Origin of the sequence: Ornithinibacter aureus (genome assembly GCF_009858245.1) — a bacterium.
GTDB lineage: Bacteria > Actinomycetota > Actinomycetes > Actinomycetales > Dermatophilaceae > Fodinibacter > Fodinibacter aureus.
Genome location: NZ_VMSB01000001.1, coordinates 3,643,292 through 3,695,644, shown reverse-complemented (window position 1 = coordinate 3,695,644; position 52,353 = coordinate 3,643,292). Strand labels below are relative to the sequence as shown.

At 71.1% G+C, this 52,353-nt stretch carries 48 protein-coding genes, 2 tRNA genes, 2 pseudogenes and 2 riboswitches; of the genes and pseudogenes, 25 read left to right on the top strand and 27 right to left on the bottom strand.

The annotated features are described in order from the left end of the window. Window positions 1–662: 662 nt before the first annotated feature. The 6 genes and pseudogenes from C8E84_RS18285 to C8E84_RS17600 all read left to right on the top strand — a co-directional run. Window positions 663–1,157: pseudogene (locus C8E84_RS18285) on the top strand (cobyrinate a,c-diamide synthase); the annotation flags it as partial. Window positions 1,158–1,204: 47 nt separating this feature from the next. Next, the gene (cobC, locus tag C8E84_RS17940; protein WP_246197021.1) at window positions 1,205–2,470 is read left to right on the top strand and encodes an Rv2231c family histidinol phosphate aminotransferase CobC; all 1,266 of its coding nucleotides are present in this window, start codon (window positions 1,205–1,207) and stop codon (window positions 2,468–2,470) included. Next, window positions 2,467–3,492 carry a uroporphyrinogen-III C-methyltransferase gene (cobA, locus tag C8E84_RS17615; RefSeq protein ID WP_159904241.1) on the top strand — a complete coding sequence of 342 codons (1,026 nt, stop codon included), beginning with the start codon at window positions 2,467–2,469 and terminating at the stop codon, window positions 3,490–3,492. The genes cobC and cobA (C8E84_RS17615) overlap by 4 nt, the downstream gene beginning before the upstream one ends. 14 nt (window positions 3,493–3,506) lie before the next feature. Next, entirely contained in the window at window positions 3,507–4,286 is a 780-nt protein-coding gene (locus C8E84_RS17610; protein WP_159904240.1) for an adenosylcobinamide-GDP ribazoletransferase, read from the top strand. Beyond that, entirely contained in the window at window positions 4,283–4,813 is a 531-nt protein-coding gene (locus C8E84_RS17605; RefSeq protein WP_159904238.1) for a bifunctional adenosylcobinamide kinase/adenosylcobinamide-phosphate guanylyltransferase, read from the top strand. Before C8E84_RS17610 ends, C8E84_RS17605 begins: the two co-directional genes overlap by 4 nt. Then, entirely contained in the window at window positions 4,810–5,793 is a 984-nt protein-coding gene (locus tag C8E84_RS17600; RefSeq protein ID WP_159904236.1) for a cobalamin biosynthesis protein, read from the top strand. The genes C8E84_RS17605 and C8E84_RS17600 overlap by 4 nt, the downstream gene beginning before the upstream one ends. On the opposite strand, the gene C8E84_RS17595 is transcribed toward C8E84_RS17600, so the two are convergent. Next, window positions 5,762–6,505 carry a cobalt-precorrin-6A reductase gene (locus C8E84_RS17595; RefSeq protein ID WP_159904234.1) on the bottom strand — a complete coding sequence of 248 codons (744 nt, stop codon included), beginning with the start codon at window positions 6,503–6,505 and terminating at the stop codon, window positions 5,762–5,764. The genes C8E84_RS17600 and C8E84_RS17595 overlap by 32 nt on opposite strands. Before the next feature lie 60 nt (window positions 6,506–6,565). Here C8E84_RS17595 and C8E84_RS17590 point away from each other — a divergent pair, with 60 nt between their 5' ends. Further along, entirely contained in the window at window positions 6,566–7,102 is a 537-nt protein-coding gene (locus tag C8E84_RS17590; RefSeq protein WP_159904232.1) for an NUDIX hydrolase family protein, read from the top strand. Window positions 7,103–7,129: 27 nt separating this feature from the next. On the opposite strand, the gene C8E84_RS17585 is transcribed toward C8E84_RS17590, so the two are convergent. Both C8E84_RS17585 and C8E84_RS17580 read right to left on the bottom strand, forming a co-directional pair. After that, window positions 7,130–7,330, bottom strand: coding sequence for a hypothetical protein (locus C8E84_RS17585; RefSeq protein WP_211675657.1), 201 nt, complete (start codon window positions 7,328–7,330; stop codon window positions 7,130–7,132). Window positions 7,331–7,402: 72 nt separating this feature from the next. After that, window positions 7,403–8,161, bottom strand: a complete 759-nt coding sequence (locus C8E84_RS17580; RefSeq protein ID WP_159904230.1) for a lysophospholipid acyltransferase family protein — start codon at window positions 8,159–8,161, stop codon at window positions 7,403–7,405. 142 nt (window positions 8,162–8,303) lie between these two features. Here C8E84_RS17580 and valS (C8E84_RS17575) point away from each other — a divergent pair. Next, window positions 8,304–10,724 (top strand): annotated as a pseudogene (gene valS / locus C8E84_RS17575) (valine--tRNA ligase); the annotation flags it as partial. Between the two features lie 30 nt (window positions 10,725–10,754). Here valS (C8E84_RS17575) and C8E84_RS17570 read toward each other — a convergent pair. From C8E84_RS17570 to cbiE, 4 genes are all read right to left on the bottom strand, one after another. Then, window positions 10,755–11,072: an energy-coupling factor ABC transporter substrate-binding protein gene (locus tag C8E84_RS17570; protein ID WP_246197096.1), complete on the bottom strand. Its 318-nt coding sequence runs from the start codon at window positions 11,070–11,072 to the stop codon at window positions 10,755–10,757. Window positions 11,073–11,127: 55 nt separating this feature from the next. Next, the gene (locus C8E84_RS17565; protein ID WP_159898446.1) at window positions 11,128–11,826 is read right to left on the bottom strand and encodes an energy-coupling factor ABC transporter permease; all 699 of its coding nucleotides are present in this window, start codon (window positions 11,824–11,826) and stop codon (window positions 11,128–11,130) included. A gap of 77 nt (window positions 11,827–11,903) precedes the next feature. Further along, window positions 11,904–11,971, bottom strand: a riboswitch (cobalamin riboswitch). Window positions 11,972–11,992: 21 nt separating this feature from the next. Then, complete coding sequence (gene cobM / locus C8E84_RS17560) at window positions 11,993–12,769, bottom strand: precorrin-4 C(11)-methyltransferase (RefSeq protein ID WP_159898445.1); 777 nt, start codon at window positions 12,767–12,769, stop codon at window positions 11,993–11,995. Next, entirely contained in the window at window positions 12,766–14,019 is a 1,254-nt protein-coding gene (gene cbiE / locus C8E84_RS17555; RefSeq protein ID WP_159898444.1) for a precorrin-6y C5,15-methyltransferase (decarboxylating) subunit CbiE, read from the bottom strand. Before cbiE ends, cobM begins: the two co-directional genes overlap by 4 nt. Before the next feature lie 61 nt (window positions 14,020–14,080). Then, window positions 14,081–14,205: riboswitch (cobalamin riboswitch) on the top strand. A 57-nt stretch (window positions 14,206–14,262) separates the two neighbouring features. Here cbiE and C8E84_RS17550 point away from each other — a divergent pair. Genes C8E84_RS17550 through C8E84_RS17525 form a run of 7 tightly spaced genes read left to right on the top strand, consistent with a single transcriptional unit; the run spans window position 14,263 to window position 22,929 of the window. Further along, on the top strand, window positions 14,263–16,389 hold the full coding sequence (locus C8E84_RS17550; protein ID WP_211675662.1) for a VWA domain-containing protein: 2,127 nt from the start codon (window positions 14,263–14,265) through the stop codon (window positions 16,387–16,389). Then, window positions 16,389–17,003, top strand: coding sequence for a cob(I)yrinic acid a,c-diamide adenosyltransferase (gene cobO, locus C8E84_RS17935; RefSeq protein ID WP_211675660.1), 615 nt, complete (start codon window positions 16,389–16,391; stop codon window positions 17,001–17,003). The genes C8E84_RS17550 and cobO overlap by 1 nt, the downstream gene beginning before the upstream one ends. Beyond that, window positions 17,000–19,606: a bifunctional hydrogenobyrinic acid a,c-diamide synthase/histidinol phosphate aminotransferase CobBC gene (cobBC, locus tag C8E84_RS17545; RefSeq protein WP_246197020.1), complete on the top strand. Its 2,607-nt coding sequence runs from the start codon at window positions 17,000–17,002 to the stop codon at window positions 19,604–19,606. The genes cobO and cobBC overlap by 4 nt, the downstream gene beginning before the upstream one ends. Then, the gene (cobA, locus tag C8E84_RS17540) at window positions 19,603–20,628 is read left to right on the top strand and encodes a uroporphyrinogen-III C-methyltransferase (protein WP_159904241.1); all 1,026 of its coding nucleotides are present in this window, start codon (window positions 19,603–19,605) and stop codon (window positions 20,626–20,628) included. Before cobBC ends, cobA (C8E84_RS17540) begins: the two co-directional genes overlap by 4 nt. 14 nt (window positions 20,629–20,642) lie before the next feature. After that, window positions 20,643–21,422, top strand: a complete 780-nt coding sequence (locus C8E84_RS17535; RefSeq protein ID WP_159904240.1) for an adenosylcobinamide-GDP ribazoletransferase — start codon at window positions 20,643–20,645, stop codon at window positions 21,420–21,422. After that, window positions 21,419–21,949, top strand: coding sequence for a bifunctional adenosylcobinamide kinase/adenosylcobinamide-phosphate guanylyltransferase (locus C8E84_RS17530; RefSeq protein ID WP_159904238.1), 531 nt, complete (start codon window positions 21,419–21,421; stop codon window positions 21,947–21,949). The genes C8E84_RS17535 and C8E84_RS17530 overlap by 4 nt, the downstream gene beginning before the upstream one ends. Beyond that, the gene (locus tag C8E84_RS17525; protein ID WP_159904236.1) at window positions 21,946–22,929 is read left to right on the top strand and encodes a cobalamin biosynthesis protein; all 984 of its coding nucleotides are present in this window, start codon (window positions 21,946–21,948) and stop codon (window positions 22,927–22,929) included. The genes C8E84_RS17530 and C8E84_RS17525 overlap by 4 nt, the downstream gene beginning before the upstream one ends. Here C8E84_RS17525 and C8E84_RS17520 read toward each other — a convergent pair. Then, window positions 22,898–23,641 (bottom strand): cobalt-precorrin-6A reductase, encoded by a 744-nt coding sequence (locus C8E84_RS17520; RefSeq protein ID WP_159904234.1) that lies wholly within the window; start codon window positions 23,639–23,641, stop codon window positions 22,898–22,900. The two genes, C8E84_RS17525 and C8E84_RS17520, sit on opposite strands and share 32 nt — an antisense overlap. A gap of 60 nt (window positions 23,642–23,701) precedes the next feature. On the opposite strand from C8E84_RS17520, the gene C8E84_RS17515 reads away from it, so the two are divergent. Further along, window positions 23,702–24,238 carry an NUDIX hydrolase family protein gene (locus C8E84_RS17515; RefSeq protein ID WP_159904232.1) on the top strand — a complete coding sequence of 179 codons (537 nt, stop codon included), beginning with the start codon at window positions 23,702–23,704 and terminating at the stop codon, window positions 24,236–24,238. Window positions 24,239–24,265: 27 nt separating this feature from the next. On the opposite strand, the gene C8E84_RS17510 is transcribed toward C8E84_RS17515, so the two are convergent. Beyond that, window positions 24,266–24,466, bottom strand: a complete 201-nt coding sequence (locus C8E84_RS17510; protein WP_211675657.1) for a hypothetical protein — start codon at window positions 24,464–24,466, stop codon at window positions 24,266–24,268. A 72-nt stretch (window positions 24,467–24,538) separates the two neighbouring features. Then, window positions 24,539–25,297 carry a lysophospholipid acyltransferase family protein gene (locus tag C8E84_RS17505; RefSeq protein WP_159904230.1) on the bottom strand — a complete coding sequence of 253 codons (759 nt, stop codon included), beginning with the start codon at window positions 25,295–25,297 and terminating at the stop codon, window positions 24,539–24,541. Window positions 25,298–25,439: 142 nt separating this feature from the next. Between C8E84_RS17505 and valS (C8E84_RS17500) the strand changes: the two genes are divergently transcribed. After that, complete coding sequence (gene valS / locus C8E84_RS17500) at window positions 25,440–28,070, top strand: valine--tRNA ligase (protein ID WP_159905098.1); 2,631 nt, start codon at window positions 25,440–25,442, stop codon at window positions 28,068–28,070. Window positions 28,071–28,076: 6 nt separating this feature from the next. Here valS (C8E84_RS17500) and C8E84_RS17495 read toward each other — a convergent pair whose 3' ends face one another. The 7 genes from C8E84_RS17495 to C8E84_RS17465 all read right to left on the bottom strand — a co-directional run bounded on the left by C8E84_RS17495 (window position 28,077) and on the right by C8E84_RS17465 (window position 34,791). Continuing rightward, the gene (locus C8E84_RS17495) at window positions 28,077–28,748 is read right to left on the bottom strand and encodes a hypothetical protein (protein WP_159905097.1); all 672 of its coding nucleotides are present in this window, start codon (window positions 28,746–28,748) and stop codon (window positions 28,077–28,079) included. Between the two features lie 130 nt (window positions 28,749–28,878). Then, complete coding sequence (locus C8E84_RS17490) at window positions 28,879–29,931, bottom strand: LacI family DNA-binding transcriptional regulator (RefSeq protein ID WP_159904228.1); 1,053 nt, start codon at window positions 29,929–29,931, stop codon at window positions 28,879–28,881. A gap of 1 nt (window position 29,932) precedes the next feature. Next, window positions 29,933–31,219, bottom strand: a complete 1,287-nt coding sequence (gene clpX, locus C8E84_RS17485; protein ID WP_159904226.1) for an ATP-dependent Clp protease ATP-binding subunit ClpX — start codon at window positions 31,217–31,219, stop codon at window positions 29,933–29,935. A gap of 246 nt (window positions 31,220–31,465) precedes the next feature. Continuing rightward, window positions 31,466–32,110, bottom strand: coding sequence for an ATP-dependent Clp protease proteolytic subunit (locus C8E84_RS17480; RefSeq protein WP_159904224.1), 645 nt, complete (start codon window positions 32,108–32,110; stop codon window positions 31,466–31,468). 28 nt (window positions 32,111–32,138) lie between these two features. After that, window positions 32,139–32,762 (bottom strand): ATP-dependent Clp protease proteolytic subunit, encoded by a 624-nt coding sequence (locus tag C8E84_RS17475; RefSeq protein WP_159904215.1) that lies wholly within the window; start codon window positions 32,760–32,762, stop codon window positions 32,139–32,141. A gap of 237 nt (window positions 32,763–32,999) precedes the next feature. Further along, window positions 33,000–33,392, bottom strand: coding sequence for an SHOCT domain-containing protein (locus C8E84_RS17470; protein ID WP_159904205.1), 393 nt, complete (start codon window positions 33,390–33,392; stop codon window positions 33,000–33,002). A 166-nt stretch (window positions 33,393–33,558) separates the two neighbouring features. After that, window positions 33,559–34,791 (bottom strand): MFS transporter, encoded by a 1,233-nt coding sequence (locus C8E84_RS17465; protein ID WP_159905096.1) that lies wholly within the window; start codon window positions 34,789–34,791, stop codon window positions 33,559–33,561. A 155-nt stretch (window positions 34,792–34,946) separates the two neighbouring features. Here C8E84_RS17465 and C8E84_RS17460 point away from each other — a divergent pair, with 155 nt between their 5' ends. After that, the gene (locus C8E84_RS17460; protein ID WP_159904203.1) at window positions 34,947–36,032 is read left to right on the top strand and encodes a LacI family DNA-binding transcriptional regulator; all 1,086 of its coding nucleotides are present in this window, start codon (window positions 34,947–34,949) and stop codon (window positions 36,030–36,032) included. Between the two features lie 84 nt (window positions 36,033–36,116). Here C8E84_RS17460 and tig read toward each other — a convergent pair whose 3' ends face one another. Further along, window positions 36,117–37,508: a trigger factor gene (tig, locus tag C8E84_RS17455; RefSeq protein ID WP_159904201.1), complete on the bottom strand. Its 1,392-nt coding sequence runs from the start codon at window positions 37,506–37,508 to the stop codon at window positions 36,117–36,119. A gap of 360 nt (window positions 37,509–37,868) precedes the next feature. Here tig and C8E84_RS18280 point away from each other — a divergent pair, with 360 nt between their 5' ends. Continuing rightward, on the top strand, window positions 37,869–38,474 hold the full coding sequence (locus tag C8E84_RS18280) for a zinc metalloprotease (protein WP_246197017.1): 606 nt from the start codon (window positions 37,869–37,871) through the stop codon (window positions 38,472–38,474). 69 nt (window positions 38,475–38,543) lie between these two features. Here C8E84_RS18280 and C8E84_RS17445 read toward each other — a convergent pair whose 3' ends face one another. The 3 genes from C8E84_RS17445 to C8E84_RS17435 form a co-directional block, all read right to left on the bottom strand. Further along, complete coding sequence (locus C8E84_RS17445; RefSeq protein WP_159904197.1) at window positions 38,544–39,212, bottom strand: potassium channel family protein; 669 nt, start codon at window positions 39,210–39,212, stop codon at window positions 38,544–38,546. Then, window positions 39,205–40,575, bottom strand: coding sequence for a TrkH family potassium uptake protein (locus C8E84_RS17440; RefSeq protein ID WP_211675652.1), 1,371 nt, complete (start codon window positions 40,573–40,575; stop codon window positions 39,205–39,207). The genes C8E84_RS17445 and C8E84_RS17440 overlap by 8 nt, the downstream gene beginning before the upstream one ends. A 32-nt stretch (window positions 40,576–40,607) precedes the next feature. Further along, a tRNA-Gly gene (locus tag C8E84_RS17435) sits at window positions 40,608–40,681 on the bottom strand. Between the two features lie 126 nt (window positions 40,682–40,807). On the opposite strand from C8E84_RS17435, the gene C8E84_RS17430 reads away from it, so the two are divergent. Beyond that, window positions 40,808–40,881 (top strand) — tRNA-Pro (locus C8E84_RS17430). 214 nt (window positions 40,882–41,095) lie between these two features. Here the strand turns inward: C8E84_RS17430 and trmB are convergent. The 4 genes from trmB to C8E84_RS17410 form a co-directional block, all read right to left on the bottom strand. Further along, on the bottom strand, window positions 41,096–41,866 hold the full coding sequence (gene trmB / locus C8E84_RS17425; protein ID WP_246197016.1) for a tRNA (guanine(46)-N(7))-methyltransferase TrmB: 771 nt from the start codon (window positions 41,864–41,866) through the stop codon (window positions 41,096–41,098). 23 nt (window positions 41,867–41,889) lie between these two features. Further along, on the bottom strand, window positions 41,890–42,996 hold the full coding sequence (locus tag C8E84_RS17420; protein WP_159904195.1) for a PP2C family protein-serine/threonine phosphatase: 1,107 nt from the start codon (window positions 42,994–42,996) through the stop codon (window positions 41,890–41,892). Window positions 42,997–43,136: 140 nt separating this feature from the next. Next, window positions 43,137–43,610, bottom strand: coding sequence for a ribose-5-phosphate isomerase (locus C8E84_RS17415; RefSeq protein ID WP_159904193.1), 474 nt, complete (start codon window positions 43,608–43,610; stop codon window positions 43,137–43,139). Between the two features lies 1 nt (window position 43,611). Further along, window positions 43,612–44,262: a mycothiol-dependent nitroreductase Rv2466c family protein gene (locus C8E84_RS17410; protein WP_281348958.1), complete on the bottom strand. Its 651-nt coding sequence runs from the start codon at window positions 44,260–44,262 to the stop codon at window positions 43,612–43,614. Window positions 44,263–44,478: 216 nt separating this feature from the next. On the opposite strand from C8E84_RS17410, the gene pepN reads away from it, so the two are divergent. The 5 genes from pepN to C8E84_RS17385 all read left to right on the top strand — a co-directional run bounded on the left by pepN (window position 44,479) and on the right by C8E84_RS17385 (window position 51,069). Next, window positions 44,479–47,031 carry an aminopeptidase N gene (gene pepN / locus C8E84_RS17405; protein WP_159904189.1) on the top strand — a complete coding sequence of 851 codons (2,553 nt, stop codon included), beginning with the start codon at window positions 44,479–44,481 and terminating at the stop codon, window positions 47,029–47,031. Window positions 47,032–47,036: 5 nt separating this feature from the next. Beyond that, entirely contained in the window at window positions 47,037–47,957 is a 921-nt protein-coding gene (locus C8E84_RS17400) for a mechanosensitive ion channel family protein (RefSeq protein WP_159904187.1), read from the top strand. Further along, window positions 47,954–48,361 (top strand): globin, encoded by a 408-nt coding sequence (locus C8E84_RS17395; protein WP_159904185.1) that lies wholly within the window; start codon window positions 47,954–47,956, stop codon window positions 48,359–48,361. The genes C8E84_RS17400 and C8E84_RS17395 overlap by 4 nt, the downstream gene beginning before the upstream one ends. Window positions 48,362–48,440: 79 nt before the next feature. Beyond that, complete coding sequence (locus C8E84_RS17390; RefSeq protein WP_159904183.1) at window positions 48,441–50,255, top strand: glycoside hydrolase family 13 protein; 1,815 nt, start codon at window positions 48,441–48,443, stop codon at window positions 50,253–50,255. 1 nt (window position 50,256) lies between these two features. After that, window positions 50,257–51,069, top strand: coding sequence for a glycerophosphodiester phosphodiesterase family protein (locus tag C8E84_RS17385; RefSeq protein WP_159904181.1), 813 nt, complete (start codon window positions 50,257–50,259; stop codon window positions 51,067–51,069). Between the two features lie 9 nt (window positions 51,070–51,078). Here the strand turns inward: C8E84_RS17385 and C8E84_RS17380 are convergent, their stop codons facing one another. Together C8E84_RS17380 and C8E84_RS17375 are read right to left on the bottom strand one after the other, a co-directional pair. Then, window positions 51,079–51,756: a DUF8185 domain-containing protein gene (locus C8E84_RS17380; RefSeq protein ID WP_159904179.1), complete on the bottom strand. Its 678-nt coding sequence runs from the start codon at window positions 51,754–51,756 to the stop codon at window positions 51,079–51,081. Continuing rightward, window positions 51,753–52,262, bottom strand: coding sequence for an acyl-CoA thioesterase (locus tag C8E84_RS17375; RefSeq protein WP_159904177.1), 510 nt, complete (start codon window positions 52,260–52,262; stop codon window positions 51,753–51,755). Before C8E84_RS17375 ends, C8E84_RS17380 begins: the two co-directional genes overlap by 4 nt. Between the last annotated feature and the right edge of the window lie 91 nt (window positions 52,263–52,353).

Here is a 52,353-nt window from a genome sequence, read left to right as displayed (position 1 = left end):
TACATCGACCCCGGCTATCACGCGCTCGCCACCGGCCGCCCGGTCGCAACCTCGATCCCTGGCTGACCTCCGAGGAACTCATCGTTCCCCTGCTCCTCCACGGCGCCCGGACGCCCGACCCGCCGACGTGGCGGTCATCGAAGGCGTCATGGGGCTCTTCGACGGCCGGATCGGCACCGGCGGCTTCGCGTCGACGGCCCACTTGGCCACCCTCACCCGCAGCCCGGTGATCCTCGTCGCGGACATCTCCTCCGCCGCGCGCACGATCGCGGCGACGCTCCACGGTCTGCGCACCTTCGACCACTGTGTCCGACGTCGTCGGTGTCATCCTCAACAAGGCGGGATCGGTGCGCCACGCGCACGAAGTCCGCAGCAGCGTCGAGGCCATCGGCCTGCCGGTGCTGGGGGTCCTTCCGCGCGACGCGGGCGTGAGCGCCCCCTCGCCGTCACCTCGGCTTGATCCCGGCCGCGGAGCGCACCGACGCCGTCAGCGCGCTCGACCGCCTGGCCGAGCCAGACCGCCGAGTTGATCGACCTCGACCTGCTCCTTCACCTCGCCGGATGCGCGCCCGACCTGAGCGCCACCCCCGTGGTCACCGCCGTCGCGCCGTGCGGAGGGGGTCGCCACCCACGACAGTGCCACCACCCGCCCGGTCGTCGCCGTGGCCGGCGGTCGCTCCTTCACCTTCCGCTATGCCGAGACCGACGAACTCCTGCGGGCCAACGGCTGCGAGCCGGTTCTCTTCGACCCGGCGCTCGACACCTCGCTCCCGCCCGGGACCAGCGGGCTCTACCTCGGCGGCGGCTTCCCTGAGGCCCACGCTCCGGCCCTCTCCCGCAACACGGCCCTCACTGGTGCGGTCCGGGACGCGATCGCCTCCGGCATGCCGACCGTCGCCGAGTGCGCCGGCCTGATCTATCTCTGCGAGACCCTCGACGGGCACGACTTCGTCGGGGCAGTTCCCGCGCAGGCAGCGATGCACCCTCGCCTGACCCTGCAGTACCGCTCGGCTCGCACGACCGTCGACAGCATCCTCGGGCCGGCCGGAACGACGTCGCGCGGTCACGAATTCCACCGGACCCGCACGTCGCCGGGGGCCGGCACCACCGCTGCCTGGGAGCACGAGGAGGGCGTCGAGGGCTTCACCCTCGATCCAGCCAGCACCGGGCGCGCGACGTTGCACGCCTCCTATCTGCACACCCATTGGGCCGGGAACCCGTCCGTCCCAGCCGCTTTCGCCGCCGCAGTGCAGTCGTATGCCGCACAGCCGCCGGTTCTCGGCGCCACGTCCACGGTCCTCCCCCGGGTCGAGCGAGCGCCCGCGCTCCCCACGACGACCGACCCGACACCCTCGGCTGGACTGGACCACCACGGCGACGCCGAGGTCGGCCCTGGACTGGTCGACTTCGCGGTGAACGTCCGTGTCCCCACACCCCGGCCTGGCTCGCCACGACGCTGCGGGACGGCATCGGCGACCTCGCGGCATACCCCGTCGTCGACCCAGCCCGGACGGCCCTGGCCCGACGCCACGCCGTGCCTGAGGACATGGTCCTCCCCACCAGCGGCGGCGCCGAGGCCTTCACGCTGATCGCCCGTGCCATCCCCGGTCGGCGACCCCTCGTCGTGCACCCCCAGTTCACCGAGCCCGAGTCCGCGCTGCGCCGTGCCGGACGGGTGCCGGACCAGCACGTCCTGAGCGAGCGCGAGGGCTTCGTCCTGCACCCCGATCGAATCCCGGCCGACGCCGACCTGGTGATCATCGGGAATCCGACCAATCCGACGGGCGTGCTCCACCCCCGGTCGACCCTGGAAGCGTTGCGCGCGCCCGGACGGGTCCTCGTGATCGACGAGGCATTCATGGATGCCATTGTGGGAGGGGCCGATTCACTGATCTCTGCGGACCTGGACGGTGTCATCGTCGTTCGCTCGCTGACGAAGACGTGGGGGCTGGCCGGCCTGCGCGCGGGCTATGTGGTCGGCGACCCCTCACTCCTCCGACTCCTCGCCGAGCAGCAACCCCACTGGTCCGTGTCCTCGCTGGCGGCCCGCGCGAGCGTCGCCGTCTGCGCCCCCGCCGCCCGCGCAGAGGAAGCCGAGCTGGCCCGTGAAGCGGCGACCTGGCGGCATCACCTCGTCCGCGGGTTGCAGTCGCTGGGGCTCGCCCCCGTGCCCGGCGCCGCGCCCTTCGTGCTCGTCCGGGTCGGTCCCGGCGTCCATGGGTCCCTGCGTGAGCGTGGGTATGCCGTGCGGCGCGGCGACAGCTTCCCCGGGCTCGACCACGACTGGGTGCGTCTGGCCGTCCGCGACCCGCACACGACCGACGGACTCCTGCGTGAGTTGCAGTCCCTCCTCGGCGACACTGCTCCCGGTGGCTCGGAGCGTTCTCTGGAGCAGGCGGCGCCAGCGTCGACGGCGCCCCAGCGCGGCCCCGTCCCAGCCGCTCAGGCAGACAGAGAGCTCTCCGCATGACCCTGCGCCTCCCCCTGCCCGACGGCACGACGCCGCGCGTCCTGGTGCTGGAGCCGGGCCCGCGTGCGTCCGAGACGGTGCAGGCCCTGCTCGATCAAGGGGCACGTGTCGATGTGCGTTGTGCCGCACCGGATGCACGTCTCCGGGACCTGGCTGGTCGGCACCTCATCGCACTGCGCACGGACGCGGACCTCGACCTCTCCGCCTACGACGTCGTCCTGCGCGACCCGCTGCGCGAGCAGGGGGTCGAGCTCTCCCCCTCGTCCCCGTCCCCTGCCACCACCTCCGGCCACGTCGTCCTCGTCGGGGGCGGACCGGGCCCTCTCGGCCTGCTCACGCTCGCCGGGCTCGACGCGATCCGGAGCGCCGACGTGTTGGTGTGCGACCGGTTGGCCCCCTTGGCCGCGCTGGAGCAGGCACGCCCCGACGCCGAGGTCGTCCACGTCGGCAAGATCCCGCGAGGTGAATTCACGCCCCAGGAGCAGATCAACCAGATCCTCGTCGACCGGGCACTCGCCGGAAAGACCGTCGTGCGCCTCAAGGGTGGCGACAACTTCGTCTTCGGCCGCGGCGGCGAGGAGTGGAATGCCTGCGTCGAAGCCGGCCTGCCCGTCACGGTCATCCCGGGCGTCTCCTCCTCCATCGCCGTCCCCGGCCTGGCGGGCGTCCCCCTCACCCACCGCCACCTCACGCAGGGCTTCGTCGTCGTCTCCGGTCACGTCGCTCCGGACGACGCACGCAGTGACGTCGACTGGGATGCCCTCGCCCGTCTGGGACTGACCATCGTGGTCCTCATGGGCGTGGCTGCACTGCCGGTGATCGCCAAGCGCCTGATCAGTGCCGGCATGGATCCGTCGACCCCTGCTGCCTCCATCGCCGATGGCGGCATGACCTCGCAACGCCAGGTCCGCTCCACGCTGGCCGCGCTCCCGGGTGCAGCGGCGGAGCAGGACATCGGCGCCCCTGCGGTCACCGTCATCGGCCCCGCGGTGGCGGCCCTGCTGCCGCAGACGTCGGTCTGAGTCGGGCACGCGTGATGGGCACTGCGTGGGCGGGGCTGAGACTGGCCGTCGGGACACTGACGATGATTCCTGTCGGCTCACTCCCTCCCACCACGCGTCGCATCGGCGCGTGGGCAATGGCGCTGGCACCGATCGCGGCCCTGCCCCTCGGCCTGCTCGTCGCTGCAGTGGGTCGGCTCGGTCAGGCCGCGGCGATGCCCACCTCGATCACGGCGACCCTGTCGGTCGGGGCGCTGGCCCTGGCCACGCGCGCCATGCACGTCGACGGGCTGGCGGACACCGCTGACGGCATCGGCGCGGGCTGGGACCGTGAGCGCGCCCTGCGCGTCCTGCGCACCGGCGATGTCGGCCCGATGGGTGTGATGGCCCTGGTCGTGGTGGTCCTGCTCCAGATCGCTTCTGCCACAGCGCTGTTGTCGCTCACTCATGGCTGGTTGCTCGTCGGTGTCGCCGTCGTGGCCTCCAGAGTGGCTGCAACCCTCGGGTGCCTGCGTGTGCTCCCGACCGCGTCGGGCTCCTCCTTGGGTGCCGTCGTGGCTGGCACGGTGCCGGGCGTGGTCGGTGGCCCAGCCGTCGTGGTGACGGGCGCTGCGCTGACCGGAGCCACCGTGGTGGCCGGATTGCAGTGGTGGCAGGGGGTCGCCGCGATGGCGGCCCTCCTCGTCGCCGTGGCGTGGCTGCTCCGGAGTGCCGTGCGGGTCTTCGGGGGGATCAACGGAGACGTGCTCGGGGCATCGATCGAGGTCGGGACAGCTGCCCTGCTCGTGGCGCTGACGATCGGAGCCACGGCATGAGAACACTGATCACCGGGGGCATCCGCTCGGGGAAGTCCGCGATCGCCGAGAACCTCATGGGTGAGGGCACCACCTATGTCGCGACCTCTCCCTCACGCCCCGAGGACACCGATTGGGCTGCGCGGATCCAGGAGCACCGTCGCCGTCGACCCGCCTCCTGGCCGACGGTCGAGACGACGGATCTGCCGTCCGCCCTGACCGCCCTCAACGGGCCGGCCCTGGTCGACAGTCTGGGCGCCTGGTTGGTCGCGCTGCTCGACAGGTTGGATGCCTGGGATCAGCCGGTGGCCCAGTGGCGCGGGCGCCTCGACGACGAGGTGTCCGCACTGGTGTCGACCTGGTCGACCTGCTCGCACGACCTGGTCGCGGTGACCGACGAGGTCGGCTTCGGCGGGATCGCCGAGCACCGTTCGGCCCGGATCCATGCCGACGAACTGGGTCGGCTCAACCAGGCCATCGCCGGCGTCAGCGATCGCGTGTGGCTGGTCGTGGCCGGGCAGGTGCTCGTGGTCAAGGACTCCTCGTGAGGGTCGCCACCGGACTCCTCCTCGGGTATGCCGCGGATCGCCTGCTCGGCGACCCGCGCCACTTCCACCCGGTCGCCGGATTCGGGCGGATCGCGATGGCGCTCGAGGCGCACACCCATGCCCCGAGCCGCGTCCGAGGTGTGGTGCACGTCGGCGCGCTCGTCGGTGCGGCTACCGCTGCCGGGATGCTGGCCGATCATCTGGCCGGGCGAGTCGGCGATCCCGGCATGGGTCGCGACGTCGGTCGCGTCGCGATCACTGCTGTCGCCACCTGGGCCGTGCTGGGCGGCCGCTCACTCGAACGTGAGGCACTCACGATCCAGCGACAGCTCGCCGCCGGAGACCTCGACGCTGCGCGACGACAGGTGCGCAACCTCGTGGGTCGCGACCCCTCGCGCCTCTCGGCTGACGAGGTCGCCCGGGCCACCGTCGAGTCGGTCGCGGAGAACGGCGCCGATGCGCTGGTGGCGCCGCTGTGGTGGGGCGCGGTGGCGGGAGTGCCCGGCCTCGTGGCTTATCGCGCCATCAACACGCTCGATGCGATGATCGGTCACCGCTCCCCGCGCTATCGCGAGTTCGGTTGGGCCGCAGCCAGACTCGACGACGTGGCCAACTGGATCCCGGCCCGACTCACCGTGCTGAGCACCGCCGCAGCCACCGGCTCCGTGGCCGGTGTCCGCCGGGTGCTGATGACCGTCGCCCGGGACGCGCCCGCCCACCCGAGTCCGAATGCCGGACCGGTCGAGGCTGCCTTTGCGGCGGCGCTGGGTGTCTCGCTCGGGGGCTCCAACAGCTACGCCGGTATCGTCGAGGACCGCGGCCGCCTCGGCGACGGTCCCGCTGTCACCGTCGACGACCTGGGATCGGCAGTGCGACTCGAGCGGCGCATCGGGCTGATCGCACTCGGCGTCATCGTCGCCGCTCGTAGTGCGGCCGCTCGCCGTGTCGTCAGCCGCCGGCGCGCACGCCGAGCCAGGTGACGCAGCCCGCCACGTCAGCAGTCGTCACCAGACCAGTAGGTGGTGCCGGTCGGGACACCACGACGACCGGGACGTCGAGCTCGGCGGCAGCGTCGAGCTTGGCGCTGGTGTAGCCACCGCCGGAGTCCTTGGTGACCAGGACGTCGACCCGATGACGGCGCATCAGGTCCCGTTCCCCACCCACCGAGTAGGGCCCGCGGTCCAGGACCACCGTCCACCGTGGGGGTGCAGGCTCAGCCAGCGGTTCGACCACCCGGACGAGCACATCTCGCTCGGACCAGCGGGCGAAATGGGGCAGCGTCTGACGCCCGCTGGAGAGGAAGGGCCTGCTGCCCAGCGCTTGTGCGGCCACACGCGCTGCATCGAGGTCGGGGACCCAGGTCCACGTGTCGGAGTCCGGTCGCTCTGCCCAGCCGGGCCGGGCCAGGCGCGTCATTGGCAGACCGGTGCGGGCGCACGCCTGCATGGCATGAGCCGTCATCGTCGACGCGAACGGGTGGGTCGCATCGATCAGATGGGTGAAGCCATCCGAGCGCAGGGTCCGGACCAGGCCATCGACGCCGCCGAAGCCACCGACGCGGACCGAGCCCACCGGCATCCGCGGATGGGCGACGCGGCCGGCGAGCGAGGACACGAAGTCGACCCCGGCGCTCTGCAACGCCACGGCCAGGGCACGTGCCTCAGCCGTGCCGCCCAGCACCAGAACCCGCATTCGGCGATGCTAACGCGCCCAGACCGACCGCCCGGGCGCCGCCCTTGGCAGAATCGGCCCATGCCCCTCGAACTGGACCGTGACAGCGCGTGGCTGAGCCGCGAGGACCTCGACCAGGCCCGCGACAAGCTGCCGATCCTCTATGTCGACCTCGTCCCCGTGCGGGTCGACGACCGCGGACAGGTGACGGCGATCGGCCTGCTGCTGCGGGTCAGTGACGACGGGCGGATCATGCGCGAGCTCGTCTCGGGCCGCGTCCTGCACCACGAGCGCTTGCGCGACGCGATCCTGCGGCACGTGGAGAAGGACCTGGGGCCGATGGCCCTGCCGCGCGTGCCCGTGAGTCCGCAGCCCTTCACGATCGCCGAGTACTTCCCCACTCCGGGCGTCACGCCCTTCCACGACCCGCGCCAGCACGCGGTGTCCTTGGCCTATGTCGTTCCGGTGACCGGTGACTGTGCCCCGCAGCAGGACGCCCTCGACCTCGCCTGGATCACGCCGGACGAGGCGCGCGACCCGCTGCTGTTGGCCGAGCTCGACCGCGGGCATGACGTGCTGCTCCGCCAGGCCCTCGCCCACCTCGGCTTCGCCGTCTGACGCCCGCTCCGGACGCCCGAGCGGGGATCAGGCCTGCTTGCCGCGGTTGAACGTGTCGACCGTGCGCGTCATGTCGTGGTGGTCGCGGGAGGCGGCCTCCTCCGGCGTCGGGGCGGTGCCGCCCAGGCGCGCGGGGAGATAGCGCAGGTCGGTGCCGGTCAGCTGCGGATAGGCCTCCTGCTGGGCCAGGAGTTGCTCGGACATCCGCTCCCGCAGGACCTCGGTCACCTCGGCCGGGCAAGGGAAGGCATCTCTCGCGAACCTCGCGATTCCCTCATGGAGAGAAAAGGTCGAGGGGGGTCAGCCGGTGAACTCGTCCCGGGTGCGGTTCATGTCGTGGTGGTCGGCGGCGTGGGCCTGCTCCGGGGTCGGCGCGAGCCCACCGAGCCGCGCCGGGACGTAGCGCAGGTCCTCGCCGTGCAGCGTCGGATAGGCCGCCTGCTGCGCGTCGAGCTGCACCTGCATGGCCGCGCGCAACCGCTCGTTGGCGGCGTTGACGTCCTCGCGGCGGGCGATCTCGAGCGGCGCGCCCACGGTGATGCTGACCGGGATGCGCGAGCCCGGCCGCATGTGCTTGGGCAGGTTCTTGGTCCACACCCGCTGCCCGCCCCAGATGGTCACGGGCAGCACCGGCACACCGGCCACCTGCGCCATCTTCACCGCGCCGGGCTTGAACTCCTTGAGCTCGAACGAGCGTGACATCGTCGCCTCGGGGAACACCCCGACGATCTCCCCCGCCCGCAGCGCCCGGATCGCGGCCGCGAACGCCTCGCCACCCTTGTGCCGGTCGACGGGGATGTGCCCCATCCCGCGCATCAGCGGGCCGGTGACGTTGTGCGAGAACACCGACTTCTTCGCCATGAACCGCACGTAGCGGCGGTTCGGCCACGCCGGCAGCCCCGCGTACATGAAGTCGAGGTAGGACGTGTGGTTGATGGCCATGATGGCCCCACCCTGCGCGGGCACGTGCTCCTGACCCGTGATGGTGAAACGCGTTCCCTGGACGAAGAACAGCGCCCTGACGGCCGAGATGACGGGCCGGTACACCGGTTCTTTCATGGGGCCAAGACTAGGCCAGAGGACACGCATCGTGGATGCCGTGCCTCGCCCCGGCGGGACACGGCACCTCGTCGCGTCGGATGCCGTCGCGCCACGTGGCCGGATGCCGGGTCACCGCCCCCGGTCTGGGATGATGGCGCCCATGACCGAGTCCTTCCTGCCATCTCGCGCTGCCTCCGTTCCGGACAAGCCGTCCCTCGACGGCCTCGAGGACAAGTGGGCGGCCGTATGGCAGGAGCAGGACACCTACGCCTTCGACCGCGAGGCGGCCCTCGCCGGCCCCCGCGAGGCGGTCTTCGCCATCGACACTCCGCCGCCCACGGCATCCGGATCACTGCACATGGGGCACGTGTTCAGCTACACGCACACCGACTGCGTGGCCCGGTACAAGCGGATGGCCGGGTTCAACGTCTTCTACCCGATCGGCTGGGACGACAACGGGCTGCCCACCGAGAAGCGGGTGCAGAACTACTACGGCGTGCGTGGTGACGCCGCCCTGCACTACGACCCCGAGTTCGTGCCGCCCTTCCGCGGCGATGCACGCAGCACCAAGGCCGCCGACGAGATGCCGGTGTCGCGGCAGAACTTCATCGAGCTCTGCGACGAGCTGACCGTGCGGGACGAGGAGGCCTTCGAGTCCCTCTTCCGTCGCATCGGTCACAGCTACGACTGGTCGATCACCTACCGCACGATCGACGACCACTCCCGGGCCACCGCCCAGCAGGCGTTCCTGCGCAACCTCGCCCGCGGCGAGGCCTACCAGGCCGAGGCGCCGGGCCTGTGGGACGTCACGTTCCAGACGGCCGTCGCCCAGGCCGAGCTCGAGGCCCGCGACTACCCCGGGCACTACCACCGGGTGGCCTTCCACGGCCCCAACGGCCCGGTGCACATCGAGACCACCCGCCCCGAGCTCATCCCGAGCTGTGTGGCCCTGATCGCCCACCCCGACGACGAGCGCTTTCAAGGCCTGTTCGGCACGACGGTGACGACCCCCGTGTTCGGTGTCGAGGTCCCCGTGCTCGCCCACCCGGGCGCCGAGATGGACAAGGGCGCCGGCATCGCGATGTGCTGCACCTTCGGTGACCTCACCGACGTCATCTGGTGGCGTGAGCTGCAGCTGCCGACCCGCTCGGTCATCACCCGCAGCGGCCGCCTCCAGGGCGAGACCCCTGCCTGGCTCGAGGGCACGCCCGGCGAGGCCTTCTACGCCGAGCAGCTCGCGGGCAAGACCCCCTTCGGGGCCCGGGCCGCGCTCGTCGACGCACTGCGCGAGTCCGGTGACCTCGACGGCGAGCCGAAGCCGACCCAGCGGATGGCGAACTTCTACGAGCGCGGTGAGAAGCCGCTCGAGATCGTCACCTCGCGCCAGTGGTACATCCGCAACGGCGGCCGCGACGCCGAGCTGAACGCGGCCCTGATCGCCCGCGGCGAGGAGATCGACTTCCACCCCGCGTTCATGCGCAGCCGCTACGCCAACTGGGTCAGCGGGCTCAACGGTGACTGGCTGGTCTCCCGCCAGCGCTTCTTCGGTGTGCCGATCCCCGTCTGGTACCCCCTCGACGCCGACGGCGAGCCGGTCTACGACACTCCGATCGTCCCGGACGAGAGCTCCCTGCCGGTCGACCCCGCGGCCAACCCCCCGGCCGGCTACACCGAGGACCAGCGCGGCGTGCCCGGCGGCTTCGTCGGCGACCCCGACGTGCTCGACACCTGGGCCACGTCCTCGCTCAGCCCGCAGATCGCCGGTGGCTGGCGCAACGCCGACGGCACCGGCACGGACCCGCTGTTCGACAAGGTCTTCCCGATGGACGTGCGCCCCCAGGGTCACGACATCATCCGCACGTGGCTGTTCTCCACGGTCGTGCGCGCCCACTTCGAGCACGGCAGCGTGCCGTGGACCGACGCGGCGATCAGCGGCTGGATCCTCGACCCCGACCGCAAGAAGATGAGCAAGTCCCGCGGCAACGTCGTCACCCCCGAGGACCTGCTCAAGGAGCACAGCGCGGATGCCGTGCGCTACTGGGCGGCCAGCGGTCGCCTGGGCACGGACGCCGCCTACGACACCGGCCAGATCAAGGTCGGCCGCCGCCTCGCGATCAAGGTGCTCAACGCGAGCAAGTTCGCGCTGTCGTTCGGGTCGGTCGAGGGCGACCTCGCGGCGCAGGTGACCGAGCCGATCGACCTGTCGCTTCTCGCGGGCCTGCGTGACGTCGTGGCCAAGGCCACCGCGGGTTTCGAGGCCTGGGACTTCACCCGTGCCCTCGAGGTCACCGAGCAGTGGTTCTGGTCGTTCTGCGACGACTACCTCGAGCTCGTCAAGGACCGCGCCTACGGCGCTCAGGGTGAGGCCACCGCGTCATCCGCCCGCGCGACGCTGCGGATCAGCCTCGACGTCGTCCTGCGGTTGTTCGCGCCGGTCCTGCCCTACGTCACCGAGGAGGTCTGGTCCTGGACCCACGACGGGTCGGTGCACCGCGCCTCGTGGCCGACGGTCGACGAGGTGCCCGGCAGCGGCGACCCGGCCGTGGTCGGGTCGGTGGGTGCCGCCACGGCCCGGACCAGGCCGCCTCGTCGAGGGCGAATCGCGCCAAGGTCAGCCCCTCGACTGCAGCTCGGCCGCATCACAGGCCGGCTCCGGGTCGCTCACCGGGCGGCTCGAATCGTCGGCAGCCGACCGGCGCTGGCGACGCCGCTCGCGCATCGTGCCGAGAACGAACCCGAGGGCTCCTGCGCCGAGTGCTGCCTGCAGCGCGAACAGTCCGGACTCGACCTCGCCGCTCGAGGGCTCGAAGATCGGCTGGAACCACGGGGTGTAGCCGGGGTGGTTCTCCTCGATGTGGGTGGTGGCCGCCGAGTCGGTGCCGATGAAGGTCTCGCCATCGCCGGTGCTCTGGCGGGTGCCGAGGACCATCGCGACCGCGAAGAGGGCGACGATCGCCAGGAGGATGGCCAGGGTGCTCGCGTGCTTACGCATGTATGGCCTCATCGACCTTGGTGCCGGCGTGGTCCCGGCGGCGCGAGAACACCCCGAGAGCGGAGAGTTCTGGGCCGGCCCAACTGCGCAGGGCCTTGAAGATGAGGACGCCGACGAGGCCTTCAATGACGGCCAACGGCACTTGGGTGATCGCGAAGATGCCGAGGAAGGCCGACCACGCGCCGACGAAGCCGTTCTGGCCCGGGAAGGCCAGCGCGAGTTGGGTGGCGGTCATGACGTAGGTCGCGAGGTTGGCCAACGCCATGGCCGCGAAGATGCGGACCGAGAAGGGAGCGCGACCGAGCAGGCGGAACGCGGCATACCCGACCCACGGGCCGACGACCGCCATCGAGAAGACATTGGCCCCGAGGGTGGTCAGACCGCCATGGGCGAGCAGGAGGGCTTGGAAGAGCAGGACGATCGTCCCCAGGGCCGCCATCACCGGGGGCCGGAAGATCACCGCCCCCAGTCCGGTGCCCGTCGGGTGGGACGATGAGCCCGTCACCGAGGGCAACTTGATCGCGGAGAGGACGAAGGTGAAGGCCCCCGCGGCACCGAGCAACAATTTGGCCTCGGGGTGCTCCTTGATGGTGCGGCTGATCGCCCGGGTGCCATGGATGACGAAGGGGGCCGCGACGGCTGTCCACGCTGCCGCATGAAGTGGGGGCAGGAAGCCCTCGGCAATGTGCATTGCTGCACCTTCCTCGGGATGACGCGCCCGATCAGACGTGACGCGCGGCGCCGATCGGCGGCACGCGACATCCACAGGAGTTCCTGACTCGCCGATGGCTCAGCTCACAGTGGCGCGACCGTCCCGGATTTGCACCGGGTTCCTCACGCAGATGGTGCTCGGCAGGCTACACCAGCGAGGCGTCCGGTCGCCCCTCCCCGGCGGGCCGAGGCGGTCGGCTCGAATACAGGTGGGACTCCACGAAGTCCTCCGCCGACAGGGCCCAGCCGACGATGATGACCGCGGCCTGGGTCAGGCCCGCGGCCTCGACCTGGTCGGCGATGTCGGCGAGGGTGCCGCGCAGGATCAGTTCCTCGGGCTGGGTGACCTGCGAGCCGACGACGACCGGGCAGTTGGCCCCGTAGTGGGCACTGAGCTCATCGGCCAGCCGCCGGGTGTGTCGGATCGCCAGGTGCAGGACGAGGGTGGCATTGGTCGCGGCGAAGGCCGCCAGGGTCTCCCCCGGCGGCATCGTGGTCGAGTCCTTCTGCGCGCGCGTCAGGACGACCGACTGGGCCACCTCGGGCACCGTCAGTTCACGCCCGATGAGCGCGGCCGTCGCGGCATAGGCCGGCACGCCCGGGGTGAGGTCCCAGGGCACCCCTGCGGCGTCGAGACGGCGCGTCTGCTCGGCGATCGCCGAGTAGATCGACGGGTCTCCCGAGCACAGCCGGGCGACGTCATGACCGGCGTCGTGGGCGGCGACGAGGGTGGCCGTGATGGCGTCGAGATTGAGGTATGCCGTGTCGATGAGTTCGGTCTCCGGCCCGCAGTGCGAGAGGACCTCGTCGTCGATGTAGGTGCCGGCATAGAGGCAGATCGGACTCTCCTGCAGCAGGCGGACGGCGCGCAGGGTGAGCAGGTCGGCGGCACCGGGACCGGCCCCGATGAAATGAACGGTCATGACATTCCTTGCTCGTGGGGCGGGGCGGGTTTCTGGGCGCTCCACTGGACGATCGCGCGGGCCGGGGTCCACGACAGGTGCGGACCCAGCGGCGTCGCGTGCTCGACACTCAGCCTGGTCAGGTGGCCTCCGTGGCGCTGGTGGGCAGCGACGAGGACGGATTCGGCCGAGAGCGTGACGGCGTGCGCGACAAGACGTCCGCCCGGACGGAGGCGACCCCACGCCAGGTCGGCGAGTTCGCTCGTGAGACCGCCGCCAACGAAGACCGCGTCCGGGTCGGGCAGCGCGTCGAGGACGGACGCCCCTTCCGGGGAGAGGGCCCCGTGGTCGGCCTCGACCACCTCGACCTCTCGCGGCACCCCGAGACGTGCAGCGTTGGCGCGGATCCGGGCGGCACGACCGGGGTCGCGCTCGAGGGCCACCGCTCGCGCGCAGCGGGCCGCCAGTGCCCATTCGATCGCGACCGCACCCGAGCCGGCGCCGAGGTCCCAGAGAGTGGCCCCAGGTGTCGGACGCAAATGGGCCAGCGCGCTCGCGCGCACGTCACGCTTGGTGATCTGTCCGTCGTGATCGAAGGCCTCTTCTGGGCGTCCGGGGGCGGGGCCCGAGGACGAGCGGGCGGCCGCGAGGTCGTCCACCTCGACGGCGAGCACGACCAGATCAGGAGTGGGCTCGACCTCCCAGTCCCGTGCAGCGCCGGATCGGCTGCCCTCCTTGGGCCCTCCGAGGTGCCACCACGCCGTGAGCCGCGAACTGCCACAGCCCTCTTGGACGAGAAGGGCGGCGACCTCGGCGGGGGTCGAGCCATCGGAGCACAGGACGACGAGACGTGCACGCGGGTCGAGGTGACGGCGGAGTCGATCGACAGAGCGCCCGACGAGGGTCACGACCGTCGTCTCCTCGGCGGGCCAACCCATCCGCGCCCGCGCCAGGGTCTCCGAGGACAGCGAAGGGTGGACCCGGACCGTCTCCCGGCCGAACAGGTCGATGAGGGTGCTCGCGACCCCCGAGCGCAGCGGGTCACCACTGGCGAGCACGACGACGCCCTCGGTGCCGATCTGCTCGAACAGTGCTGGCAGTTGGGCGCGCATCGGTGTGGGCCATGGTGTGCGGATCTGACCCTCGATCTCGGGGACCAGGGCCAGGTGTCGGGCGCCACCGACAAGGTGCCGCGAACGGCATACGAGATCCTGCTCGCGGGCGGGCACGGACGCCCAGCCCGCATCCTCGATGCCCACGACCTCGATCACGCGCGACAGCCTACGTGCGATGAGACATCGACCTCGCCGGACCCGGGGTGGGCGATGTGGGAGGATGCGGGGCGACGCAGGGCGAGGAATACCGGTGCAACTCCGGAGCGGTCCCGCCACTGTGACCGCTCGCCGCGTGACGTGGAGACCGGAAGCCAGGACGTCCTCCTGCGTCACGCCGCCCCGGGACCCCGAGGCGGCCGAATCGGCCGGTGAGCGTGGTCACTCACCAGGAGGAGCGCCGTGTCCAACTACCCCTTCGCCGCCATCGTCGGTGCCGACGAGATGGCCCTCGCCCTCGTCCTCACCACGGTCTCCCCCGAGGTCGGCGGCGTGCTCGTGCGCGGCGAGAAGGGCACCGCGAAGTCCACGATGGTGCGCGCTCTGGCCGAGATCCTGCCCCGCCAGGCGGTCGTCCACGGATGTCGCTTCGGCTGCGACCCACGGTCGCCCGCCGCCGACTGCCCCGACGGGCCACACACCGACGCCGCATCGACGACCCGCCCAGCTCGTCTGGTCGAACTCCCGGTGGGTGCCACCGAGGATCGCGTCATCGGCTCCCTCGACCTCAGCAAGGCCCTCGGTCACGGTGAAACGGCTTTCGAGCCGGGGCTGCTCGCCCAGGCGCACCGTGGTCTGCTCTATGTCGACGAGGTCAACCTCCTGCACGACCATCTCGTCGACCTGCTCCTCGACGCCGCTGCCATGGGCCGCAACACCGTCGAGCGCGACGGGGTGTCGGTGTCCCACCCTGCCCGCATCGTCCTGATCGGCACCATGAACCCGGAGGAGGGCGAGCTTCGCCCGCAGTTGCTCGACCGCTTCGGCCTGACCGTCGAGGTGAAGGCCAGCCGCGACCCAGCGCAGCGTGCGGACGTGGTCCGTCGGCGGCTCGCCTTCGATGAGGATCCGGTCGCCTTCCAGACCTCGTATGCCGTGGCGCAGGCCGATGTGGCCGCCCGGATCGCGTCCGCCCAGGAGGCCCTGCGTCGCGTGCGTCTGAGTGACTGGGCGCTGGACAAGATCGCCACGGTCTGCGCCGGCTTCGAGGTCGACGGGATGCGTGCCGACATCGTGACCGCGAGGGCTGCGGTGGCCCACGCGGCGTGGGAGGGGCGCACCGACGTCACCCGGGAGGACATCCGCACCGCCGCCAAACTCGCTCTCCCCCACCGACGTCGGCGTGCACCCTTCGACGCGCCGGGACTGGACGAGGACCTGCTCGATCGCCTGCTCGGCGACGACGAGCCGCCGCCTCCGGAGGACCCCCAGGACCCTCAGGATGAAGACCCTCACCTGCCCGACGAGCCGGACCGGCCCGAGCGCCCGAAGGAGCCTTCCGACGAGACGGACACCGCGGACGACGACTCGGGCGACCCCATGACGACGCCGTCGGCGCAGGACTGCGACGAGGGAGCGCAGGACGCCCGCGATCAGCGCTCCGACTGCACACCGCCGGACCCCACCGACACGGAGAGCGGCGGAGAGGTCTCCGAGACCGACCCGCCGGCGCCCGTCCAGGGCGTGGCGGCAGCACACGAGCCGTACCGCATTCGTCGCCTCAGTGTGCGGGGCACGGGGTCGGGAGCGGCCGGCAAACGCAGCCGGGCGATCACGACCTGGGGCAGGACGGTCGGATCGAGCCGCGAGCGCACGGGCCGGGTCCATCTGACCGCCACCATCACGGCCGCTGCCCGAGAGCGAGGCGCCCGCGCCACCGGGACGACCGGGACGACCGGGACGACCGGGACGACCGGGACGAGCCGACTGGAGATCCGGGCGAGCGACCTCCGCTCGGCGATCACCCAGGGCAAGGAGTCCAACCTCGTGCTGCTGCTCGTCGACGCCTCCGGGTCGATGGCTGCCCGGTCTCGGATGGCCGAGGTCAAGACGGCCGTCCTGTCGCTGCTCATGGACGCCTACCAGCGACGCGATCGCGTGGGCCTGGTGACCTTCCGAGGCACCGGTGCCGACCTCGCGTTGCCGCCGACCTCCTCGGTCGAGGCGGCCGCCGCCTGCCTGGCCGAACTCCCCCACGGCGGGCGCACGCCCCTGGCCGAGGGTCTCGCCACGGCCGCGAAGACCCTTGGGCTGGAGCGCATCAGGGACCCACGTCGACGGGCGCTGCTCGTGCTCGTCACCGACGGACGCGCCACGGCGGGCGTCGATGCGTTGGGCAGAGCACAGCGCATCGCCGACCAGTGGGGGCACGTCGCCGTCGACAGCGTCGTGATCGACTGCGAGTCCGGCCGCTTCCGGATGGGTCTGGCCAGGGACCTCGCCGACCGGATGGGCGCAGAGCACGTGCCCCTCGAAGACATCGCCGCCGATCACCTCGTGGCGCTCATCAATGACAGGAGGGCCGCCTGATGGCCAAGGGAGTGACACCGGTGCAGGCTGCGGACGGCCTCACCACCCGACAGCGCCGCAACAGTCCGCTCGTCATCGTCCACGGTGGCGCCGGGAAGGGGAAGTCGACGGCGGCCTTCGGCCTGGCCCTGCGCGGCTGGAACCAGGGGTGGTCGATCGGCGTGTTCCAGTTCGTGAAGTCGGCCAAGTGGCGCATCGGTGAGCAGGCAGCGCTGGCTGCTCTCGACGACGTGAACCGCAGCACCGGCCAGGGCGGCCCGATCGAGTGGCACAAGATGGGCTCGGGCTGGTCGTGGTCACGCAAGGCCGGCACCGAGGAGGACCATGCCGAGGCCGCCCGTGAGGGCTGGGAAGAGATCAAGCGTCGCCTCGCCGACGAGACCCACACCCTCTATGTCCTCGACGAGTTCACCTACCTGCTCACGTGGGGTTGGCTCGACATCGACGACGTCGTCGACTCCCTGACCGACCGCCCCGGCTACCAGCACGTGGTCATCACCGGCCGCGATCCACACCCCCGCCTCCTCGAGATCGCGGACGTCGCCACCGAGATGACCAAGATCGCCCACCCGTTCGACAAGGGCCAGAAGGGCCAGAAGGGCATCGAGTGGTGACACCGACCCCCCTGCCCCGGGTCGTCATCGCGGCACCTGCGTCGGGTCAGGGCAAGACCACGATCGCCGTCGGGATCATGGCTGCCCTGAGCCGGGCTGGGCACGCTGTCGCGCCGGCCAAGGTCGGCCCGGACTACATCGACCCCGGCTATCACGCGCTCGCCACCGGCCGCCCCGGTCGCAACCTCGATCCCTGGCTGACCTCCGAGGAACTCATCGTTCCCCTGCTCCTCCACGGCGCCCGGACGCCCGACCCCGCCGACGTGGCGGTCATCGAAGGCGTCATGGGGCTCTTCGACGGCCGGATCGGCACCGGCGGCTTCGCGTCGACGGCCCACTTGGCCACCCTCACCCGCAGCCCGGTGATCCTCGTCGCGGACATCTCCTCCGCCGCGCGCACGATCGCGGCGACGCTCCACGGTCTGCGCACCTTCGACCACTGTGTCGACGTCGTCGGTGTCATCCTCAACAAGGCGGGATCGGTGCGCCACGCGCACGAAGTCCGCAGCAGCGTCGAGGCCATCGGCCTGCCGGTGCTGGGGGTCCTTCCGCGCGACGCGGGCGTGAGCGCCCCCTCCCGTCACCTCGGCTTGATCCCGGCCGCGGAGCGCACCGACGCCGTCAGCGCGCTCGACCGCCTGGCCGAGCAGACCGCCGAGTTGATCGACCTCGACCTGCTCCTTCACCTCGCCGGATGCGCGCCCGACCTGAGCGCCACCCCGTGGTCACCGCCGTCGCGCCGTGCGGAGGGGGTCGCCACCCACGACAGTGCCACCACCCGCCCGGTCGTCGCCGTGGCCGGCGGTCGCTCCTTCACCTTCCGCTATGCCGAGACCGACGAACTCCTGCGGGCCAACGGCTGCGAGCCGGTTCTCTTCGACCCGGCGCTCGACACCTCGCTCCCGCCCGGGACCAGCGGGCTCTACCTCGGCGGCGGCTTCCCTGAGGCCCACGCTCCGGCCCTCTCCCGCAACACGGCCCTCACTGGTGCGGTCCGGGACGCGATCGCCTCCGGCATGCCGACCGTCGCCGAGTGCGCCGGCCTGATCTATCTCTGCGAGACCCTCGACGGGCACGACTTCGTCGGGGCAGTTCCCGCGCAGGCAGCGATGCACCCTCGCCTGACCCTGCAGTACCGCTCGGCTCGCACGACCGTCGACAGCATCCTCGGGCCGGCCGGAACGACGTCGCGCGGTCACGAATTCCACCGGACCCGCACGTCGCCGGGGGCCGGCACCACCGCTGCCTGGGAGCACGAGGAGGGCGTCGAGGGCTTCACCCTCGATCCAGCCAGCACCGGGCGCGCGACGTTGCACGCCTCCTATCTGCACACCCATTGGGCCGGGAACCCGTCCGTCCCAGCCGCTTTCGCCGCCGCAGTGCAGTCGTATGCCGCACAGCCGCCGGTTCTCGGCGCCACGTCCACGGTCCTCCCCCGGGTCGAGCGAGCGCCCGCGCTCCCCACGACGACCGACCCGACACCCTCGGCTGGACTGGACCACCACGGCGACGCCGAGGTCGGCCCTGGACTGGTCGACTTCGCGGTGAACGTCCGTGTCCCCACACCCCCGGCCTGGCTCGCCACGACGCTGCGGGACGGCATCGGCGACCTCGCGGCATACCCCGTCGTCGACCCAGCCCGGACGGCCCTGGCCCGACGCCACGCCGTGCCTGAGGACATGGTCCTCCCCACCAGCGGCGGCGCCGAGGCCTTCACGCTGATCGCCCGTGCCATCCCCGGTCGGCGACCCCTCGTCGTGCACCCCCAGTTCACCGAGCCCGAGTCCGCGCTGCGCCGTGCCGGACGGGTGCCGGACCAGCACGTCCTGAGCGAGCGCGAGGGCTTCGTCCTGCACCCCGATCGAATCCCGGCCGACGCCGACCTGGTGATCATCGGGAATCCGACCAATCCGACGGGCGTGCTCCACCCCCGGTCGACCCTGGAAGCGTTGCGCGCGCCCGGACGGGTCCTCGTGATCGACGAGGCATTCATGGATGCCATTGTGGGAGGGGCCGATTCACTGATCTCTGCGGACCTGGACGGTGTCATCGTCGTTCGCTCGCTGACGAAGACGTGGGGGCTGGCCGGCCTGCGCGCGGGCTATGTGGTCGGCGACCCCTCACTCCTCCGACTCCTCGCCGAGCAGCAACCCCACTGGTCCGTGTCCTCGCTGGCGGCCCGCGCGAGCGTCGCCGTCTGCGCCCCCGCCGCCCGCGCAGAGGAAGCCGAGCTGGCCCGTGAAGCGGCGACCTGGCGGCATCACCTCGTCCGCGGGTTGCAGTCGCTGGGGCTCGCCCCCGTGCCCGGCGCCGCGCCCTTCGTGCTCGTCCGGGTCGGTCCCGGCGTCCATGGGTCCCTGCGTGAGCGTGGGTATGCCGTGCGGCGCGGCGACAGCTTCCCCGGGCTCGACCACGACTGGGTGCGTCTGGCCGTCCGCGACCCGCACACGACCGACGGACTCCTGCGTGAGTTGCAGTCCCTCCTCGGCGACACTGCTCCCGGTGGCTCGGAGCGTTCTCTGGAGCAGGCGGCGCCAGCGTCGACGGCGCCCCAGCGCGGCCCCGTCCCAGCCGCTCAGGCAGACAGAGAGCTCTCCGCATGACCCTGCGCCTCCCCCTGCCCGACGGCACGACGCCGCGCGTCCTGGTGCTGGAGCCGGGCCCGCGTGCGTCCGAGACGGTGCAGGCCCTGCTCGATCAAGGGGCACGTGTCGATGTGCGTTGTGCCGCACCGGATGCACGTCTCCGGGACCTGGCTGGTCGGCACCTCATCGCACTGCGCACGGACGCGGACCTCGACCTCTCCGCCTACGACGTCGTCCTGCGCGACCCGCTGCGCGAGCAGGGGGTCGAGCTCTCCCCCTCGTCCCCGTCCCCTGCCACCACCTCCGGCCACGTCGTCCTCGTCGGGGGCGGACCGGGCCCTCTCGGCCTGCTCACGCTCGCCGGGCTCGACGCGATCCGGAGCGCCGACGTGTTGGTGTGCGACCGGTTGGCCCCCTTGGCCGCGCTGGAGCAGGCACGCCCCGACGCCGAGGTCGTCCACGTCGGCAAGATCCCGCGAGGTGAATTCACGCCCCAGGAGCAGATCAACCAGATCCTCGTCGACCGGGCACTCGCCGGAAAGACCGTCGTGCGCCTCAAGGGTGGCGACAACTTCGTCTTCGGCCGCGGCGGCGAGGAGTGGAATGCCTGCGTCGAAGCCGGCCTGCCCGTCACGGTCATCCCGGGCGTCTCCTCCTCCATCGCCGTCCCCGGCCTGGCGGGCGTCCCCCTCACCCACCGCCACCTCACGCAGGGCTTCGTCGTCGTCTCCGGTCACGTCGCTCCGGACGACGCACGCAGTGACGTCGACTGGGATGCCCTCGCCCGTCTGGGACTGACCATCGTGGTCCTCATGGGCGTGGCTGCACTGCCGGTGATCGCCAAGCGCCTGATCAGTGCCGGCATGGATCCGTCGACCCCTGCTGCCTCCATCGCCGATGGCGGCATGACCTCGCAACGCCAGGTCCGCTCCACGCTGGCCGCGCTCCCGGGTGCAGCGGCGGAGCAGGACATCGGCGCCCCTGCGGTCACCGTCATCGGCCCCGCGGTGGCGGCCCTGCTGCCGCAGACGTCGGTCTGAGTCGGGCACGCGTGATGGGCACTGCGTGGGCGGGGCTGAGACTGGCCGTCGGGACACTGACGATGATTCCTGTCGGCTCACTCCCTCCCACCACGCGTCGCATCGGCGCGTGGGCAATGGCGCTGGCACCGATCGCGGCCCTGCCCCTCGGCCTGCTCGTCGCTGCAGTGGGTCGGCTCGGTCAGGCCGCGGCGATGCCCACCTCGATCACGGCGACCCTGTCGGTCGGGGCGCTGGCCCTGGCCACGCGCGCCATGCACGTCGACGGGCTGGCGGACACCGCTGACGGCATCGGCGCGGGCTGGGACCGTGAGCGCGCCCTGCGCGTCCTGCGCACCGGCGATGTCGGCCCGATGGGTGTGATGGCCCTGGTCGTGGTGGTCCTGCTCCAGATCGCTTCTGCCACAGCGCTGTTGTCGCTCACTCATGGCTGGTTGCTCGTCGGTGTCGCCGTCGTGGCCTCCAGAGTGGCTGCAACCCTCGGGTGCCTGCGTGTGCTCCCGACCGCGTCGGGCTCCTCCTTGGGTGCCGTCGTGGCTGGCACGGTGCCGGGCGTGGTCGGTGGCCCAGCCGTCGTGGTGACGGGCGCTGCGCTGACCGGAGCCACCGTGGTGGCCGGATTGCAGTGGTGGCAGGGGGTCGCCGCGATGGCGGCCCTCCTCGTCGCCGTGGCGTGGCTGCTCCGGAGTGCCGTGCGGGTCTTCGGGGGGATCAACGGAGACGTGCTCGGGGCATCGATCGAGGTCGGGACAGCTGCCCTGCTCGTGGCGCTGACGATCGGAGCCACGGCATGAGAACACTGATCACCGGGGGCATCCGCTCGGGGAAGTCCGCGATCGCCGAGAACCTCATGGGTGAGGGCACCACCTATGTCGCGACCTCTCCCTCACGCCCCGAGGACACCGATTGGGCTGCGCGGATCCAGGAGCACCGTCGCCGTCGACCCGCCTCCTGGCCGACGGTCGAGACGACGGATCTGCCGTCCGCCCTGACCGCCCTCAACGGGCCGGCCCTGGTCGACAGTCTGGGCGCCTGGTTGGTCGCGCTGCTCGACAGGTTGGATGCCTGGGATCAGCCGGTGGCCCAGTGGCGCGGGCGCCTCGACGACGAGGTGTCCGCACTGGTGTCGACCTGGTCGACCTGCTCGCACGACCTGGTCGCGGTGACCGACGAGGTCGGCTTCGGCGGGATCGCCGAGCACCGTTCGGCCCGGATCCATGCCGACGAACTGGGTCGGCTCAACCAGGCCATCGCCGGCGTCAGCGATCGCGTGTGGCTGGTCGTGGCCGGGCAGGTGCTCGTGGTCAAGGACTCCTCGTGAGGGTCGCCACCGGACTCCTCCTCGGGTATGCCGCGGATCGCCTGCTCGGCGACCCGCGCCACTTCCACCCGGTCGCCGGATTCGGGCGGATCGCGATGGCGCTCGAGGCGCACACCCATGCCCCGAGCCGCGTCCGAGGTGTGGTGCACGTCGGCGCGCTCGTCGGTGCGGCTACCGCTGCCGGGATGCTGGCCGATCATCTGGCCGGGCGAGTCGGCGATCCCGGCATGGGTCGCGACGTCGGTCGCGTCGCGATCACTGCTGTCGCCACCTGGGCCGTGCTGGGCGGCCGCTCACTCGAACGTGAGGCACTCACGATCCAGCGACAGCTCGCCGCCGGAGACCTCGACGCTGCGCGACGACAGGTGCGCAACCTCGTGGGTCGCGACCCCTCGCGCCTCTCGGCTGACGAGGTCGCCCGGGCCACCGTCGAGTCGGTCGCGGAGAACGGCGCCGATGCGCTGGTGGCGCCGCTGTGGTGGGGCGCGGTGGCGGGAGTGCCCGGCCTCGTGGCTTATCGCGCCATCAACACGCTCGATGCGATGATCGGTCACCGCTCCCCGCGCTATCGCGAGTTCGGTTGGGCCGCAGCCAGACTCGACGACGTGGCCAACTGGATCCCGGCCCGACTCACCGTGCTGAGCACCGCCGCAGCCACCGGCTCCGTGGCCGGTGTCCGCCGGGTGCTGATGACCGTCGCCCGGGACGCGCCCGCCCACCCGAGTCCGAATGCCGGACCGGTCGAGGCTGCCTTTGCGGCGGCGCTGGGTGTCTCGCTCGGGGGCTCCAACAGCTACGCCGGTATCGTCGAGGACCGCGGCCGCCTCGGCGACGGTCCCGCTGTCACCGTCGACGACCTGGGATCGGCAGTGCGACTCGAGCGGCGCATCGGGCTGATCGCACTCGGCGTCATCGTCGCCGCTCGTAGTGCGGCCGCTCGCCGTGTCGTCAGCCGCCGGCGCGCACGCCGAGCCAGGTGACGCAGCCCGCCACGTCAGCAGTCGTCACCAGACCAGTAGGTGGTGCCGGTCGGGACACCACGACGACCGGGACGTCGAGCTCGGCGGCAGCGTCGAGCTTGGCGCTGGTGTAGCCACCGCCGGAGTCCTTGGTGACCAGGACGTCGACCCGATGACGGCGCATCAGGTCCCGTTCCCCACCCACCGAGTAGGGCCCGCGGTCCAGGACCACCGTCCACCGTGGGGGTGCAGGCTCAGCCAGCGGTTCGACCACCCGGACGAGCACATCTCGCTCGGACCAGCGGGCGAAATGGGGCAGCGTCTGACGCCCGCTGGAGAGGAAGGGCCTGCTGCCCAGCGCTTGTGCGGCCACACGCGCTGCATCGAGGTCGGGGACCCAGGTCCACGTGTCGGAGTCCGGTCGCTCTGCCCAGCCGGGCCGGGCCAGGCGCGTCATTGGCAGACCGGTGCGGGCGCACGCCTGCATGGCATGAGCCGTCATCGTCGACGCGAACGGGTGGGTCGCATCGATCAGATGGGTGAAGCCATCCGAGCGCAGGGTCCGGACCAGGCCATCGACGCCGCCGAAGCCACCGACGCGGACCGAGCCCACCGGCATCCGCGGATGGGCGACGCGGCCGGCGAGCGAGGACACGAAGTCGACCCCGGCGCTCTGCAACGCCACGGCCAGGGCACGTGCCTCAGCCGTGCCGCCCAGCACCAGAACCCGCATTCGGCGATGCTAACGCGCCCAGACCGACCGCCCGGGCGCCGCCCTTGGCAGAATCGGCCCATGCCCCTCGAACTGGACCGTGACAGCGCGTGGCTGAGCCGCGAGGACCTCGACCAGGCCCGCGACAAGCTGCCGATCCTCTATGTCGACCTCGTCCCCGTGCGGGTCGACGACCGCGGACAGGTGACGGCGATCGGCCTGCTGCTGCGGGTCAGTGACGACGGGCGGATCATGCGCGAGCTCGTCTCGGGCCGCGTCCTGCACCACGAGCGCTTGCGCGACGCGATCCTGCGGCACGTGGAGAAGGACCTGGGGCCGATGGCCCTGCCGCGCGTGCCCGTGAGTCCGCAGCCCTTCACGATCGCCGAGTACTTCCCCACTCCGGGCGTCACGCCCTTCCACGACCCGCGCCAGCACGCGGTGTCCTTGGCCTATGTCGTTCCGGTGACCGGTGACTGTGCCCCGCAGCAGGACGCCCTCGACCTCGCCTGGATCACGCCGGACGAGGCGCGCGACCCGCTGCTGTTGGCCGAGCTCGACCGCGGGCATGACGTGCTGCTCCGCCAGGCCCTCGCCCACCTCGGCTTCGCCGTCTGACGCCCGCTCCGGACGCCCGAGCGGGGATCAGGCCTGCTTGCCGCGGTTGAACGTGTCGACCGTGCGCGTCATGTCGTGGTGGTCGCGGGAGGCGGCCTCCTCCGGCGTCGGGGCGGTGCCGCCCAGGCGCGCGGGGAGATAGCGCAGGTCGGTGCCGGTCAGCTGCGGATAGGCCTCCTGCTGGGCCAGGAGTTGCTCGGACATCCGCTCCCGCAGGACCTCGGTCACCTCGGCCGGGCAAGGGAAGGCATCTCTCGCGAACCTCGCGATTCCCTCATGGAGAGAAAAGGTCGAGGGGGGTCAGCCGGTGAACTCGTCCCGGGTGCGGTTCATGTCGTGGTGGTCGGCGGCGTGGGCCTGCTCCGGGGTCGGCGCGAGCCCACCGAGCCGCGCCGGGACGTAGCGCAGGTCCTCGCCGTGCAGCGTCGGATAGGCCGCCTGCTGCGCGTCGAGCTGCACCTGCATGGCCGCGCGCAACCGCTCGTTGGCGGCGTTGACGTCCTCGCGGCGGGCGATCTCGAGCGGCGCGCCCACGGTGATGCTGACCGGGATGCGCGAGCCCGGCCGCATGTGCTTGGGCAGGTTCTTGGTCCACACCCGCTGCCCGCCCCAGATGGTCACGGGCAGCACCGGCACACCGGCCACCTGCGCCATCTTCACCGCGCCGGGCTTGAACTCCTTGAGCTCGAACGAGCGTGACATCGTCGCCTCGGGGAACACCCCGACGATCTCCCCCGCCCGCAGCGCCCGGATCGCGGCCGCGAACGCCTCGCCACCCTTGTGCCGGTCGACGGGGATGTGCCCCATCCCGCGCATCAGCGGGCCGGTGACGTTGTGCGAGAACACCGACTTCTTCGCCATGAACCGCACGTAGCGGCGGTTCGGCCACGCCGGCAGCCCCGCGTACATGAAGTCGAGGTAGGACGTGTGGTTGATGGCCATGATGGCCCCACCCTGCGCGGGCACGTGCTCCTGACCCGTGATGGTGAAACGCGTTCCCTGGACGAAGAACAGCGCCCTGACGGCCGAGATGACGGGCCGGTACACCGGTTCTTTCATGGGGCCAAGACTAGGCCAGAGGACACGCATCGTGGATGCCGTGCCTCGCCCCGGCGGGACACGGCACCTCGTCGCGTCGGATGCCGTCGCGCCACGTGGCCGGATGCCGGGTCACCGCCCCCGGTCTGGGATGATGGCGCCCATGACCGAGTCCTTCCTGCCATCTCGCGCTGCCTCCGTTCCGGACAAGCCGTCCCTCGACGGCCTCGAGGACAAGTGGGCGGCCGTATGGCAGGAGCAGGACACCTACGCCTTCGACCGCGAGGCGGCCCTCGCCGGCCCCCGCGAGGCGGTCTTCGCCATCGACACTCCGCCGCCCACGGCATCCGGATCACTGCACATGGGGCACGTGTTCAGCTACACGCACACCGACTGCGTGGCCCGGTACAAGCGGATGGCCGGGTTCAACGTCTTCTACCCGATCGGCTGGGACGACAACGGGCTGCCCACCGAGAAGCGGGTGCAGAACTACTACGGCGTGCGTGGTGACGCCGCCCTGCACTACGACCCCGAGTTCGTGCCGCCCTTCCGCGGCGATGCACGCAGCACCAAGGCCGCCGACGAGATGCCGGTGTCGCGGCAGAACTTCATCGAGCTCTGCGACGAGCTGACCGTGCGGGACGAGGAGGCCTTCGAGTCCCTCTTCCGTCGCATCGGTCACAGCTACGACTGGTCGATCACCTACCGCACGATCGACGACCACTCCCGGGCCACCGCCCAGCAGGCGTTCCTGCGCAACCTCGCCCGCGGCGAGGCCTACCAGGCCGAGGCGCCGGGCCTGTGGGACGTCACGTTCCAGACGGCCGTCGCCCAGGCCGAGCTCGAGGCCCGCGACTACCCCGGGCACTACCACCGGGTGGCCTTCCACGGCCCCAACGGCCCGGTGCACATCGAGACCACCCGCCCCGAGCTCATCCCGAGCTGTGTGGCCCTGATCGCCCACCCCGACGACGAGCGCTTTCAAGGCCTGTTCGGCACGACGGTGACGACCCCCGTGTTCGGTGTCGAGGTCCCCGTGCTCGCCCACCCGGGCGCCGAGATGGACAAGGGCGCCGGCATCGCGATGTGCTGCACCTTCGGTGACCTCACCGACGTCATCTGGTGGCGTGAGCTGCAGCTGCCGACCCGCTCGGTCATCACCCGCAGCGGCCGCCTCCAGGGCGAGACCCCTGCCTGGCTCGAGGGCACGCCCGGCGAGGCCTTCTACGCCGAGCAGCTCGCGGGCAAGACCCCCTTCGGGGCCCGGGCCGCGCTCGTCGACGCACTGCGCGAGTCCGGTGACCTCGACGGCGAGCCGAAGCCGACCCAGCGGATGGCGAACTTCTACGAGCGCGGTGAGAAGCCGCTCGAGATCGTCACCTCGCGCCAGTGGTACATCCGCAACGGCGGCCGCGACGCCGAGCTGAACGCGGCCCTGATCGCCCGCGGCGAGGAGATCGACTTCCACCCCGCGTTCATGCGCAGCCGCTACGCCAACTGGGTCAGCGGGCTCAACGGTGACTGGCTGGTCTCCCGCCAGCGCTTCTTCGGTGTGCCGATCCCCGTCTGGTACCCCCTCGACGCCGACGGCGAGCCGGTCTACGACACTCCGATCGTCCCGGACGAGAGCTCCCTGCCGGTCGACCCCGCGGCCAACCCCCCGGCCGGCTACACCGAGGACCAGCGCGGCGTGCCCGGCGGCTTCGTCGGCGACCCCGACGTGCTCGACACCTGGGCCACGTCCTCGCTCAGCCCGCAGATCGCCGGTGGCTGGCGCAACGCCGACGGCACCGGCACGGACCCGCTGTTCGACAAGGTCTTCCCGATGGACGTGCGCCCCCAGGGTCACGACATCATCCGCACGTGGCTGTTCTCCACGGTCGTGCGCGCCCACTTCGAGCACGGCAGCGTGCCGTGGACCGACGCGGCGATCAGCGGCTGGATCCTCGACCCCGACCGCAAGAAGATGAGCAAGTCCCGCGGCAACGTCGTCACCCCCGAGGACCTGCTCAAGGAGCACAGCGCGGATGCCGTGCGCTACTGGGCGGCCAGCGGTCGCCTGGGCACGGACGCCGCCTACGACACCGGCCAGATCAAGGTCGGCCGCCGCCTCGCGATCAAGGTGCTCAACGCGAGCAAGTTCGCGCTGTCGTTCGGGTCGGTCGAGGGCGACCTCGCGGCGCAGGTGACCGAGCCGATCGACCTGTCGCTTCTCGCGGGCCTGCGTGACGTCGTGGCCAAGGCCACCGCGGGTTTCGAGGCCTGGGACTTCACCCGTGCCCTCGAGGTCACCGAGCAGTGGTTCTGGTCGTTCTGCGACGACTACCTCGAGCTCGTCAAGGACCGCGCCTACGGCGCTCAGGGTGAGGCCACCGCGTCATCCGCCCGCGCGACGCTGCGGATCAGCCTCGACGTCGTCCTGCGGTTGTTCGCGCCGGTCCTGCCCTACGTCACCGAGGAGGTCTGGTCCTGGACCCACGACGGGTCGGTGCACCGCGCCTCGTGGCCGACGGTCGACGAGGTGCCCGGCAGCGGCGACCCGGCCGTGGTCGGGTCGGTGGGTGCCGCCCTGGCCGTCGTGCGCAAGGCGAAGTCGGAGGCCAAGGTCGGCATGCGTGCCGAGGTGCCCTCGATGACCCTCGTCGGGCCGGATGCCGTCCTCGCTCACGTGCGCAGCGCCGAAGGTGACCTGCGAGCGGCCGGCAAGCTCACCGGCATCCTCGACTACGCCGAAGGCGATGAGGTTGCCGCGCGCGACATCGAGCTCGTCGCCGTGCCGAGACCCCCCGCCTGAGTCGGGTCAGGCGGGGGCGGCACCCGGCGCCACGGCATACGAGGCCCGGCGCACCGACCGCAACCCGGTGGGGCGCACCGCGAACCACGGCACGTCCCACCCGCTGAGCGCCAGCTGTGCGTCGACGACGACGTCACGCCGCAGGTGAGTGACCCGGCCGCTGCCGGGATCGTAGACGTCGAGCATGCGGTCACCGTCCCCCGGGAGGATGAGCACGACGTGTCGGGGCAGCGTGGCGTTGCCGACGTACAGCAGCGCCGGTTCACCCTCGGCGACGACCTCGACGAGGGTGTCGAACGCCAGGACCCGGTCGGTCCGGGAGTCGGCGCGCAGGACGTCGATCGTGTACTGCGTGCCGCGGCGAGCAGCCCCGAACTCGAGCTCGCGACGGGCCCCCCACGGCGGTGTGCCGAGCCGGCGGGGCCAGGGAACGTTCAGCCGACCGGATCCGGGGAACAGGCTGTTGGTGCGCCGCATGACGATGCGTTCGTAGGCGGCGAACCGCTCCCCCGGTGTGGCCCCCTGCGGAGAGCCCGGCGGATTGGGAAAGCCGGTGCGCACCCACGCCGCGAAGTGCGGGTCGACGTGCATGCGGGCGACCGTGAGGCAGGCCGAGCCGCACGTCACGGGGGACTGCTGCACGGGGCCGGTGTCTCCGGCGCGCAGCCGATAGGGCATCACCACTCCCCCATCGTGTCGGCCCCGGGGTCAGCGCGCCAGCACCGACCGTGGGGCGGGCGGGTGGGGCGGGTCCGCCCTCGTGCTGCTCGTCGTCAAGCTCGCGAACCTCGTTCCCGAGGGCGGGCGGTCAAGCTGATTCGCGCTCGATGAGGTCGACGTGCTGGACGATGCCGCGACCGTCCGGGGTGCTCGGGGCGGGCTCGGACTCGACGTCGTCGACCTCGTGGCCGAGCTGGCGCAGCAGCAACCGGGCCATCAGCCGTCCCTGGTTCTCGGTGCGCTGGCGGATGGTCGTCAGGCTGGGTTCGGCCATGCTCGCCAGCTCGATGTCGTCGAACCCGACGATCGCCACGTCATCGGGGACGCGCTTGCCGAGCTTGCGGATCACGCTGATGGCACCGAGTGCCATGAGGTCGGACGCGACGAAGATGCCGTCGATGTCCGGTGACCGCTCGAAGAGCCGGGTCGCCGCGGCCTCCCCCGAGGCCATGGTGAACAGGCCGTGCTCGACGAGGTCTTCCCGGAAGTCGGGGCCGAGCCCCTGGCGAAAGCCCTCGAGCCGGTCACACCCGGCCGACATGTCGGCGGGGCCGGCGATCGTGGCGACCCGGCGGCATCCGCGGGCCCGCAGGTGCTCGGCGGCCAGGCGTCCACCGGCCACGTTGTCGTTGTCGACGTACGGGACCTCGACCGCGGGGTCGAGGGGTCGCCCACCGATGACGACGGGGATGCCGGCCTCGACGAGCTTCTCGGCCAGGCGGTGGCCCCCGTGCTCGGAGATGAGGAGGACGCCGTCGGTGTGACCACCCGCGAGGTAGCGCGACAGCGAGCTGATCTGAAGATCGGACTGGGTCATCGACAGGGACAGCTGCACCCCGGCCCGGGTGAGCTCCTGGCTCGCACCCCGCACGATCTGCGCGAAGAACGGGTCCCCGAACACGCGGTCGTCACCTTCGGCTGCGACGAGCGTGACGCTGTCGGTGCGCCGCGTCATCAGGGCCCGCGCAGCAGCGTTGGGCACGTAGTTCAGGTCGTCGACGGCCTGGGTGACGATCTCGCGCAGCGCCGGGTCCACCGTCGTCGACCCGTTGACCACCCGAGAGACGGTTGCACGTGACACTCCCGCGTGGCGAGCCACCTGTTCGAGCGTGGGCCGACGCCGGCGAGCCGGAGCCGTCACGTCAGGCGGAGCGCTTGCGGGGAGCGCGCTTGCGGGTGGGGTCGTCACTGTGACGCACGATGGTCGGCAGGACGTTCTTGCGGACGACCTCACTGGTGACGACGACCTTGGCGATCTCGTCGTCGCTCGGCACGTCGAACATGGTCGGCAGCAGGACCTCTTCCATGATCGCGCGCAGGCCACGAGCGCCGGTGCCGCGAGCCAGTGCTTGGTCGGCGACCGCCTCGACGGCGTCCTCGGTGAACTCCAGGACGACGCCGTCGATCTCGAACATCTTCTGGTACTGCTTGATGAGGGCGTTGCGCGGCTCGGTGAGGATGCGCACGAGGGCGTCGTTGTCGAGCGGCGCCACCGTCGTGATGACCGGCACGCGCCCGATGAACTCGGGGATCAGGCCGAACTTCATGAGGTCCTCGGGCATGACCTCGTGGATGCTCTCGGCGAGGTCCTTCGGGGTGTGCAGCTCGGAGCCGAAGCCCAGGCCCTTCTTGCCGTTGCGGGACTCGATGAGCTTCTCGAGGCCGGCGAACGCCCCGCCGACGATGAACAACACGTTGGTCGTGTCGATCTGGATGAACTCCTGGTGGGGGTGCTTGCGCCCACCCTGCGGGGGCACCGAGGCCGTCGTGCCCTCGAGGATCTTCAGCAGGGCCTGCTGGACCCCTTCACCCGAGACGTCCCGCGTGATGCTCGGGTTCTCGGACTTGCGGGCGATCTTGTCGACCTCGTCGATGTAGATGATGCCCGTCTCGGCCTTCTTGACGTCGTAGTCAGCGGCCTGGATGAGCTTGAGGAGGATGTTCTCGACGTCCTCACCGACGTAGCCCGCCTCGGTCAGCGCCGTGGCGTCGGCGATGGCGAACGGGACGTTGAGCATCTTGGCGAGGGTCTGCGCGAGGTAGGTCTTGCCGCAGCCGGTCGGGCCGATCAGCAGGATGTTCGACTTCGAGATGTCGACGTGGTCGGGGTCCTTCTTGCCCAGGGCCGACTCCCCCGCCTGGATGCGCTTGTAGTGGTTGTAGACCGCCACCGCCAGCGCCTTCTTGGCGACGTCCTGACCGATGACGTACTGCTCGAGGAAGTCGAAGATCTCGCGCGGCCTGGGCAGGTCGTCGAGCCCGAGCTCGCTGGACTCGGCGAGCTCCTCCTCGATGATCTCGTTGCACAGGTCGATGCACTCGTCACAGATGTAAACGCCAGGCCCTGCGATGAGCTTCTTGACCTGCTTCTGGGACTTGCCGCAGAAGGAACACTTCAGCAAGTCACCCGACTCTCCGACACGTGCCACGAATGACCCTTCCCTGACGCTGGTGACGACTGGCCCGACGCTACCCGTCGGCACCGACCACAGCACCCATTGAAGCCCGCACGCGCCGGGCGAGTCTGCCCTTTCCGCTGTCAGCGCAACGGCTCTCGACCCGGCCGGTGCGTCACAACCGCGCCTGTACACCACGAGAAACCGGATGCCGTCCGCTCACGTGAGCGGACGGCATCCGGTGTTGCCGGGTCGAGAACCCGAGGGGCAGGGTCGCGATCAGGCGGTGTTCTTGCGCGAGGTGAGCACCTCGTCGATCAGGCCGTACTCCTTGGCCGCCTCGGCCGAGAGGATCTTGTCGCGCTCGATGTCCTTGCGGACGAGCTCGACGTCACGGCCCGAGTGCTGGGCGATGGTGTCCTCGAGCCAGCCGCGCATGCGGATGATCTCGTTGGCGTGGATCTCGAGGTCGGAGGCCATACCCCCGGTGCCCTCGATGGCGGGCTGGTGGATGAGCACCCGGGCGTTGGGCAGGGCGAACCGCTTGCCCTTCGCGCCGGCGCCGAGCAGCACGGCAGCAGCCGAGGCCGCCTGCCCGATGACGAACGTCTGCACGTCGGGGCGGATGTACTGCATGGTGTCGTAGATCGCGGTCATCGCCGTGAACGAGCCACCGGGGCTGTTGATGTACATGAGGATGTCGCGGTCCGGGTCTTGGGACTCGAGCACGATGAGCTGGGCGATGACGTCGTCAGCGGACGCGTCGTCGACCTGCACCCCGAGGAAGATGATGCGGTCCTCGAAGAGCTTGGTGTAGGGGTCGAGCCGCTTCATGCCGTACGAGGTGCGCTCCTCGAACTGGGGCAGGATGTAGCGGCTGGAGGGGCCGGGCACGTTGAGGCGGCCGGTCAGGTCTGCGTTCATGTCTGTTCCTCGTCTGGTCTCGGCCGGCTCAGGCGGTCACGGGGTTGTCAGACCCGGGGCCAGCCATCGTGGCCTTGGTGATGACCTGGTCGACGAAGCCGTACTCCTTGGCCTGCTCGGCGGTGAACCACCGGTCGCGGTCGGAGTCCATCTCGATCTGCTCGACGCTCTGCCCGGTGTGCTGGGCGATGAGCTCGGCCATCTGCTTCTTGATGTGCAGCAGCTGCTCGGCCTGGATCTTGATGTCCGAGGCCGTACCGCCGATGCCGCCACTGGGCTGGTGCATCATGACGCGGGCGTGCGGGGTGGCGTAGCGCTTGCCCGGCGCCCCGGCGGAGAGCAGGAACTGCCCCATCGAGGCGGCCATGCCCATCGCGACCGTGGCGACGTCGTTGGGGATCCACTGCATGACGTCGAAGATCGCCATGCCGGCGGTGACGGACCCGCCGGGTGAGTTGATGTAGAGCCAGATGTCCTTCTTGGGATCCTCGGCGGCGAGCAGGAGCATCTGGGCGCAGATCGCGTTCGCGTTGTCGTCGCGCACGTCGGACCCGAGGAAGATGATCCGCTCCTTGAGGAGACGGTTGTAGATGTGGTCGTCCAGCCCGGCCTGGGGGCCAGGGCCTGCGGCGACGATCTCGGTGCTGGTCACGCTTGAGTCGCTCCTCGTCAGATCGGGTGCTGCTGTGTCAGTGACCCTAACGCCGGACCTCGGCACGGCACTCCCCGGTCCGGGCCGTGTTCGCCGTGAGCACAACGCCGCCGCGGACCACTCAGGCTTTGCCACAGCACCTCCCCGACGTTTCGTGCGAGGAGCCCGGCACCACGCCGCTGACGCGGTGTGGTGCCGGGCTCCGAACAGGAAGGGTCGCGCCCCGCGGGGGTGAGCTCAGGCGAGGGCCTTGGCCTTCAGGGCGTCGAACTCGGCCTGGCTGATCGCACCGGAGTCGAGCAGCGACTTGGCGCTGGCGATCTGGTCGGCCGGCGAGCTCTTCGCGGCGACCTGCTGGATGTACGCCTCCTGCTGCGCCTGCGCGGCCGAGATGGCCGCCACCTGGCGCTCACCCATGCTCTTGCCGCGGGCGATGAGGTAGATCAGGGCGCCGATCCAGGGCAGGAAGACCAGGACGATCGCCCAGCCGGCCTTGCCCCAGCCGCTCACGGTCTTGTCGCTGAACATGTCGAAGACGCAGCGGAACCAGATCATGACCGCGGAGATCCAGATGAAGATCCAGAAGCTCCAGAGGAGGATCTCCCAGAAGCTGGTGATGTTGGTGTCCATGGACGGAAATGCCTTTCGCAGAGTGAGGGGTGTGCTCTCGCGAGCCACAACTGGGTCGCGGGACCCGGCGGGCCAGTGTTTCATTGTTGATTGGAAACCACGTCACGACATCCCCCGAACCGGGTGAGAGTCGGTATCCTCACCCACTCCCGAGCGCGAGGACCCCTCAGGCCGAGGCTGCGGGCGCCCGGTCCCCGGACCCTCCAGCGGGCTCGCGCACCGCGGGCACGACCGACAGCGCGAGGATCGCCAGGGCACCGACGACGAGCAGCGAGCGCAGCACACCGACACTGTCCCCGAGCAGGCCCAGCACCGGCGGGCCGGCGATGAAGGCGACGTAGCCGATGGTCGCGACGACCGACATCCGGGCCGCTGCGCGAGCGGCGTCGTCCGCCGAGGCGCTCATCCCGACCGGGAAGCCGAGTGCCGCGCCGACGCCCCAGACGGCCGCACCGATGAAGGCGAGCCACGCGCTGCCGAAGATCACCATGGCGGCACCGAGCGCGGCCAGGGCGAAGCTCACGCGCAGCACCGGGACCCGGCCGTGGCGGTCGAGCAGGCGGGTGCCGACGAGGCGCCCGATGGTCATCGCCGTCAGGAACGTCGCGAACGCCAGCACCCCGGCCCAGGCCGGCAGGTCGTGCCCCTCGACGAAGGCCACGGCGAGCCAGTCGTTGGCCGTGCCCTCGGTGAAGGCGGCCGCGAGGACGACGACCCCGATGAGCAGGGTGCGGGGCTCCAGCCACGCAGAACGGTGGCGACCACGGGCGGCTCGCGCCTCCTCGTGGTGCTCGGCGGTGTGCGGCAGGAACCGCGGCAGCGCCCACCAGGACAGGAGCACGGTGACCGCGGCGGCACCGATGAAGTGGATCGTCAGCGGCACGCCGGCCCACGACATCCCCGCACCGATGAGCGCCGATCCCACGGTTCCCCCGCTGAAGGCCGCGTGGAAGTGCGGCATGACGGCGGTTCCGAGGCCACGCTCGACGTCGGCCCCCTCGAGGTTCATCGAGACGTCCCAGACCCCCACGCCCAACCCGACGAGGAACAGCCCCGCGGCGAGCGCCAACCGTGAGCCCTCGGCATCCACCACCGCGCCGACGACGAGGAGCCCGGTGAGGGCGACCACGGTGCCCAGTGCCACGGCCCGGGTCGCCCCGATCCGCTGCGAGATGCGACCAGCCAGCGGAAGGCCCGTCACCGACCCCACGCTCGCGGCGAACAGGGTCATGCCGAGCTCGCCCGCGCTCAGCCCCAGCGCCTCCTTGGTGTCGGCGATGCGGGAGGCCCACGAGGCGAAGACCAGACCGGCCAGGGCGAAGATCACGAAGACGGAGTTGCGTGCCGTCATGACGCGGGCCCGGTCGAGGGGCTGCGTGGTGGGGGCGGCGTCAGGCATGGCGGACACGGGCTTTCCTTCGATTCTCTGGTGGTGATGTGTGGCGCACGGCACGTGAGGTGCGCAGGTGGCTGGTTGGCCGACCACGGGTGCGATCGCACCGTGAAGGCGGAATCGAATCGATTCGATCGAATCGATTCGATATTGTGTCCGCCATGGCCCCCACTCGTCAAACGCGATCCGCGCAGCGCCGTCCGACGCTGCGGGACGTCGCGCGCCGCGCCGGGGTGTCGACGTCCACGGCATCCCTGGTGTTCAGCGGGAAGGGGCCGGTCGCGCAGGCGACCGCCCAGCGCGTGCGCGACGCGGCATCCGCCCTGTCGTATGCCGGGCCGGACCCCTTGGCGTCGTCGCTGCGGCAGGGCCGGGTGGGCACCGTCGCCGTCGTCGTCGAGGGGCCGCTGCGGTACGCCTTCCACGACCCCTTCGCCTTGGCGATCCTCGACGGCCTCGCGGAGGAACTCGATGTCGCCGGTCGCTCGATGCTGCTCATCGCCCAGCCGCTCGACGACCCCGACCGAGCCGTGGCCCAGCTCGCGACCCAGGCCGTCGACGCGGCGGTCTTCCCGCTGTGCGGCCACCGCGACAACCCCGTCGTCGACCACCTGCTGGCCCGCGGGGTCCCGCTGGTCGGCAGCGGTGCCCCGATCCACCCCCAGGTCGCGCACGTCCTCACCGACGAGTTCGCCGCGATGCGCCTCACGACGCAGCACGTGCTCGACCTCGGCCACGAACGGGTCGCGCACCTGAGCATGATGCTGCGGGCCCACTCCCCCACCGGCGTGGTCACCGATGCCGACGTCGCCACCGCCACCTACCCGGATGCCGTGGGTCGACTCGCCGGGTTCCGCTCGCTCGCGGGGCCCTCGGCTCCCGTGGTGCAGGCCTGCGACCTCACCGTGGAGGCCGGAGAGGCGGCCGCCCGCCTCCTGCTCGACGTCCCCGAGGACCAGCGTCCGACGGCGATCGTCACCCAGGCCGACCTGCTCGCGGCCGGGGTCGTGCGCGCCGCCGAGTCGATGGGCCTGCGGGTCCCCGAGGACCTCACGGTCACCGGCTTCGACGGCGTCGACCTGCCGTGGCTCGGGCACGTGCTCACGACCGTCGACCAGCCCGGTGCCGAGAAGGGCCGCCGGATGGGACGACTGGTGCGGCTGGCCCTCGAGGGCCGCCCCGTGGCCGATGAGACCTATCCGGTGACCCTGCGAATCGGCACGACGAGCGCCCCACCCCCGGCATGACTCAGCCGGTGTGTGTGAAGAACGTCCATGTCCCGGAGTTCTTCACACACACCGGCTGGCGTCGGTGCTGCGAGGTCTGTGTGATCAGGCCTTGTCTGCGGTCTCGGCCTCGGCCTCGGTGTCGGCAGCCTCGTCCTCAGCGGACTCCGTGTCGGCAGCCTCGGCCTCGCTCGCCTGCGCGACGAGGTCAGCGAGGCTGGGCTCCTCGTTCTGCGGCACGAGCTCGTCGAGGTCGATGACCGTCCCGGCGGTGTCGGTGACGACAGCCCGGTCGAGCACGGCGGCCAGACCCTTGCGGCGGGCGACCTCCTGCACGATCGAGGGGATCTGACCCTGCTGGTCGATCGTCTGCGCGAAGGTGTTCGGGTCCATGCCGTACTGCTGGGCGCTCATGACGAGGTACTCGATGAGCTCGGGCTGCTCGACGCGGACCTCGAGCTTCTCGGCAATGGCGTCGAGCAGGAACTGGGCCTTGAACGCCCGGCGGGTGCTCTCCTGGACCTCGGCGCGGTGCTCGTCGTCGTCGAGGCGGTTCTCGCCCTCGAGGTGCTGGTGCACCTCGGCCTCGACGATGCCGTCGGGCACCGGGACGTCCACGGTCTCGAGCAGGTGCTCGAGCACCTTGTCGCGGGCCTGGATGCCCTGCTCGTACTTCTTGCTCTGCTCGGCCTGGCGCGTGACGTCGGCGCGCAGCTCCTCGAGGGTGTCGAACTCGGACGCGAGCTGGGCGAACTCGTCGTCGAGCGCGGGCAGCTCACGGACCTTGACGGCCTGCACGGTGACGGTGCACTCGGCGTCCTCACCCTCGCGGTCGCCACCGGCCAGCGGCGCGGTGAAGTCCTTGGACTCGCCGGCGCTCATGCCGATGAGGGCCTCGTCCATGCCGGGCAGCATGTTGCCGCTGCCGACCTCGTAGGAGACACCGGTGACGGCGTCGATCTCCTCGCCGCCGATCGTCGCCGACAGGTCGATGGAGACGAAGTCGCCCTCCTCGACGGCCCGCTCGACCCCGACGAGGGCGCCGAAGCGCTCCTGCAGGGCGGTGAGGCGCTCGGTGATGTCGTCCTCGGTCGCCTCGACGGCGTCGACCTCGACCGCGATCCCCTCGAGATCGGGGAGCTCGATCTCGGGGCGCACGTCGGTCTCGACGGTGAAGGTGAAGTCCTGGCCGTCCTCCAGCGGCACGGCGGTGACATCGACCTCGGGCTGGCCGATGGCGCGGACGTTCTGCTCCTCGGCGGCCTCGGCGAAGAAGCGCGGCAGGGCCTCGTTGACGGCCTCCTGGACCACGGCGCCGCGCCCGACCCGCTGGTCGATGATGCGGCTCGGGACCTTGCCCTTGCGGAAGCCGGGGATCTGCACCTGCGCACCGATGGTGCGGTAGGCGTCGTCGAGCATCGGCTTGAGCTCCGCGAACGGGACCTCCACGCTGAGCTTGACCCGGGTCGGGCTGATGGTCTCGACGGCACTCTTCACTTCAGGAACTCCAGAGCCATGGGGGAATCGGGGGACAAACCGCTTGGATGCCGTACGGCCGGCCACGAGCGGACCGGCACCTCCCAGCGGCGCGCGAGCGCGCGGCATTCGGGTAGGGCACCAGGGAGCAACTGTAGCGGGCACGAACAGGGCCACCCAATCCGCTGTCGAGATGGCCCCGGCGACGCCGCCGCGGTGGGTAGCCTCCCGAACAGTGCCGCCCGGAACCCGGGCAGCCCGACCGAGAAGGACCCTGATGACCCTCACTTCGACCAGCACCCGCCGCCTTGCCGGCACGGGTGCCATCCTCGCCGGTGTGCTCGCGAGCACCGCCCTCGGCGCCACCGCGTCGACGCCCAGATGGACGTGCTCAACGCGTCCTTCGCCGGCGAGACCTCGGACACGGCATCCGACAGCCCGTTCCGCTTCGACCTCACGAAGACCAACTACGTCGTCAACGAGGCCTGGGCCAACGTCGCTCCCGGCAAGACCGAGCGCGCGATGAAGGCGGCCCTGCACGAGGGCGACGCCACGACGCTCAACATCTACGCGGCTGACATCGGCGGCGGTCTGCTCGGGTGGGCGTACTTCCCCAAGGGCTACAACAACGGCCGCGACTACATCGACGGCGTCGTCATCCTCGACGAGTCGATGCCCGGTGGGGACGCCGGCAAGTACGCCTTCGGCGACACCCTCACCCACGAGGTCGGCCACTGGATGATGCTCGAGCACACCTTCGCGCACGGCTGTGGCGCCTCCGGCGACTACGTGGCCGACACCCCGAAGGAAGCCGGGCCTCAGTTCGACTGCCCCGAGGGCGTGGACACCTGCAAGGCCCCGGGCCTCGACCCGATCCGCAACTTCATGGACTACACGCAGGACGAGTGCATGAACGAGTTCACCCCGGGCCAGGTCGAGCGGATGAGCGACGCCTGGCAGCAGTTCCGCGTGGGCGCCAAGGCCTGACCACGGCCTCACCCCCCACGACTCGGGTGCCGAGGTGGCTGCTGCGGCAGCCCCTCGGCACCTGTGTTCTCACTCCTGGTCGGAGAAGAGCTCGACCTTGCGCCGGTCCCCCGAGACGATGATCAGGTCCCCCTGGTTCACCACCGAGGTCGGCGTGGCATACGAGAAGTCCTGGCCCGGTGACTTGATGCCCACGATGGTGACGCCGTAGCGCGAGCGCACCCCGGCATCCGCCAACGTCTTTCCGAGGATGCCGTGGGGCGGGGTGGTCTTGACGATCGCGTAGCCGTCGTCGAACTCGATGTAGTCGAGCATGCGACCGCGCACGAGGTGCGCGACGCGCTTGCCCATCGCGTGCTCGGGCCGCACGACGTGCGCGACCCCGACCTGCGACAGGATCTCGCCCTGTGAGGTCGTGATGGCCTTGGCCCAGATGTCGCTGACCCCCAGCTTGCGCAGCACGAACGCCGTCAGCACGCTCGCCTCCAGGTTGTGGCCGATGCCGATGACAGCCTTGGAGAACTCCCCCACACCGAGCTGCTGCATGGCCTGGATGTCGGTGGAGTCGGCCTGCACGACGTGGGTCCAGCGGCCGGCAAGGTCCTGCACCCGTTTGGGGTCGTTGTCGATGGCGAGCACCTGGATGTCGTCGCGCTCGAGCTCGTCGGCGAGTGACTTGCCGAACCGGCCGAGACCGATGACGACGACTCCGCCGGACTGGGCGATCTTCCTAGCCAATGAGGGGCGCTCCTTCGGGCAGGGTGTAGCGGCGGGTGTTCTCGCACAGGTCGAGAGCCGACACCAGGGTGATCGGGCCGAGCCGGCCCAGGAACATGAGGAAGACGAGCACGAGCTGGCCCGGCTCGCCGATCTGCGGGGTGATGCCGGTCGAGAGCCCCACCGTCGCGAAGGCCGAGGTGGTCTCGAACATGACGTCCTGCAACGGCAGGTCGGTCAGCTCGGTGAGCAGCATCGTGCCGCCGACGACGGCGGCCACCCCGAGCAACGCCACGGTGGTCGCCTGACGGATGACCCGGTGGTCGATGCGCCGGTCGAAGGCGATGACGTCACGGTCGCCGCGCACCTCGGCGACGATGACGAAGAACAGGACGATGAAGGTCGTGACCTTGAGACCGCCGGCGGTGCCGGCCGAGCCGCCGCCGACGAACATCAGCAGGATGGTGCCGAGCAGGGTCTCGTCGGTGACCTCGCCGTAGTCCCACGCGTTGAAGCCGGCCGTGCGCGGCTGGACTGCGTGGAACCACCCGTCGAGCAGCTTGTCGCCCGGGCCGAGGGGTCCGAGGGTGCCGGGGTTGCCCCACTCGGTCGCGGTGATGAAGAGCGTGCCGCCGACGAGCAGGGCGCCGGTCATGAGCAGCGTGAGCCGGGTGTGCAGGCTCCACGTGCGGGTGTTGCGGCTGCGCCGGCTGCGCATCAGCTCGACGAGCACCGGGAAGCCGAGGCCACCGATGATGATGGCGACGGTGATGGGCAGCAGCACGAACGCATCGGTGAGGAAGCCCATGAGGTTGTCGCTGAAGAGCGCGAACCCGGCGTTGTTGAATGCCGAGACGGCGTGGAAGACCCCGTGCCAGGTGGCGGTGGCCCAGGAGTCGTCGTACTCGGCGCGGAAGCGCAGCGTCAGCATCACCGCGATCGTGGCCTCGACGACGACGGTGATGAGGAAGACCCCGCGCAGCACCCGGCGCACGTCACCGGGGCCGATCGCCCTGGTCTCGGCCGCGGCCGTCAACCGGGTTCGCAGGCCCATCCGGCGCGAGAGGAACAGGGCGATGAGGGAGGCCAGCGTCATGATCCCGAAGCCACCGACCTGGATCAGCGCGAGGATGATCGCCTGCCCGGTGGTGCTCCAGTAGGTCGCCGTGTCGACCGTGGTCAGGCCGGTGACGCACACCGCGCTCGTTGCCGTGAACAGTGCGGTGACGAAGGGCGCGTCGCCCTCGTCGGCCCGGGAGACCGGCAGCAGGAGCAGCAGGGTGCCGATGACGTCCGCGACGAGGAAGGCGGTGACCACCACCTGCGCCGGGTGCCGGAACACCGGGCGGCGACGGGTCGGGCGGCCCGACCTCGAGGAAAACACCCGCACAAGATGGCACGCCGGTGGAACTGGTGTGGAGCGGGCGACGAGAATCGAACTCGCGTAGCCAGTTTGGAAGACTGGGGCTCTACCATTGAGCTACGCCCGCACACCTCGTGGTCGAGGACCCCGAGTGCAGCGGCTAGCCTAGTGGCCGCGCTCGCGGGATCTGAAATCCGAGGCTGAGGTCAGGGTTGTCGTCTGACCGACCTGCTCGGATGCCGTCCGCGGGCTGCGGGGTATGGCGCAGCTTGGTAGCGCGTCCGCTTTGGGAGCGGAAGGCCGCCGGTTCGAATCCGGCTACCCCGACGATGAACCGGTTGCGCTCGCGCATCCGGTTCTGTCGTCGAGGTTGCGGGATGACGGGAGCGGGCTCGCGACATCGACGGAGGAGGTGACGCGACCCGCGGCGTCCGGCTACCCCGACCAGCAACGCACGGCCTGCAACGCAGAAGTTCGGATCGCACGCAGCAATTACCGGTCGAGACCTGAACTTCTGCGTTCGCAGCGGGCGTGAGGCCCCTCAGAGCGGCCGCAGCGTTGCCCGGAGCTCGCTGACGACCCGCCCGGCCCGCACCCCCTTGGCCTCGAACCCGGCATCCGGCCGCCACGGCGGGCGCACCCCCTCGACGACGTCCCAGCGTCCGTGCTCGGCCAGCTGGGCGCGCGAGTGCGCCGCGTAGGAGTCGATGTCGGTCGCGATGAGCAGCTGCCCACCGACCTCGAGCCTGGAGGCGATGAGCGCCAGGGTGTGCTGCTGCACGAACCGACGCTTGGCGTGCTTGTTCTTGGGCCACGGGTCGGGGAAGAACAGGTGAACGGCCGCGAGCGACCCCGGCGAGACCCGCTCGGTGAGGAAGGGCAGGGCATCCCCCGGGTGCACCCAGAGGTTCTCGACCCCGGCGTCCTCGGCGAGCGCCAGCATCCGGGCCACCCCGGGCACGTGCACCTCGACGGCGATCAGGTCCGCCTCCGGGTGGGCGGTGCAGAACGCGATGGCCGCGGCCCCGTGCCCCGAGCCGATCTCGACGACGACCGGGCTCGTGCGTCCGAAGGCCACCTCGGGCACGAGCGGACCGTCGGGCAGGGCCCGCGCGGGCATGAGCCGGGCCATCCGCTCGTCGGTCAGCGGGCTGTTGCGCCAGCGCGGGGTGAACGTGCGGATGCCGTTCGGTGGCGCGGGTAGCGGGTCGGCCTCAGCGGCCAGGTCGGCGTCGGCCTCAGCGGCCAAGTCGACCTCGACAGCCTCGACAGCCTCAGCGGCCAACGGCTCGGGGGCGGGCACGGCTCCCACTCAGGGGGTCCTCTCAGGCGGGGTCACAGACGGCGGACGGCCAGTGCCGCCCGGTCGTCATCCTCCCCCGAACGGGCGGCGCTGCACACTTCGCCCGCGACGTCGCCCTGGTTGAGCAGCGTGGTCGTGGCGATGCCGAGCATGCGGTCGACGCCGTCGACGAGGTCGCGTCCCCGGGCCTCGACGATGCCGTCGGTGTACAGCAGGAGGGCGTCACCGTGGCCGAGCCAACCGCGCTGACGCGGGAAGTGCGCGCCGGGGACCACACCGAGGAGCGGGCCCCGGCCACCGGCGATGACCTCCCAGCGGCCCTTGCCGAAGGTGAACAGCGCCGCCGAGGGATGCCCTGCGTTGCCGATCGCGTACTCCCCCGTGCGCAGGTCGACCTCGAGGTGCACGGCGGTGGCGAAGCCCTCGACCCAGCCCTGTCGCGCGAGGTAGTCGTTGGCGGTGGCCAGGAACTGGTCCGAGGGCACCGCCCCGAGCAGGCCGCCGAAGGCTCCGGACAGCAGCAGCGAGCGGGTGCCGGCGCGGGTGCCCTTGCCGCTGACGTCGACGAGCACGATCTCCAGGCGATCACCCGAGGGCGATCGGTGGGCGACGAGGAAGTCGCCGGAGAAGTGCTCGCCGTGGGCCGAGCGGATGCACGACGACACCTGCCAGCCCGGGGGCAGGTCTGGCAGCTGGCCGCCGAGGGCGATGCGGTCGCGCAGCTCGGCGAACATGCGGTCGCCGCGAAAGCCTCGGGTCCCGATCCGCGCGCGCGACACCGACGCGATGAGCATGACGGCCATCACGGCGACGACCGAGACCGCCACGAACATCGAGCGGGTCAGCCCGACGCCGGAGTGGGGCACCCAGCCGGTCACGAGGATGAGCGCGATGCCATAGACCATCACCAGGGGACGGGGGCGCAGGACCACACCGGCGACGACGACCGTGGGGAAGAGGAACGAGATCGGCACGGCGTGCGGCCACCGCGCGATGGCGGCACCCAAGGCCAACAACCCTCCGACGAACGACACGAGAAGGGCACGCTCGGAGACCGACCCGGCGCGTCGTGATCCGCCCAGCCATCGCATCGCGGGGTGCGCACGCGGACGCGGACGCACGATCACGTCGTTGGGCATCGCACCCCTTCCGGTCAGATCAGCGGGCACACCCTAACCGGGCAATGGTTGAAATTGCGACCATCTGCGGTGGGGCATTCTCAGGAAGGATGCCGGGTGCCCACCCCAGTGCGCCAGACCCGCTTCGACGCACCCGCCGATCACGCAGGAGGCAGCGGAGGGAGCGTCCCGGACTCGTCGTAGTCGGCGACCATCGTGATCCGTCGCACGTGGCGCGGGTCGCCACTGAATGGGGTCGCGAGGAAGGTCTGCACCATCGAACGGGCCTGCTCGACGGTGTTCATCCGGGCTCCGATGGAGATGACCTGGGCGTCGTTGTGCTCACGGGCGAGCGAGGCCAGTTCGTCGTTGTAGCACAGGGCCGCACGGATGCCTGTGACCTTGTTGGCTGCCATCTGCTCGCCGTTGCCGGAGCCCCCGAGCACGACACCGAACGAGCCGGGGTCCGCGGCCACGGCCTCCGCGGCGCGCAGGACGAACACGGGGTAGTCGTCGAGGGCGTCGTACTCGTGGGGGCCGTGGTTGGTGACGTCGTGCCCCTGCTCCCGGAGGAACGCGACGAGGTCGAGGAGCAGGTCGTGGGCGGCGTGGTCCCCGCCGAGGTGAACGCGCATGTCAGGCCTCCGTGTGGAAGATGGGCTCGCGGGTGCGCGAACGCTTGAGCTCGAAGAAACCGTCAGTGCCGGCGACGAGGACGCACCCGTCCCAGAGGCGACCCGCGGCCTCGCCGCGAGGAGCGGGCGAGACGACCGGGCCGAAGAACGCCACGCCGTCGACGGCGATCACCGGGGTCCCGACCTCGTCACCGACGAGGTCGATGGCCCGCTGGTGGCTGGCGCGCAGGACGTCATCGAGTGCGTCGGAGGTGGCCGCCTCGGCCAGCTCCGCGGGCAGACCCACATCAGCCAGCGCACCCGCGATCGCCGTGGAGTAGTCCTCCTCACGGTGGTGGATGTGCTCACCAAGGGCGTCGTAGAGCGGCTTGACGACCTGCTCGCCGTGCGCCTCGCGGGCCGCGATGACGACCCGAACCGGGCCCCAGCCCTGCTCCATGAGCTCGGCATACTGCTTCGGGAGGTCACGGCCCTCGTTGAGCACCGCCAGGCTCATCACCGACCAGGTGACCTCTACGGGGCGCACCTGCTGCACCTCACCGAGCCAGCGCGAGGACATCCAGGCCCACGGGCAGAGCGGGTCGAACCAGAACTCGGCGCTCGCGAGCTCTGCGGACGTGGTCAGGGCGGTGTTCTCGGTGGTCTCAGGCACCCGCACATCCTGCCATCCGGGCCCGACACCGACGAGAACACCCACCCGTCCCCACGGCCCGAGCCCGACGGGCACAAGAGCGACCACGCGACGTCAGCGCCCCGTGACAGGATGGCTCACGACCCGGACCGGCCGCCCGAGACGACCGCCGGCATCCGACCGTTCGTCAGGCGTGGACACCACCACGCCCACCTGCGCGCCCACACAAGGAGAACCGTGCCCGGCACCAACCTCACCCGTGAGGAGGCCGCAGCCCGTGCGGCCCTCGTCACCGTCGACACCCACGAGGTCGAGCTCGACGTCACGACCGGCCCCGAGACCTTCGCCACGCGAAGCACGATCCGCTTCAGCTGCGCCGAACCGGGCAGCGAGACCTTCGTCGATTTCGTCGGTGACGCGGTCACCGGCCTCACCCTGAACGGCACCGACCTCGACCCGGCCGCGCACTACGCCGACAGCCGGATCACCCTGCCCGGCCTCGCCGCCGACAACGTCGTCGTCATCACCGCCACGGGCCGCTTCACCAACACCGGTGAGGGCCTGCACCGCTTCGTCGACCCGGTCGACGACGAGGTCTACCTCTACAGCCAGTTCGAGGTTCCCGACAGCCGGCGCATGTACCCGGTGTTCGAGCAGCCCGACCTCAAGGCCGCCTTCACCTTCACGGTGACCGCGCCGGCGCACTGGCAGGTCATCTCCAACTCCCCCACCCCAGACGCCGAACCCACCGGCGAGGGCGTCGCCACGTGGCGGTTCTCCCCCACCCCACGCATCTCGAGCTACATCACCGCGCTCGTCGCCGGGCCCTACGACGTCGTGCGCGACACCCTGACCAGCCGCCGGGGCGAGGTGCCGCTCGGCATCTTCTGCCGCAAGTCGCTGACGCCCTACCTCGACGCCGACAACCTCTTCGACCTCACCAAGCGCGGCTTCGCGTTCTTCGAGGCCGAGTTCGACTGCGCCTACCCGTTCGAGAAGTACGACCAGATCTTCACGCCCGAGTACAACATGGGGGCGATGGAGAATGCCGGGGCGGTGACCTTCAACGAGGTCTACGTCTTCCGCTCCCGGGTCACCGAGTCGCTCGTGGAGCGGCGCGCCCTCACCCTGCTGCACGAACTCGCCCACATGTGGTTCGGCAACCTCGTGACGATGCGCTGGTGGAACGACCTCTGGCTCAACGAGTCGTTCGCCGAGTGGGCCTCGACCACCTGCCAGGCCGAGGCCACCGACTGGACCGACGCCTGGACGACCTTCGGCACCCACGAGAAGGACTGGGCCTACCGCCAGGACCAGCTCTCGACCACCCACCCGATCGTCGCCGAGATCCGCGACCTGCGCGACGTCGAGGTCAACTTCGACGGCATCACCTACGCCAAGGGCGCCTCGGTGCTCAAGCAGCTCGTCGCCCACGTCGGCCGCGAGCCGTTCCGCGACGGTCTGCGGGCCTACTTCGCCAAGCACGCGTGGGGCAACACCACCCTCGACGACCTGCTCGTCGAGCTCGAGGCGACCTCGGGCCGTGACCTGCGCGCCTGGTCACGGCTGTGGCTCGAGACCGCCGGGGTCAGCACCCTGCGCCCCGTCCTCGAGGTCGACGACCGTGGGCTCATCGCCTCGGCGGTGATCGAGCAGACCTGCGCTCCCGGGTTCGAGACGGTGCGCCCGCACACGCTCAACGTCGGGCTGTATGCCGTTCGCGACGGTGCGCTGCACCGCACCGACGTCATCGCCGTCGACGTCGACGGTGCGGTCACCGAGGTCACCGAGCTCATCGGCCGCGAGCAGCCCGACCTGCTCCTGGTCAACGACGACGACCTGGCCTACGCGAAGATCCGCCTCGACGAGCGCTCGCTGGCCACGGCCCTCACCCACCCCCGCGGTTTCACCTCCTCCCTTCCCCGCTCGCTGGTCCTGGCGTGCCTGTGGGACATGACCCGTGACGCCGAGATGGGTGCTCGGGCGTTCGTCGACGTCGTGCTCGCGACCCTGCCCGGTGAGAGCGACTCGACCCTGCTGCGCACCCTCATCGCCCAGCTGCAGACGTCGGTGCTCTCCTACACCGACCCCGAGCAGCGCGAAGCCACCCGCGCCTCGACGCGGGACCGGCTGTGGAAGATCGCCCGGGCCAGCGAGCCGGGCACCGACGCACAGCTCCAGCTCGTGAGCGCCGCCTGCGCGCTGACGACGGCCGGTGACGACGTCACGGCGGTGCGAGCCCTGCTCGACGGGACCGAGGTCCTCGACGGGCTCACGGTCGACTTCGAGATGCGCTGGACCCTGCTCACCGCCCTCGCGGCAGCCGGCGAGGCCGACGACGCGATGATCGACGCGGAGCTGGCCGGCGAGGACACCGCCACCGGTCGCGAGCGCGCCGCCCGCGCGAAGGCCGCCCGCCCCACGGCACAGGCGAAGGAAGCGGCCTGGGCCGCGGCCGTCGAGGGCTCCGGCCTGCCGAACGCCGTCGTCGACGCCATCGGTCAGGGGTTCAGCCGACCGGGCACACCCGCCGACCTGCTCCGGCCCTACGTCGAGCGCTACCACGCCATGCTCGACACCGTCGAGGAGCGCGGGTCGCACGCCCTGGTGGAGTCGGTGGTCTACGGGTTCTACCCGCGCCCGCTCGTCGACCGCGCCCTGCACGACGCCACCCAGGCCTGGCTCGACACCCACCCCGATGCCCCGGCTGCGCTGCGCCGGCTCGTCGTCGAGAACCGTGACCCCGTCGCCCGGGCCCTGGCCGCCCAGGCCCGCGACGCCGGAGCCTGAGACACATGAACCCCGACTCCCCCGCGCTCCCGACGTGGGAGCAGACCCAGCAGTGGCTGCTCACCGACGGTGCCCGCATCCTGCTCACCATCGTCATCGCGATGACGGCGCTGTGGGCGCTGCGGCGGGTCATCGACCGGGTGGTCGCGACGATGACCTCGCGATCAGCCCGCCGTCTGGCCGAGTCCGGCCGGGCCGGACGGGTGCTCGCCAGCGCGACCGGTCTGGACAACGAGCGGCAGCGGCAACGGGTCGAGACGGTGGGCTCGCTGCTGCGCAGCGTCGTCACCATGACCGTCGCGACGCTGGCCATCCTCACGATCATGGCCCTCATCGGCATCCCCCTCGGGCCGCTGCTCGCCTCGGCGGGTGTCGCGGGTGTCGCGCTCGGTTTCGGGGCGCAGAGCCTGGTCAAGGACTTCCTGTCCGGGGTGTTCATGATCATCGAGGACCAGTACGGCGTGGGCGACGTCATCGACACCGGCGAGGCCATCGGCACCGTGGAGGAGGTCACCCTGCGGATCACCCGGCTCCGGGACGCCAACGGGGTCACGTGGTACGTGCGCAACGGCGAGATCATCCGCATCGGCAACCGTTCGCAGGGGGTCGCCACCGCCACGGTGGACATGCCGGTCTCCTACGCCGAGAACGTCGACCGCGTCGTCGGCATCATCCGCGAAGCCGCAGCGGAACTGGGGGCCGACCCCGACTGGCAGGAGCAGCTCATCGAACCGCCGACCGTGCTCGGGGTCGAGTCGATCATCGGCACGACGATGACCGTGCGCACCGTGATCACGTGCACTCCCGGCGAGCAGTTCGCCGTGCAGCGCGAACTGCGGGAGCGGCTGAAGAACGCCCTCGACTCCGCCGGGGTCATGGGGCCGCCGCCCACCCCGTTCATCGGTCCGACCGGAGGGAAGCCATGAGCCTGTACGACGAGATCGGCGGCGAGGAGACCTTCGAGCGACTCGTCCAGGCCTTCTACGAGGGCGTGGCCGCCGACGCCGAGCTGCGCGCGCTCTACCCCGAGGCCGACCTCGGCCCCGCCGAGCGTCGCCTGCGGATGTTCCTCATCCAGTACTTCGGCGGCCCGAGCACCTACAGCCAGGAGCGCGGCCACCCCCGTCTGCGGATGCGCCACGCGCCCTACCCCGTCACCCTCGACATGCGTGACCGCTGGATGCGGCACATGCTCGCCGCGATGGACACCCTCGACCTGCCCGAACCCCAGGCCGAGCAGATGCGTGACTACTTCCTGCGAGCGGCGCACATGCTCGTGAACTCCGACGACGGCATCCCCCCGACCGCCGGCCACGGCCTCCCCTCGTGACGTCTCGACGACGGTCCGCGCCCGCACTCGCGCACCGGATCGCGCGTTGGTCTTCGCCATCGGCGCGAGGTAGGGAAACATGGGGTCGGTGACTGCGAGCACCCCGAAGCCCCTGACCACCGCCGGCGACGTCGTCCACCCGGCTGACTCCCCCGACGCCCCCTGGTGGCGCGATGCGGTGATCTACCAGATCTACCCGCGCTCGTGGGCGGACGCCGACGGCGACGGCATCGGTGACCTGCCCGGCATCACCGCGCGCCTGTCGTACCTGCGTGACCTCGGTGTGGATGCCGTGTGGCTGAGCCCGTTCTACGTCTCACCGATGCACGACGCCGGCTACGACGTGGCGAACTACCGCGACATCGACCCCCGCTTCGGCACCCTCGCCGACGCCGACGCGATGATCGCGCAGGCCCACGACCTCGGACTCAAGGTGCTCGTCGACCTCGTGCCCAACCACACGAGCAGTGAGCACGCGTGGTTCCGGGCCGCGCTGGCGGCCGGGCCGGGCAGCCCCGAGCGCGACCGCTACATCTTCCGCGAGGGGCGCGGCGCCAACGGTGAGCTACCACCGAACAACTGGCCGTCGGTGTTCGGCGGGCAGGGGTGGACCCGCGTCACCGAGGCCGACGGCTCACCCGGCCAGTGGTACCTGCACATCTTCGACACCACCCAGCCCGACCTGAACTGGCACCACCCCGAGGTCCGCCAGGAGTTCCTCGACATCCTGCGCTTCTGGTGCGACCGGGGCGTCGACGGCTTCCGGGTCGACGTCGCACACGGTCTCGTCAAGCGCGACGGCCTGCCGGACTGGGACGGGCCGGTGGGGCTGTACGACGAGGTGGGCGACGACGCCAGTGGCGACGCCGGTGACGGCGCCAGCCCTGCGCAGGTGCAGTCCAGCGGTGGCGAGGTGCTCGACCACACCGCCACCGGTGCCGCGCCGATGTGGGACCAGGACGGCGTGCACGAGATCTACCGCGCGTGGCGCGAGGTGCTGGACTCCTACGGCGCCCCCGACCGGATCCTGTGCGCGGAGGCCTGGGTGACCCCGGAGTCGCGCCTGGCCCGCTACGTGCGCCCCGACGAGATGCACCAGGCCTTCAACTTCGACTTCCTCGACGCACGCTGGGACGCCGAGGCGATCAGCGCGGTCATCGAGGACTCGCTGCGCAGCAACGACAACGTCGGCGCCCCGACCACGTGGGTGCTCTCCAACCACGACGTGGTGCGCCACGCCTCGCGGCTCGGGCTCGACCAGAACCTGCCGCGCCCCAACGGCATCACGGCGGACGACCCGCAACCGGATGCCGTGCTCGGCCTTCGTCGGGCGCGCGCGGCGACCGCGTTGATGCTGGCCCTGCCCGGTGGCGCCTACGTCTACCAGGGTGAGGAGCTCGGCCTGCCTGAGCACACGACCATGCCGGCCGACGTCCGCCAGGACCCGACCTTCCACCGCACCGAGGGCAAGGTGACCGGGCGCGATGGCTGCCGGGTGCCGATGGCCTGGGCCAAGGACGAGCCGAGCTTCGGGTTCGGCCCGGGCTCGACGCCGTGGCTGCCGCAGCCAGCGGTGTACGGCGACCTGGCCGTGGACCAGCAGCAAGGTGTCGAGGGCTCGACGCTCGAGCTGTATCGCGACCTGCTCGCGTATCGCCGCAAGCACCGCTTCGGGCACGGCAGCCTGACGTGGGACGCCCTGAACTCGCCGAGCGTCATCGCGTTCCGCAACACCTCGGGTGACGGCGAACGCACCCTGCTCGTCGTGACCAACATCGGCGGCTCCCCCGTCACCCTGCCCGAGGGCGACGTGCTCATCTCCTCGGGCCCGCTCGCCGAGGACGGGAGCCTGCCGACGGACACCACCGCGTGGCTCCGGTTGCCGGTGGCCTGAGGTGCGGGCCAGCGACTTCGCCTATCTGGACGCCCCCACCCCGGTCGCGCTCGCACACCGGGGCGGTGCTGCCTATGGGCCCAACCGCGGCGTCGAGAACACGATGGCGGCCTTCCGGCGGGCCGTCGAGATGGGCTACCGGTACCTCGAGACCGACGTGCACGCGACGAAGGACGGGCAGCTCGTGGCCTTCCACGACACCGTGCTGGACCGGGTGTCCGACGTATCGGGTGCCGTCGAGGACCTTGAGTACGACGCGCTGCGCGAGGTGCGGATCGGCGGCACCGAACCGATCCCGCTGCTCGGTGAGCTGTTCGAGGCCTTTCCCGGTGTCCGGGTGAACATCGACATCAAGGCCGACGGGGCGCTCGAGCCCACGGTGCGCGAGGTGCTGGCCCACGATGCGCTGGACCGAGTGTGCATCGGGTCGTTCTCGCCCCGGCGGCTGCGGGCCGCCCGGTCGGCGCTCGGGCCGGGGGTCGCGACTGCTGCCGGGCAGGTGGGCACGGCCCTGATGCGGCTCACGCCTGCGGTCGTGTCGCGGCTGCTGCACACACCCGCCCCGGTGCTGCAGATCCCCGGCCAGCACCGGGTCGCCGGGCGCACGATCACCCTGGTCACCCCGGGGCTGGTGCGGCGGGCGCACGCCTTGGGCAAGCACGTGCACGTGTGGTTCCACTCGTGGTCGCGCGAGGACGCGACCGAGATGCACCGGCTGCTCGACCTCGGGGTCGACGGCATCGTGACCGACCACATCGACGTGCTGCGTGATGTCCTGGCCGAGCGCGGCCACCCGCTCACCGCACCCACCTGATGTTGCGTCTCAGCGCAGGAGCACGTGGCCGCCGGGCGCGGTCAGCCGGGTCCACCGGTTCGACCGGAAGACGGTCACCGGCTCACCGGGGGCCAGAAAGCCGAGGGCATAGGCGGCGAAAGCGCCCCCGGCGCGCACCACGGTGCTCGGGTCCGGCATCCCCGCGTCGACGGTGAGCAGATCGGGGTGCGGCCCGGAGGCCTCCCGGACGTCACGCGCCCAGACCCGATCGCGCACGAAACCGCCGGCGGCGCCACGCTCGCGCACGGCATCCGACACCTCGACGAGCCCGTCGCGGGCCACTGCGGCAAGGAGGTCACCGGGCAGGGCGCCGGCCGGCTCCCAGGGGCCGCGCGGCGGGGTGAGTGCCGACCACGGCGCGAGGGCGCGGGTCGGGGGGACCGGGAGGCCGCGGCCACCTGCGCGGTGGGTGCGGTCGGTGATCGCCCCGAGGGGGACGATGACGTCGAGGTCGGCGGGCGACGCAAGGGCGAAGGTGCGCAGCCCCAGGACGGTGCCCTCGGCGAGGATGCCGGAGCCGGGAAGCACCCCGACCCATGCGGCAAGGACTTCCCCGGCGGCCTGAAGGCGCATGCCTCCCTCGGCATCAACGGCCCGGGCGCGGGTCGCATAGCGGCCCAGGTCCTCGAGGGACTGCTCGTCGACGAAGTCCAGCGTCTCGGTCATCGGCCGGCCCACCGGAAGCTCACGGGCTCGCCGGAGTGGCGGGCCAGTTCGGTGCGCACGTCCGGCGAGAGGCGCCGGGGGCGGGCGGTCGAGAAGTCATAGAGCACGAGGCCGGTCTCGGCGACGGCGTACACGGCGTCGCCGACGTCTGCCGGGTCACGCACGACGTAGCCGAGGTCGAAGCCGGCGCCGTGCACGTGGCTGACCCACATCTCGACCTCGACCGGCGCGGGGCGGAAGGTCAGCGGGGCGCGGTACTCGATGGCGTGGCGCGACACGACGATGCCCTCGTCGAGCATCGAGGGGCGTCCGAGGAACCACTCGCGGATGGCGACGACGCGGGCATCCTCGAGCAGGCGCAGGAACTGCACGTTGTTGACGTGGCCGTAGGCGTCCATGTCCGACCAGCGCAGGGGGACGTCGACCCGGTAGTGCGAGGCGGGGTGCGCCGGGGCGGGCGGCTCTGCGGAGGGCTGCGCCGAGGAGGGGTGCGCGGGATCTGGCATGCCCTCATCCTCTCAGCCCGCGCAGGTTCACGGCCCGGTGGCCGGCTGGGCCGTGAGGACGCCGCTGCGAACCTGGACGGCGCGGCCCGTA

Coding starts and splice junctions, on each gene's coding strand:
- cobA (WP_159904241.1), top strand. CDS start 2,467: ATGACCCTGCGCCTCCCCCTGCCCGACGGCACGACGCCGCGCGTCCTG.
- C8E84_RS17610 (WP_159904240.1), top strand. CDS start 3,507: ATGGGCACTGCGTGGGCGGGGCTGAGACTGGCCGTCGGGACACTGACG.
- C8E84_RS17605 (WP_159904238.1), top strand. CDS start 4,283: ATGAGAACACTGATCACCGGGGGCATCCGCTCGGGGAAGTCCGCGATC.
- C8E84_RS17595 (WP_159904234.1), bottom strand. CDS start 6,505: ATGCGGGTTCTGGTGCTGGGCGGCACGGCTGAGGCACGTGCCCTGGCC.
- C8E84_RS17590 (WP_159904232.1), top strand. CDS start 6,566: ATGCCCCTCGAACTGGACCGTGACAGCGCGTGGCTGAGCCGCGAGGAC.
- C8E84_RS17580 (WP_159904230.1), bottom strand. CDS start 8,161: ATGAAAGAACCGGTGTACCGGCCCGTCATCTCGGCCGTCAGGGCGCTG.
- C8E84_RS17570 (WP_246197096.1), bottom strand. CDS start 11,072: ATGGTCCTCGGCACCCGCCAGAGCACCGGCGATGGCGAGACCTTCATC.
- C8E84_RS17565 (WP_159898446.1), bottom strand. CDS start 11,826: ATGCACATTGCCGAGGGCTTCCTGCCCCCACTTCATGCGGCAGCGTGG.
- cobM (WP_159898445.1), bottom strand. CDS start 12,769: ATGACCGTTCATTTCATCGGGGCCGGTCCCGGTGCCGCCGACCTGCTC.
- cobO (WP_211675660.1), top strand. CDS start 16,389: ATGGCCAAGGGAGTGACACCGGTGCAGGCTGCGGACGGCCTCACCACC.
- cobA (WP_159904241.1), top strand. CDS start 19,603: ATGACCCTGCGCCTCCCCCTGCCCGACGGCACGACGCCGCGCGTCCTG.
- C8E84_RS17535 (WP_159904240.1), top strand. CDS start 20,643: ATGGGCACTGCGTGGGCGGGGCTGAGACTGGCCGTCGGGACACTGACG.
- C8E84_RS17530 (WP_159904238.1), top strand. CDS start 21,419: ATGAGAACACTGATCACCGGGGGCATCCGCTCGGGGAAGTCCGCGATC.
- C8E84_RS17520 (WP_159904234.1), bottom strand. CDS start 23,641: ATGCGGGTTCTGGTGCTGGGCGGCACGGCTGAGGCACGTGCCCTGGCC.
- C8E84_RS17515 (WP_159904232.1), top strand. CDS start 23,702: ATGCCCCTCGAACTGGACCGTGACAGCGCGTGGCTGAGCCGCGAGGAC.
- C8E84_RS17505 (WP_159904230.1), bottom strand. CDS start 25,297: ATGAAAGAACCGGTGTACCGGCCCGTCATCTCGGCCGTCAGGGCGCTG.
- valS (WP_159905098.1), top strand. CDS start 25,440: ATGACCGAGTCCTTCCTGCCATCTCGCGCTGCCTCCGTTCCGGACAAG.
- C8E84_RS17495 (WP_159905097.1), bottom strand. CDS start 28,748: ATGCCCTATCGGCTGCGCGCCGGAGACACCGGCCCCGTGCAGCAGTCC.
- C8E84_RS17480 (WP_159904224.1), bottom strand. CDS start 32,110: ATGAACGCAGACCTGACCGGCCGCCTCAACGTGCCCGGCCCCTCCAGC.
- C8E84_RS17470 (WP_159904205.1), bottom strand. CDS start 33,392: ATGGACACCAACATCACCAGCTTCTGGGAGATCCTCCTCTGGAGCTTC.
- C8E84_RS17465 (WP_159905096.1), bottom strand. CDS start 34,791: ATGCCTGACGCCGCCCCCACCACGCAGCCCCTCGACCGGGCCCGCGTC.
- C8E84_RS17460 (WP_159904203.1), top strand. CDS start 34,947: ATGGCCCCCACTCGTCAAACGCGATCCGCGCAGCGCCGTCCGACGCTG.
- C8E84_RS18280 (WP_246197017.1), top strand. CDS start 37,869: ATGGACGTGCTCAACGCGTCCTTCGCCGGCGAGACCTCGGACACGGCA.
- C8E84_RS17420 (WP_159904195.1), bottom strand. CDS start 42,996: ATGCCCAACGACGTGATCGTGCGTCCGCGTCCGCGTGCGCACCCCGCG.
- C8E84_RS17415 (WP_159904193.1), bottom strand. CDS start 43,610: ATGCGCGTTCACCTCGGCGGGGACCACGCCGCCCACGACCTGCTCCTC.
- C8E84_RS17400 (WP_159904187.1), top strand. CDS start 47,037: ATGAACCCCGACTCCCCCGCGCTCCCGACGTGGGAGCAGACCCAGCAG.
- C8E84_RS17395 (WP_159904185.1), top strand. CDS start 47,954: ATGAGCCTGTACGACGAGATCGGCGGCGAGGAGACCTTCGAGCGACTC.
- C8E84_RS17390 (WP_159904183.1), top strand. CDS start 48,441: ATGGGGTCGGTGACTGCGAGCACCCCGAAGCCCCTGACCACCGCCGGC.
- C8E84_RS17380 (WP_159904179.1), bottom strand. CDS start 51,756: ATGACCGAGACGCTGGACTTCGTCGACGAGCAGTCCCTCGAGGACCTG.
- C8E84_RS17375 (WP_159904177.1), bottom strand. CDS start 52,262: ATGCCAGATCCCGCGCACCCCTCCTCGGCGCAGCCCTCCGCAGAGCCG.